This window comes from Pelosinus fermentans DSM 17108 (assembly GCF_000271485.2).
Taxonomy (GTDB): domain Bacteria; phylum Bacillota; class Negativicutes; order DSM-13327; family DSM-13327; genus Pelosinus; species Pelosinus fermentans.
Window position 1 is genome coordinate 2,488,187 of record NZ_AKVN02000001.1, and the last position, 57,671, is coordinate 2,545,857.

A 57,671-nucleotide genomic window follows, 5' to 3' on the forward strand; every position below is an offset into this window, starting at 1 on the left:
TATACAACTTAATTATCTGAAACCAACTAAAATTATGAATAAAGATGGTTATCGAGAATATGAGATAGAACTATCGCTAATTGGTGGCTTTATAGAATCTATGCAATTTATAAAAAAAATTGAAAATAAATCTCGTTTTACGAATGTGATTACGATTGTCATGTTACCTAATAAAAATAGCTTAGAAACTAAATTATCAGTTAAAATTTATAGTTTTGGCACACCTTTTTTAACTAACAAAAATAGTGAAATTAACTGATAAATAAAAAAATTACAATTAACTTTAGATATTTACAATTATATAGTAAAATATTATATAATAAGCCTTGAAAAGTAGTACATGCGGTGCTGTTATTAATAGCGAAAAGGAAAGAAGCGCAACATTAATAACTGTACTGCATGTTTATTTTTTAGTATTTTAATGAGGTGAGTTCAGATGGCTGACGTGATTCCCATAGTTAAAACTTTTAAACGTAATTTCACTGATTTACACGCTACAGTAGATGCATATTGTCAAAGAGCTTCTCGGTAATAACCATGAAAAATATTGTATTGATAGGTTTTATGGGAACTGGAAAAACAACCGTTGGCAGATTGCTGGCTAACCGATTGGGGCGACCATTTTTTGATAGTGATAAAAAAATTGAATATGAAAATAATCTCAGTATTCGTGAAATCTTTGAAGTATATGGCGAACTCTATTTCCGACAACAAGAAAAAATGATTATTGCTAAATTGTCTCGTTATAATAACGCTGTAATTGCAACAGGCGGTGGTGTAGTATTATCCTTTGAAAATATGAACAATTTAAAAAGGAATGGTGTTATCATTACTCTTACTGCTTCTGTTGAGACCATCTTAGAGCGAACAAGTCGACGCAATACGCGTCCGTTGTTAGATGATTTTGATCAACGTGAGAAAATTGTAAATAAATTACTTAAGGAAAGAGCCGAACTATACTATAATGCAGACTATAGTATCAATACCAGTAGTAAGTCACTGCAACAGGTTATTAACGAAATTATGTTTTTTTTACGACAAGGAGGTTATTTGCGTGGTAAACGTTAAAGTTAATTTAGAGAAACGAAGTTACAATATACATATCGGTGTCTCTGCTAGTAATTTAATTGGCAGCTTTATGCGAAATTTGAAGGTAAGTAAAAAGCTATTAGTAATCTCTGATACTATCGTTGGGGATTTATATGGCATTCAAATGGTAGAATCACTAGTGAAAGATGGATTTGCTGCGGAATTATATTGTGTGTCATGTGGAGAACATTCAAAAAACTTAGATATGGCAATGGAATTATATACAAAAGCAATTACCTTAGAACTTGACCGTAATTGTGCCATTATTGCATTAGGCGGTGGCGTAATTGGTGATCTTTCGGGTTTTGTAGCAGCTACCTATCTTAGGGGGGTACCTTTTATACAAATACCAACTTCATTATTAGCTCAAGTAGATTCCAGCGTGGGCGGGAAGGTTGCTGTTAATCATCCTATGGGAAAAAATTTAATTGGTGCTTTTTATCAGCCACGCATGGTACTGATTGACATTGATTTTTTAAGTACATTGCCAAACCGTGAGCTATATACTGGTTTAGCAGAGGTTATAAAATACGGTATGATTGCTGATAAAAAGTTCTTTACCTATCTTTCTGATCATTCTCAGCAGATTTTAGATAAAAGACCTGATGCCTTAACCGAAATTGTGCGTAGATCATGTGAGATTAAGGCGTGGGTGGTAGAGCAAGATGAATGTGAGAGCTCGATACGGGCGATTTTAAATTTTGGACATACTATTGGTCATGCAATTGAGGCTGATACTAATTTTAGTATATATAATCATGGTGAAGCAGTTGCTATTGGTATGTATGGAGCAGCAATGATTAGTCATCATCTTAATATGTGCAGTAAAGCAACGGTTGATATTCTAAAACATATTCTGCTGCAATTCAATTTACCAGTATCTGCACCCGAATGTGGGATTGACGACTTATTTAAATTGTTATATAGAGATAAAAAGGTACTAGATAATAAAATTACGTGGGTTTTACTCAATGATATTGGGGAGGTAAATTTATGTAATCAAGTGCCAGAGAATATTGTAAAACTAGCATTAGCAGAAATCACTCAGTCAAATATTCTATCTTAAATATAAATATATTCTTACAAATCGAATAAAGCATAGGAATGTGCAAATTTCATGGAGGTTTAGAGTAGTGAATGCAAGTAAGAAAAAAAATATTATTATGATAGGTTTCGTTGTACTCGCGCTATTCGGTGTGATTTCCTACCGTATTTATGACAATATTTCAGCCAATAATGAGCGTGCTGCAAAAGTATCTCAAGGACGTGGTATAGCAGTAGAGATTGATGTGACTAGCAGGCGCGATATTGTTCCTATGCTAACTTTTTCTGCTAATCTCGAACCATTGTGGAATGCAGATATTTCTCCCAAAGTCGATGGTAGAATTGATAAATTATACGTTGATGAAGGTGATGTTGTAACTGCCGGTATGGTTATTGGCACGTTAGATACCAATGAATTATCGGCCCAAGTCATGCAAGCCGAGGGTAATTTATTGTCTAGTCAAGCAAGTTTAGAGCAAGCCGAGCTAGATTTATCCCGCGCTCAGGAGCTTGCTAAGCAGGGGGCAGTGGCAGCGCAAGCATTAGATAGTGCTCGGACAAAAAGAGATTTAACGTTGGGACAAGTTCGCTCTGCCCAAGGAAATTTAGTATTGCTTCAAGCTAGATTGGACAATGCAAATATTATTGCACCACGCAGCGGTATTATTATAAAAAGATACTTACAGGCTGGCTCATATGTGAAAGCTGGCTCTCAAGTCATAAACATAGCTGATGTTTCATCCTTACTAGGAAAAGCCACAATTGGTGAATCACAACTTAATGAAATTACCGTAGGTTTACCAGTAATCATCAAAGTCAACGCTTTACAAGATCAAGAATTTTCGGGTGTCATTACGCGGATTTCTCCTGCCGCCACATTACCTGCACGAACATTTACTGCCGAAATTACTATTCCAAATAACGGGGTATTAAAATCAGGCATGTTTAGTAAAATCATAATTCCAGGATTGATACATAAAAATGCCTTGGCCGTGCCTGAGCGTGCATTAGTTATGCGTGAAGACCAAAAAACAATTTATGTTGTTACTGCAGAGAACAAAGTACAGCAGCGTATGTTGAAATTAGGATATGTTGGTGAAGGTTGGGCTGAGGTTTTGGAAGGTTTAGCTGATGGTGAACGCATCGTCATTGATGGGCAAAATAAATTGAAAGATGGCTCTACGGTGAATGCTTCTAGTGGTCAAAAGGGTGAGCAATAAATGATTGGCACATTTATTAAAAGACCTGTATTTACCACTATGATCGTTATGCTGCTTGTAGTATTTGGATTAGGTGCTTATCCATCTTTAGGTATTGATTTAAATCCTGATGTTGAATATCCTATTGTCAATGTTACCATTACCTATACAGGCGCGTCACCAGAGGAAATAGAAAGTTTAATAACTAAACCTATTGAAGATGCTGTTAGTTCTGTTTCTGGAATAAAATCTTTATCTTCGGTTTCCCGGGAAGGGGCTTCTCAAGTTACATTAGAATTTGAATTTGGTACAAATCCAAAATTAGCTGCTAATGAAGTCAGAGAAAAAGTAGCAGGGGTAAGGAAGAGACTTCCTGATCAAATTGATGAGCCCGTAGTACAACGTTTTGATATTACGGCACAATCAATTGTATATTTTAGTTTAGCTTCTGATACACGCAGCCGTGGAGAAATTCGAAAACTTGCCATTGATGTAGTTAAAGATGAATTACAACGAATGGATGGAGTTGCTCAAGTTGATGTTTTTGGCGCAACAGATCGTGAAATTCAAATTTATATTGATCCTAAAAAAATAGAATCCTATGATATATCATTTCAGCAAATACACGATGCGATTAATGATCAAAATCTAAATACACCTGGTGGTAAGGTAAATGAAAAAGGTACTGAGCTAACAGTACGTACCATGGGAAAATATAAAAGTATTGATGATATCAAAAATACCATTGTAGCAAATCAGCAGGGACGCCTGATTCCCTTAAAAGATGTTGTTACGATTGAAGATGGCTGGGCAGAAGAACGTGTATACGCACGTACAAACGGCACGCCAAGTGTAATTATTGCTGTACAGAAACAATCAGGTACGAATACTGTAGATGTCGCAGAGCGAGTAATAAAAAGTATGGAGCATATAAAGACTAATTTACTGCCGCCCGACATAAAAGTTTCGATCGTTCGTGATAGCTCAAAGTATATTCGAAGTAGTGTCGAAGATGTTATGGTCTCCTTAATTTTTGGCGGATTTTTAGCAGTTGTAATCACATTTTTGTTTTTACAAAATACTCGTGCGACATTAATAGGTGCCATTGCAATCCCTACATCAATTATTGCTACTTTTTTTGCATTGAAAGTGATGGGGTTTACCCTAAATAATATGTCTCTCATGGGACTTAGCCTAGCAGTGGGGATTTTAATTGATGATGCCATTGTAGTTATTGAAAATATTTTTCGACATATGGAAGAAGGCTTGTCTCCTATGGATGCGGCTAAGCTTGGTACCAATGAGATTTCTTTGGCAGTCGTAGCCACGACATTATCTATTTTAGCCGTATTTGTACCTGTGGGTAATATGGGCGAAATTATTGGTCAATTTTTTAAGCAATTTGGTATTACTGTCGCGTTTGCCGTAGCTTTTTCATTATTTGTGGCCTTTACCTTAACCCCCACATTAGCAGCTTATTGGCTGAAAAATGATCATGGAGAGCACCAAAAGCTACGAGGTAATTGGACTTGGCTACAAAAGATTCTTGATAAATGGGAAGAGGGATTCTTGGCTTTGCGAGATAATTATAGATTCATTCTCCAATGGTCATTAAAACGTCCTAAAAAATTGGTTGCATTTGCGATATTATCCTTATTTCTGAATGCTCTTTTACTACCTTTTATTGGTGTCGAATTTCAGCCTACCTATGATTCAGGTGAGTTTAATGTAATACTTACCGCTACTTCTGGTACATCAATGGATAAGATGAAAGAGTTAGTAGAACCGATAGAAAAGCAAGTATTAGCCATTCCTGAGCTTGAATCTGCCTTTGTTTTAATTGGTGCTAATCGACAAGTCAACAAAGTGAGTATTGGTGTGCGGTTAGTTGATAGTGATAAGCGCTCGCGGTCTATGTCTCAAATTATGGATCAACTCAGAGTTGTTTTTCGCAATGTGAAAAACCTGAAAGTTGCAGTACAATCTAATCAAGGTCTAGGTAGAGGTGATTCCCGGCCTGTGCAGATTGGTCTGAGAGGACCAGAGTTGGAAGTGCTAAATCGTAGTGCTTATGATCTAGCAGAAGCGATTAAGGAAATTCCGGGTACAACGGATGTAGATATTTCCAGTGATCAATCAGAACCAGAGGTTCAAATTAAATTAGATGCTGTAAAGGCTGCTGAGACTGGAATTGACAGTACCATTGCAGGGGATGTAATTCAAATCGCATTTTTAGGAAAAACGACTAAAAATCAATATAACGTTGCGGATAGCGATTATGATATTCGTGTGCAATTACAGCCTGCTAGTCGTTTAAGTATACAAGATGTTTCTAATTTAAGGATATCATCCAAAACAGGTACTTTTGTGCGGCTTGGCGATATTGCTGATGTAAAATTCTCTTCAGGTCCTACGCAAATTGACCGTGAATCTCGTCAGCGTCAGGTTATTGTTTATGCCAATACAGTAGGTGCATCAACAGGTGAAGTACTTAATAAAGTTAAAGAACTAATTCCTGATTTAAACTTGCCATTGGGTTATACTTATAAATTTGTTGGTCAAGCTCAAATGATGCAGGATTCTTTTAAAGAGATTGGCAAAGCATTATTATTAGCTGTCATTCTAATTTATATGGTATTAGCAGCAGAATTTGAGAGTTTTGTCCATCCCTTAACCATTATGCTTTCATTACCTTTTTCATTAGTTGGGGCGATCTTAGGTCTTTTAGTTTCAGGAAAAACGATTAATATGATGTCTCTAATTGGTGTTATCATGTTAATGGGTCTTGTTACAAAAAATGCTATTTTATTAATTGATAACACTATACACCTACAAAAAAATGGTATGTCAATTATGGATGCTTTAGTTGAGGCTGGGGTTTTAAGATTAAGACCTATTCTTATGACCACCATGGCTATGATTTTTGGCATGATGCCTGTTGCATTAGGTCTAGGAGCAGGAGCAGAATTACGTTCATCAATGGGGGTTGTCTTAATTGGTGGATTAATTACATCCACATTTTTAACTCTTATTATTGTACCATTAGTATATTTTTTAATTGATGAAATACAGCAATCGTCCAAAAGACGTAAGTTAGGTAAAGTATTAAATTCCTAAAAGCTATCATTAACAAATTAAGGAACGTAAATTAAAGGGCACTTTATGCGCATCATAAAGTGCCTTTTAATTTTCTGTTGTTCGTTTTCACACTTAAAAGCCCTCCTATCAATATAAAACAAATCATATTGATGGAGGGCTTTGCTTCGTTTACAGCTTGAAATCACAAGAAGTGCTAATTCAAGTTGATGTGCTTTAGTTATAATCTATAATGACTTTTACATTTAAATTAGATAGCACGTTGAACTTTTCCAGAACGTAAGCAACGAGTACAAGTGTTAACTCTTTTAGTTTCACCATTCACAACCGCTTTAACTCGTTGAATGTTAGGTTTCCAAGTGCGTTTCGTTTTTAAATGAGAGTGGCTGACATTAGAGCCAGTAGTTTGACTTTTACTGCAGATTTCACAAAGATTTGCCATGTATTCCACCTCCTTTGATGAGGGACAAGATATCCTCATTACCATAACATCAATATTTTAGCATAACCTACTCACTAAATGCAAGGCATAAGTAGAATTCTTTATCTTAAAAATACTATTGCAGGAATTTTTATTATAAATATTGAAGTAAAAACGAATAATAAAAAAATGGTAGAGATAGGAGGCGCACAGAATGATTACGAAGGAGACGTCAATAAATGAGTTGCTCCGATCTCATCCCTTGGTACGTGAAGTTTTTGCCAAACATGGTATGGGATGTATCGGATGCATGGGCGCAGCCACAGAAACAATTGAGAATGGCGCTAAAATGCACAATATTGATGTTGAGGCACTTTTGAAAGAATTAAATGAATTGTGCAATAGAAAATAGGCAAAGCAATTTTGCCTATTTTCTATTGCTCTGACTGCAGCTAATAATACTTAGTATTATGTATGAAGGTGATAAGTTTGGAAAATTTTAAAAAAGATAATATACAATACATTAAAGGCGTGGGCCCTAAAAAAGCAAATTTATTGACGAAATTAGGGATTTTCACAATTGGAGATTTGTTAGAACATTATCCTCGACGTTATGAAGACCGTAGTCAGCTTAAGATGATAAATAACTTAACCGATGGACAAGTAGAGAACTTTAAAGCTAGAATGATGAATTGTGCAGAGAGTAAACCTCGCCGAGGTCTTCAGATAACTAAAATTACAGTAGGCGATTCTACAGGAACCGTTCAATTGGTGTGGTTTAATCAACCTCACCGAAAAAAGATATACGGACTTGGAGCAGAGGTTCTTGTTACAGGTAAGGTGAAAAAAATATATCAAGTGGAAATCCAAAATCCAGAGATTGAGATGATCACAGATATGGATACGCTGGAAGCTGGTTATATTACACCAATATATGCTGCTAATGAAAGTATTACTCAAAGATTTTTGCGAAACCTAATACGTCAGATTTTAACAGAATATAATGCGACAGCTGAAATACTGCCTCCTATCATAATAAAGCAATTTTCATTATTAGATCGTAAAACTGCTTTTGAAAACATCCATTTTCCTCTGAATATGGATGTGCTAAAACAGGCGAGAAGAAGATTAGTATTTGAGGAGTTATATTTATTGCAATGTGGGTTGTTATATATCAAAAAACAAAACAGAAGTAATACGATTGGTATAAAACATGGACCAGACGGATGCCTCGTTAAAAAAGTCAGTGAACAGTTACCATTTAGCCTTACAGAGGATCAGCAAAAAGTATTATTAGAGATTGCTCTGGATATGGAAGATACAAAACCTATGCAACGGTTACTTCAAGGAGATGTGGGATCAGGTAAGACTGTGATTGCGGCATTGGCCTTAGCGAAAACAGTCGAAAATGGGTATCAAGGAGCTATGATGGTTCCTACGGAAATATTGGCTGAACAGCATTACTCTACGCTATCCAATTTGTTTTTGCCATTAGGTATTCGAGTAAAAATACTAACTGGCAAGCTGCCAAAACGCACTCATGAACAGGTTGTTGCAGACATTAAGTCTGGTTTAGTGGATGTAGTGATAGGTACTCATGCATTAATTCAAGAATCTGTTGAATTTCAATATTTAGGTTTAGTAATTACAGATGAACAACATCGCTTTGGAGTTCGACAACGAGCAAAATTACAGGAAAAAGGCAATATGCCTGATGTCTTGGTTATGACAGCTACACCGATACCACGTACAATGGCTCTAACAGTGTATGGTGATCTTGATGTGTCTACTATAAAACAATTACCTCCTGGACGTAAAATAATAAAAACGTATGTTCGAGGATCCGATAGGCGCCAATTGGTATATGATTTTATTGAAAAGGAAGTCAATAGTGGACGTCAAGCGTATGTGGTTTGTCCTTTAGTAGAAGAATCGGAGAAAGTAAATGCTCTATCTGCTGTAGAGTTATATGATGAATTGCTGAAGACGGAGCTAGTGAATATTTCCTGTGGCTTAGTCCATGGAAGAATGAAGTCTGTGGAGAAGGACTTAGTAATGGATCGATTTTATCGTGGTGAGATAAAAGTTTTAGTAGCTACGACGGTAATTGAAGTTGGAGTAAATGTGCCCAATGCTACTGTTATGATCATTGAGAATGCTGAACGTTTTGGTTTAGCCCAATTACATCAATTACGGGGACGAATTGGAAGAGGTGATCATCAGTCCTATTGTATTTTACTTTCTGATAATAAAAAACCAGAAACCCAGGAACGACTTTCAATTATGGCAAAGACGAACGATGGCTTTGCGTTAGCAGAAGAAGATTTGAAAATTCGTGGTCCAGGACAATTTTTTGGTATACGGCAGCATGGTCTACCGGATTTGAAAATTGCAGATATTATAAATGATATAGATGTTTTTTTAGAGGCGCGTCAGGCAGCGGAAAAAACAGTGGCTAGACCTGAATCGTTTGATATGTTGCGTCCTGCTTTACAAGTACGATTCGGTAAGGAATTTAGTATGATATTTTCTAGTTAAATGAAAAAAAAGACGGCCATATGGCCGCCAATTATGGGAGAGGAGAAAATTTACATTATCATTGTGCCACGCATAGATTCGTTTTATGCATAAAAGCTGTAAAAAATTTATAAAGTATTTTCTTGCATTTTGAGTACACACTATTATTAAAGATTAATAATAGAGGTGGTAATATGAAATCTACCTGTAGTGAACAGCAATTAAGGGAAATTGCCTGTGAATGTTTAGAATTTGAACATATTATTAATGCTATGGGATACGGATATTCATTACTAAATGTATCACCCAATGATTTTGTCAGGCGCTGTAATGATTGTGTGAACTGGTTTGGTGGTGAATGTGTTATTTATCAGCATGAAAGTAAGAAAACTAACATTTTATTAGAAAGTTAGTTTCGTTTGAATTCTAATTATATTTACTTCAGAACGTAGCCGTTCTAAAACTCCCGTTTGGGCGAGGGAGTCTTAGGGCGGTTTGGTCATTAGTTTAACATTTACTGACCTTTCAGGTTGCCTTTTTATAGGATTTTTAGTATAGTACAGTATTGGAGAGGTTACTGTTCTGTAGTATGGAGGGGTATGATGATCAGGTTTTTTGGATGGTTGTTCATTATTGTTTTATTTGGAGCGATTTATCTATGGCAACCGGAATTTTTTCAGCATTCATACAGTATACTTAAACATGGAGATATTATTGCTTTGGCAGAATATCTGCGAAGCTTTGGTCCCTGGTCGGTACTCATAACGATACTTTTATTTATTATTATGACATTTACCATTGTCTTTCCTTTTATGATTTTGTCAGGAGCATCTGGTATTATGTATGGCTTGTTTTGGGGAACTGTCATTTCATGGGGCGGAGAAGTTATTGGTGCGGTATGTATGTTTATTTTTGCCCGCTATTTCTTTCGTCAGTTAGTAGCAGGATGGATAGCAAATAGTAGATATTTACAGCAAGTGGATGATTATAGTGCCATCAACGGCTTTAAAGCTTTGTTAATAGCGCGGCTATTGCCGTTGGCACCTTCAGGTATTATTACTGCTGTAGCAGCTATTAGTAGAATGAGTTTTAAGGACTTTTTTTTAGCAACGATTATTGGTAAACTGCCACCTGTTATTATTAAAGTCCTCATTGGTCATGACATAGTTTTTGCTGGAGAAAATCTGGCACGCTTACTTTTGGTAGTTTTACTTGTTATTGTTGTATATATAGGATTATGGTGGCATAAACGGAACAAAGGATAAAATGAGCTGAGAATTCATTTTAAGTAAATGAATTGGCAGGGATATTGTTATATATGGCGAATGAAATATACATAATAATTAAGGGGATGATTTTATGCCAATTGTACAGATTGATCTGATTGAAGGACGAACTACAGAGCAAAAGCGTGAAATGGTGAAGAGGGTTACGGAGGCAATAACGCAAACCGCTAATTGTCCTGCTGAAGCAGTAACCATTGTTATTAGAGAAGCTGCTAAACAGCATATCGCTAAAGCTGGGACATTAATGCTCGATAAATAAAGAACAAGTTCTATAAATTCTAAAGATCTTCATTAATGATGTAATGAAGATCTTTTTTTATATATTTTATGAATCTTTGCTATAAAAGGCAATAATACTACATAAAGTATAAGATTTCCATAAGTTATTACACAATTACATAAAAAAGAGTGGATTAGGTAACTTTAAGTATGTTATTATAGTTGAAATAACTTGTTCTATTTATATGAAAGGAGAAATTTATGTTTGAAAATAAGTTTATGCAAGAAGGTTTAACTTTTGATGATGTTTTGTTAGTACCTGCAAAATCAGATGTTTTACCTAAAGATGTTGATGTTAGTACCTATTTAACTAAAAATATTAAGCTGAATCTTCCTATCATCAGTGCTGGGATGGATACTGTAACAGAAGCGCGCATGGCGATTGCTATCGCTCGTGAAGGTGGAATTGGTGTTATTCATAAGAATATGTCTATTGAGCAACAAGCAGGTGAGATTGATAAAGTAAAACGTTCTGAACATGGAATCATTGTAGATCCTATTTTTTTATCACCTGATAATACATTACAAGATGCTCAAAATTTGATGGAAAAATATCATATATCAGGTGTTCCTGTCACTGAAAATAATAAGCTAGTTGGTATTTTAACCAATAGAGATTTACGTTTTGAAACCGATCTGACAAGAAAATTGCATGACTGTATGACTACGGAACATCTTATTACAGCCTCAGTGGGAACCTCGTTAGAAGGTGCAAAAGCGTTATTACATAAACATAGGATTGAAAAATTGCCATTAGTAGATGCAGATGGTAATTTGAAAGGTCTGATTACCATTAAGGATATTGAAAAAGCTCAAAAATATCCTAATTCTGCGAAAGATAAAAGAGGCAGGCTATTAGTAGGTGCTGCCATCGGTGTAGGGGCAGATATGCTGCAACGTGTTGAAGCCATTGTTGCAGCAAAAGTGGATGTGATCGTAGTAGATACTGCCCATGGACATTCTCAAGGTGTAATTGAAGCTGTTAAAAAGATCAAACAGATGTATCCTGAAGTCGATTTGATTGCAGGTAATGTGGCTACTGCAGAAGCTACTCGAGATCTAATTGAAGCTGGTGTTGATGCTGTAAAAGTGGGGATTGGTCCTGGATCTATTTGTACTACTCGTGTTGTTGCTGGTATTGGTGTGCCGCAAATTACAGCTGTATATAATTGTGCCAAGGTCGCTCGAGAGCATAATATTCCGATTATTGCCGATGGTGGTGTTAAATATTCTGGGGATATTGTTAAGGCGATTGCTGCTGGTGCCAGTGTTGTTATGCTAGGTAATCTGTTTGCTGGTACAGAAGAAAGCCCTGGTGAAACAGTTATTTATCAAGGGCGTAGCTATAAGGTATACCGTGGGATGGGGTCATTGGATGCTATGGCTCAAGGCAGTAAAGATCGCTATTTTCAAGAAAATATGGACAAATTAGTACCAGAAGGAATTGTAGGGCGTGTACCGTATAAAGGTACATTGGCTGACACTGCATTTCAATTACTAGGTGGATTAAGAGCCGGTATGGGATATTGTGGAGTTCACAATATTGAGGAATTAATTAATAACACGCGTTTTATTCGTATTACTGCGGCTGGATTGAAAGAAAGCCATCCTCATGATATCAGTATTACTAAAGAATCACCTAATTATAGTTTATAAATAGACAAACAAAAACAACACCGTTGTGCTTACCAAGCAGGCGGTGTTGCTGTATTAATAACACGAAATTCGAAACCGTGTTCTTTATAAAATTTAATAATTGAAGGCAAGGCTTTTACTGTTTCGCTATGTCCTCTACCATCATGCATTAGAAGGATGGCGTGGCTCCATAGAAAAGTATTTTTATTTGTTTGGCTTATGATGTTTTCGAGGATTGCATCGGCTTTAGCGTTCGAAGCGTCGCCAGAGCTAATATTCCATCCTACTTCAATATAGCCTTCGGCCTTTAACCTCTTCCAATATTCTGTGGTAAAGTGTCCAGCTGCTCCACCAGGAGCGCGAGAAATTCGAGGACGTACAGTAAGAATATTTTTGATTAATTCATCATTATGTTGTAGCTGTTCTACATAAGTAGAAGGCGACTGATATAGTTCACGATAAATATGATTATAAGTATGATTGCCTATAGCGTGTCCTGTTGAATAGATTTGTTTTACAAGTTCAGGATGCTTGCTTACCTCAGTTCCAACTAAAAAAAACGTAGCTTTAATGTTATTTTTTTCTAGAATTGCAAGAATTAAAGGCGTATTTTCTGAGTCAGGACCATCGTCAAAAGTTAAATAGATTGTCTTATTTCCGTAATAAGGTTCAATACTAGTTAAATCCGTTGCTAATTGACGTTCTTTTCGTTCCTGAACGGTAAATATGTCATATTCCGGTTTATCATTGGTCGGAATAACGTCGTTCATTTCAGTGAAGTAGTATACGTCGGGTTCCTTTTCCGAAGGCTTTGTTGTAGCGGGGATTGATGGTGTTTCTTCGATATTTGGCACTGCAAAGGAAAGAGGAGAAGAGGTAAGAAAAATAAGAGCAATTAGAAAAATGATACCAATGATGCTTAATAAACCATATTTCTTTAACATAGTTGTCTCCTGAGATGTTATTTTACAAAATATTTATGTGAATTTTTTACTATTACCTGCATATTCGACATTAAAGTATATATTCCTGCGGGTAAAGTTTAATATGCTTTGGAATACTAAACTAATAAGGAGCGTGATAGAATGCGGCAATTATGTATTATTAGTATCATTGTTATCATCATTGTAAGTTTGTTTGTTAATAGTAGTTATGCTTTTTTTATGCCGCAAGTTGATAACTTGGATAACTTGCAATTAGTTGCAGCAACACAAGTATTTGATATGAACGGACAACTTATTTCTAAATTATTTGAAGAAAATCGGGTTGTAGTATCTATCAATAATATATCACCTTATATACAACAAGCTATCATTGCAAATGAAGATAGTCGATTTTACAATCATTTTGGTATAGACCCTATCGGTATCATTCGTGCTATGTGGGTTAATCTGCGTTCAGGTAGTTTAGTAGAGGGGGGAGTACCTTAACACAGCAGTTGGCCAAGAATATGTTTTTGACCCAGGAACGTACCTTTACCCGAAAAGCAAAAGAATTTTTCTGGGCGATTATTATTGAACGTAAATTTTCAAAGCAAGAAATCTTACAAGCGTATTTAAATCAAGTATACTTTGGTGAAGGTGCATATGGAGTAGAAGCTTCTTCACAGGTGTATTTTGGTAAACATGCTAGTGAACTAACTTTAGCAGAAAGTGCATTATTGGCAGGATTGCCTCGTGGTCCCAATCTTTACTCGCCATATGTTGATATGAATGCCGCTATGGAACGTAGAACTACGGTGTTGGCAGGTATGATGAAAGAAGGCTATATTACGCAAAAACAATTTGAATTAGCACAAAAAGAACCTATAATATTAGCTGGAAAAAAGAAACGTGTAATACAAGCATCCTATTTTATTGATTATATAGCGAATGAATTAGTAGGGCGTTATGGTGCGAATCGAGTATATAAAGGCGGCTTAAAAGTCTATACAACGATGGATAGTAAAGTTCAGCAAGGTGCTGAAGCAGTATTAGGTCAGTATCAAGGTGCTGTACTCGCTCTTGATCCACGGACAGGCTATATTAAAGCTATGGTAGGCGGACGTAATTATGAAGAAAGTCAATTAAATAGAACAGTGGTTGAAGTGCGGCAACCGGGTTCTGCATTTAAACCTTTTGTATATGCTACTGCTCTTGGTCAGGGATTAACAGCTAATTCTATTATTCTTGATCAGCCGATTAATATTGCTGGATATGCACCACAAAATTATGATAAAAAGTTCCGTGGACCAGTCACCTTAAAAAAAGCGATTCGTCTGTCAGTCAATGTAGCTGCAGTAAAACTTGGTCAGCAAGTTGGTATCGATAACGTTCTTAGTTTGGCAAAAAATATGGGTATTACGACATTGGTTCCCCAAGACGATAATTTAGCTACTGCTCTGGGGGGTTAACACAAGGCGTAAATTTATTTGATATGGCTACGGCTTATACTGCCTTTGCCAATGGGGGAATTGTATCTCAACCTATTGCTATTTTAAAAGTGGTGGATGAAAATAATCAAGTATTAGAAGAAGCACACTTAAAGCAGCAATCTGTATTGAGTCGCGAAGTTGCATACATTATAACAAATATGATGCAGGGAGTAATCGAAAGTGGTACAGGAACGCCTGCTAATATTGGACGGATGGCAGCTGGAAAAACCGGAACAACAGACGGATATGAAACAGCTTGGTTTATGGGCTATACACCGGAGTTATTAGTTGGCATTTATGTAGGAAATGATAACCGAACACCTGTAGGAATCTCAGGTGCCGAAGTAGCAGGCTTATGGGGGAAAATGATGACAAACGTGCTAGCTGGCATTAGTCCCAGTGACTTTCCTATTCCTCCCAATATAATAACGAATGTACCTGTTTGTGCTGATTCTGGCAAACTAGCTACTCAAGGATGTCCAGAGATCGAATATAGCGCTTTTATTAAAGGTACGGAACCGACTGCTGTCGACAATCGAATGCGTTCCAAAGAGCAAGCAAATGAAAAAACAGATCAGACTGGTAGAAAAGAGGAAAAGTCACCATGGTGGAAACTTCCATTACCACGATTGCCCAGGTTCTAATAGTGTGATACAATATATTAGATAATTTAAAAGATTAGATTTCTAAATAGTAAGGAGACTCTATGTATAGTGCGCAATAGAATAACTGTTTTAAATGTGATGATTGATGTTGTGACTATGAAAGAAGCGGTTGAGGCTGTAAAACAATTTATTCTACAGAAGAAATCTCGTTTAGTAGTTACCCCGAATCCGGAAATAATAATGATGGCTAATAAGGATGAACAATTGGCACGCATTATTAATAATGCAGATTTAGTTGTACCTGATGGTGCAGGAGTTGTATGGGCTGCACGTTATCAAGGTGATGTCATGCCTGAGCGTGTAGCAGGATATGATTTAGTACAAAATTTGTTAATAGAAGCGATGAGCGAAAAATATAAAATTTATTTGTTTGGCGGAGCACCAGGTATTGCAGAGAAGGCTAAAAAAATGGCTGAAGAGCGTTATCCTGGTGTACAAATTGTCGGTACACGCAATGGCTTCTTTACAAAACAAGATGAATCTGAAATTGTAAATGACATAAAAGCTTGCCAGCCAGATATTTTATTAGTAGCCTTGGGGGTACCAAGACAAGAAAAATGGCTGGAAGAATATAAAGAAGAATTAAAAGTTCCCGTATCCATCGGCGTAGGTGGAACATTTGATGTAATGGCCGGAGTTGTAAAGCGAGCACCATTATGGATGCAACGTAGTAATTTAGAGTGGTTATTTCGCTTGTTGTCAGAGCCGAAACGTGCCATTCGTATGCTAGCTTTGCCACATTTTGTGATAAAAATAATGACTACAAAAAAATAGAAGGAAACAATTTATAATTTAGATAATTGTTTGTAGATGAGGTGGATAAATGGTTAAAGCGCCGATAGTAAAAGAAGGTTACATATTTATCGTTATTCTTGCTATTATTACAATTCTTGTTTATGTGACTGTTAATCCATATTGGAGTATTATTCCAGTTGTTTTAATGGGATTTATTACTTTCTTTTTTCGCAATCCTAAAAGGAGTATTCCCAATGATGATAGATTAATTTTGTCGCCTGCTGATGGAAAAGTTATGAGCGTTTGCGAAGTGTATGATGATCAGTTTCTCAATCAAGTCGGTCTTAAAGTGACAATATTTTTATCGGTTTTCGATGTACATCTTAACCGTAGTCCTATTGCTGGTGAGATAAAATTTCAACAATATACTTGTGGTCGTTTTCGACCTGCATATAAGAAGACTGTAGGCTGTGAAAATGAACGTCATTCTATCGGTATAGAAAATGATGAAATGAAAGTATTGGTAACACAAATAGCTGGTATTTTAGCGCGACGTATCGTTTCATGGGTAACTCTTGGAAGTATCCTGCAAAAAGGTGAGAGATATGGTATGATTAAATTTGCATCCTGTACTGAAATTATTGTACCTAAAACAGTGGAAATAGTAGTTAAAAAAGGGGACAAAGTTAAGGGTGGCGAGACCGTTATAGGGAGGTTGTTGCAATGAGAAGTGTTATTCCCAATGCGTTAACAGCATTGAATTTAGTATTAGGCATGTGTGCAATTATTTCTACCTTCCATAATGAATTCTATCAAGCAGCGCTATTTATAGTCGCAGCGATGATTAGTGATGGGTTAGATGGTAGAGTTGCTAGATATTTAAATGTAAGTAGTGAATTTGGTAAGGAATTGGATTCATTGTGTGATTTAGCATCATTTGGTGTAGCACCTGCGATTTTAGCTTACGCATTTTTATTAAAAGATTTTGGCATTATAGGATCTCTTATAGCTGCATTTTTCGCAACCTGTGGGGCATTGCGCTTAGCTCGTTTCAATGTTAATACCACTACAGTAAAAGGCTATTTTATGGGATTGCCCATTCCTGCTGCTGGCTGTGTTGTTGCTACTTTTGTTATGCTTGGAATTAAACCAGTTGGTTGGATATTTCCAATTTTGGTTATCGTTTTTGGATATTTGATGGTTAGTACCATTAAATATCCTGATTTTAAGGGAAAAGGTGAAAAAATTAGGATTATTCCTGTAATTGTAACAATACTAGTTGCTGGCTATATACTATTCATGACCAAAGATGCTGTCCTATTTACGCCATTCTTCGCATATGCTTTATTTGGGATACTAAATACTGTTTTTGGATTATTTGATTATAAAACCACTACGTAGTATGTAGTGGTAAGAAAAAATAATTGTATCCTGATCATTGGATGCTTATTTTTTTGTAATTTTAAAAAGAACATCATGTGTTAATGAATGTGTTTAAATAACGAATATCTTGACAATTTAGTGAAGTTAGAATTAGAATGTTATGTGTGTTTTAAGTTGAAGTATATTTAGTTGAAGTATATTTAAATATACTTTAAAAAAACAGGCTTTTAAAGGAGAAAAATCCATGAATTATATTTTTGACTATATTATGATTCCATTACAGCTTATTATTGTATTCTTTACTTTATATTATTTTATTATTGCTTTTTTTGGTATTTGGCGCAGAAAAGAAAAGAAAATTATGACACCTCAAAATAGCTTTGCTGTTATTGTGGCGGCGCATAATGAGGAACAAGTAATAGGTCAATTGGTAGAAAATCTTCACGTTTTGAAGTATCCTCGCGAGTTATATGATATTTTTGTAGTGGCAGATAATTGTAAGGATAATACGGCGGAAATTGCTCGCGGAGCGGGTGCTATTGTTTATGAACGCTTTTGCTTAGAACAGCGTGGTAAAGGTTATGCAATGGAATGGATGTTTGCAAAACTATTTAAACTAGAGCGTAATTATGATAGTGTAGTAATATTTGATGCAGATAATTTGGTGGATCAAAATTTTCTTTTAGAAATGAATAGTCGATTATGTAAAGGTGAGAAAGTAATTCAGGGATATTTGGATTCTAAAAACCCTCATGATACATGGATTGCCGGTACGTTTGCTATTTCTTTCTGGGTTGTAAATCATATTTGGCATCTCGCTAAATACAATATAGGATTGTCAAGTGTCCTTGGTGGCACTGGTATGTGTATATCTACAGATGTGCTGCGAAAGTTTGGATGGGGAGCAACTTGTCTTACTGAAGATATGGAATTTACGATGAAGGTATTATTAAAAGGTATCCCCACCACTTGGGCTCATGATGCTATTGTATACGATGAAAAGCCCTTAACCTTTGAACAGTCATGGCGTCAGCGTAAACGGTGGGCACAGGGACATTTTGATATAGCAGGCCGATATATTCCCAGCATGTTGTATGAGGGGATTAAGCAACGTGATATTAGAATTTTAGATGGTGTATTGCATCTGTTTCAACCATATTTTTTAATCTTATCAACAAGTTTTGTGTTAATGAGTTATATCTATACCATTGTCCCTTTTTATACTAATATTATAAATAAAATATTACCCGTTGAGGTTATGACAGCGATAGGTGTTGGACAATATCTATTTCCGGTGATGATTTTAGGGATGATTGGTGCCAAAGGGAAATCATGGTGGTACTTAATATTCTATCCATTGTTTGTTTATAGCTGGATACCGATTACTATTTTAGGCTTCTTCCATCGTAATGACCGAGAGTGGAGCCATACACAGCATACTCGTAGTATTAGTTATAAAGATGTATTGTTGACGCAAAAAAATGAATTTACCAAGGAAGATTTTTTAAGTAAGCAAGCTGTTAAATAAAAGATGAGTATTATACTCATCTTTTTTCACAAAATAATGGGATGATAAGAGTTATTATTATAAGGAAGCGTAGGAGGTTAGATATGTTTGAGTTGACAATTGCGGTGAATTTTGAAGCTGCTCATTGTATTCGAAATTACCCAGGAAAGTGTAATCGATTGCATGGACATAATTGGAAAGTAGAAGTAAATATATATGGTTCGCAATTAAACGAGTTAGGAATGTTAGTTGATTTTGTTGATTTAAAAGCGGCGATAAATGGTATTATGGTGAATTTAGATCATTATTATCTCAATGAAATTGAACCTTTTTGCAGAATAAATCCTACGGCAGAAAACCTTGCCAAATATATATATGAAGAATTAGCTAAAACACCGATCTTTAATGAGAATGTTAAATTGCGCTCTATCAGAATATGGGAATCGTCTAATTCTGCAGCCGCATATAGCCAGGAGGCATAATGGTGTCTCATAAGCTCAATATTGTTGAAGTTTTTTCTTCTATTCAAGGTGAGGGAGAATTTGTTGGCTATCGGCAAGTTTTTGTACGTTTGGCTGGCTGTAATTTAGAGTGTGACTTTTGTGATACTCCTTCATCAAGAACAAATGTAATAGAAGGTCAAATTGAAATGACTGCTGGAAAGCGAGATTTTATGACGGTAAAAAATCCAATCTCAATTATGGATCTGTCTAATTATATTAATAAATTATTAATAGTACCCCATCATTCAGTTAGTTTTACAGGCGGAGAACCTTTATGTCAAGCTGAAGGGATAGCTCAACTTCTACCGCACATCAAAGGGCGTATCTATTTAGAGACGAACGGTACATTGCCAGAAAAATTAAAATTGGTATTACCTCATATTCACATCGTTAGTATGGATATTAAGTTGCCTAGCATTATTCATCAAGATGTGTGGCAACAACATAGGCAATTTCTTTCTATAGCTAATGCGTGCAGTACTTTTGTAAAGATAGTAGTTACAGGTAAAACGAATAAAATGGAATTTCAAAAAGCGGTAGAGTTAATTGCTGCAATTGATCAAAAGATTCCCTTAATCATACAGCCCGTGACTCCCATTCATGATTGTGAGGGCGTTACTCCGGATATGATGTTGTTATGGCAAGAGCAGGCCCTTATTTTCCTTACAGATGTACGGGTCATTCCGCAAACTCATAAATTTATGGGACAATTATAAGGGAGGAATCAGTTTGCGTATTTTATTAACTAATGATGATGGAATTGATGCGACTGGTATTCAGGTTCTTTGGCAAGAACTTTTGAAAATAGGGGAAGTAGTGGTGGTTGCACCTGATGTCGAGCGAAGTGCGGCTAGTCAGGCTATTACGGTACATAGCCCTATACGAGTAGATAAATATTGTGCTAGTGATTCTCGGCTTTGTGGTTGGCGTATTGGAGGCACCCCTGCTGATTGTGTGAAAATTGCTTTAGAAACTTTAGTCAGTACAACACCTGATTTTGTGGTGTCTGGAATTAATCATGGACCTAATCTGGGCACTGATGTATTGTATTCAGGAACAGTAAGCGCTGCAATTGAAGGATCTTTACATGGGATACCATCAGTGGCTGTTTCACTGGACTCTTGGAAATCTTCCGATTTTAAGCCTGCAGCTGAATTTACAGCAAAGTTACTGCAAGATATCTTTCAACGCTCATTACCTTCTAATACCTTATTAAATGTAAATGTACCTGCCCTTTCGGCAGAGCAGATTGCTGGGGTAGCGATTACCAAGCTGGGAGTAAGGCAGTATGCAAATGTTTTTGAGCCTCGCCTTGATCCTAGAGGACGAACCTATTATTGGATGGGGGGAGAAGTTGTAGAGAATGTAAATGATGCGGATAGCGATATTGTTGCGATCAATAAGTCCAAAATCTCAGTTACTCCCATTCATTTTGATCTGACTAATTATGGGATTATGGAAACACTAAAAAGTTGGAAGTTATAATAGATAGGATATGGTGATTAGCTTAGCAGCAAAATCGAAATATTATAAATAAATATATAAAATATTGGTATTATTTACTTTTATACTGCATATTTTACAATAGCAATCCTAGTAATACCTACTTGAGGGAGGGGAATTCTGTGTCTAAACGTATCGGTAAGACACGTTTTAATACCACGCCCAAGGGACCGGGAACAGCTATGTTGATAGGAAAAGGCTTTTTTGTCAGTATAATCGTTTCATTGGTTTGCACCTTCTTTTTATCCATTATTAGCTTAGTGACCGAAAATACATACATTGATTATTACATGCAATACGTTATGGTTGGGGTAACTATGGTTAGTATTTTTATTGGTAGTGTATATGCTACCCAGCAGGCCGAGTCTAGAGGATTAATCATAGGTGTTGTGATTGGGATCATCTATGTTTTACTTTCTGTGGGTATTGGTATGGAAATTAGCCAAGAGTCCATTTCGCTATTTGTATTAGCTAACAAATTTATGGCTGGAATTGCGGTAGGAATACTAGGTGGTTTAGTTGGCGTAAATTTGTAATCAGTTGTAAAATCTAGGATGTATTTTCGTGAGGCTTTGAGCCTCTTCTTCTTTTCGTGTATACGAATATAAATGTGCTTGGGGACTACTGAATTTGAGATATAAAGCGGTTTTATTTGATCTAGATGGTACAATTCTTGATGTTCGTTGGACTCGCGTATCATGGGAGACGATTTTACATGAGACGCCAGACTTTACTTTCGAGAATATGGATAAGTTATTAATGATTTGTGGCGTTTAATAAATTTAGTAGTTTATTGTGAAGCCTACTATATAGTACAATAGAAGAAATAGTAGCAAGCTATATTGAAATGGTTGGTGAGATTATGATACATATAGGAATTATTGGTGGTACTGGAGTATATGATCCTAATATCTTAGAAAATGTACGGCAAGATGAAGTCCTAACGCCTTATGGCTCAGTGTCTTATAAAGTTGGTGATTTTGCAGGAAAGAGTATCGCTTTTATTCCCCGACATGGCAGCAAGCATTCGATTGCGCCACATTTAATCAATTATCAAGCCAATATTTGGGCTATGAAAAAAATTGGTGTTAAAATGATTTTAGCAACGGCTGCGGTAGGCTCTTTGAATTTAGATATGAAGTTAGGGGATTTTGTTTTAATCGACCAATTTATTGACTTTACTAAAAATAGGAAAAGTACATTTTATGAAGGTGGAAAAAGCAAAGTAGTTCACGTGGATTTAACAACACCTTATTGCTCCGTTTTAAGAAAAAAATTATTCGTAGCTGCTCAAGAGAATGGCATTGTGGTTCATAATTATGGAACGTATGTTTGTACCGAAGGGCCACGGTTTGAAACACCAGCTGAAATTTGTATGTTCGCTAAGTTTGGTGGGCATTTGGTGGGGATGACTAATGTGCCGGAAGTGGTATTGGCTCGTGAAGCTGAGATGTGCTATGCGACTATTGCTATGGTAACGAACTATGCAGCAGGTATTTCATCCCAGCCTTTAACCTATGGTGAAGTGATTCACGTTATGAATGCGAATACAGAAAAGCTAAAAAAAGTGCTTATGAGTACTATTAAATGTATTGATTTTGAAGCTGACTGTAGCTGCCAACAAGCTTTAAAAGAATATGGTGGTTTTAAATTATAAAGAGTGGTGATAAATTTGTTGCAGACAATAGAGTGGAAAAATAGTACGCTATGGTTATTAGATCAAACCCTGTTGCCTAATCGTATTGAATTTATTGAATGTCATAGCTTTCAAAGAGTAGCGCAAGCAATAAAAAGGTTGGAAGTCCGCGGAGCTCCTGCTATTGGTGCTGCGGCTGCATTTGGCTTGGTTCTTGGAGCGAAGGAGCTTTGTAATGATTCTGACTTTGGGACCAATATCGAAAGGGTAGCCGAGGAATTACGACAAACCAGACCTACTGCTGTAAACCTGTTCTGGGCAATTGAGAGAATGATGTCTATTATTCATAAGGCGAATTGTGACAAAGATATTATTGATTTGGTAAAGGATTTAGAAAAAGAGGCTATTTCCATTGCCAGTGAAGATTGTGCTATAAATCATAAGATTTCTCAATATGGTGCTCAGTTATTTAATGAGCCCGTATCGGTTCTGACCCATTGCAATGCAGGAGCCTTGGCAACTGCTGGTTTTGGGACTGCTTTAGGAGTAATTCGCCAAGCCTTCTCTGAAGGGAAGATTACCCGGGTATTTGCTGATGAAACTAGGCCATTGCTTCAGGGCGCTCGTTTGACAGCATGGGAATTGATGCAGGAAAATATTCCAGTTACTCTAATTACAGATAATATGGCAGGCTGGGTTATGAAAAAAAATATGGTACAGGCTGTTATCGTTGGAGCCGATAGAATTACTTTAAATGGTGATGTGGCGAATAAAATTGGCACTTATAGTGTGGCAGTATTAGCCAAAGAACATAAGATACCTTTTTATGTGGCTGCCCCTGTTTCTACTTTTGATTTTACTATGGAAAGTGGCCTGAATATTCCGATTGAAGAAAGACATGCCGATGAGGTAGCCCAGTTCGCTGGAGTTCTGACAGCGCCAAAAGGCGTAGAAGTTTTTAATCCTGCATTTGATGTCACACCTAATTCTTTGATTTCAGCAATTATAACGGAATATGGTGTACTGGAACAACCCTATCATGAAGCAATTATTGCATTACAACAAAAAAAGATTAAAGGAGTGCTGTAAAATGGAATCAATTATTCGCGATATAAAATTGGCGCCACAAGGACATGATAAAATTAATTGGGTTAAAGAATTTATGCCTGTGTTGAATGTATTAAATGAGGATCTGTCAAAAAATAAGCCTTTAAGTGGTAAAAATGTAGTTATAACTATGCATTTAGAAGCTAAGACGGCTTATTTAGCCTTAGTTCTAAGAAATGCAGGAGCAAATGTTGCTGTAACTGGAAGTAATCCGTTATCGACTCAAGATGATGTAGCGGCCGCTTTAGTGGAAGAAGGCGTTAAGGTTTTTGCCTGGTATAATACCACAACTGAAGAGTATGAGAAGTTTTTACATAAAGCTTTAGATACTAAGCCGGATATCATTGTTGATGATGGGGGCGATTTAGTATCGTTGCTTCATGGTGAGCGAAGTGAGTTACTACCTAATATCTTGGGAGGATCTGAAGAGACTACAACTGGTGTTATACGCTTAAAATCCTTAGCAGCTGAAGGACGTTTGAAATTCCCTATGGTAGCCGTAAATGATGCATATTGTAAGTATTTATTTGATAATCGATATGGTACAGGTCAATCAACCTGGGATGGTATTATGCGCACGACTAACCTTACTGTCACAGGTAAAACCGTTGTAGTTGCTGGATATGGCTGGTGCGGCAAAGGTGTAGCAATGCGTGCTAAAGGATTGGGCGCAAATGTAATCGTTACAGAAATTGATCCTATAAAAGCCATAGAAGCCGTATATGATGGATTTAGGGTGATGACTATGGCAGAAGCTGCAAAGTATGGTGATATTTTTGTGACTTTAACAGGTTGCAAACATGTTATTCGTGGTGAACATATTATTGCTATGAAGTCTGGAGCCGTTTTGGCTAATGCAGGCCATTTTGATCTTGAAATTAATAAAGATGAACTTGCAGAATTAGCAGTTTCTCGACGGACAGTGCGTAAAAATATTGAAGTATTTGTTATGAATGATGATCGCAAGATCTATTTATTAGCTGAAGGACGTTTGGTTAATCTTGCCGCTGGCGATGGACATCCTACTGAAATTATGGATTTATCCTTTGCTATGCAGGCGCTGGCAGTATTGCATATTTTAGAAAATCACAAGGAAATGAAAAATGAAGTATATAATTTACCTGATGAAGTTAATTCTGAAGTTGCTAGACTTAAATTACATGCTTTGGGTATTTCAATCGATGCCTTATCAAATGAACAGAAAGCTTATTTAGGACAAGCTTAAATCTAAGAGTATTTTCTAGTTAGTTCATATTGCTAAATAAAACGGAAGTCTTACAAGTGGAGTATGCTTGTGCTATACATAAAAGTATAGCACCGTTTTTTATGAAGAGTATTTTTGGCAGCGTTAAAAAGGGAGGAAGATAAAATGGCAAAAATTTTATTGAAAAATGCTGAAGTATTAGGAGCTGATGGTATTGTTAAGTCAGCTGATATTGCGGTAGAAGATACTTTAATTCATCAGGTTGGTGATATAGCAGCTGAGTGGCATGCTGATAAGGTGATCGATTGCACAAATAAATTGGCAATCCCTGGTTTAGTTAATACACATACACATGCAGCTATGACGCTTTTTCGTAGCTATGCTGATGATATGGTATTAATGGATTGGCTGCAGAATAAGATTTGGCCAGCTGAGGGAAATTTAGTTGCTGAAGATGTGTATTGGGGGACAGCATTAGCAATTGCAGAAATGATAAAATCAGGTACTACTACTTTTTCCGATATGTATTTTCACATGCCTCAGGTAGCTGAGGCTGTAGCTGAAAGTGGTATAAGAGCTGTGTTGGCTAGAGGTATGGCAGGAGTTGCACCAAATGGTGAACAAGCATTGATAGAAAGCGAAGATTTTTTCCGACAATATCATAATGCTGGCGATGGTCGTATTTCTGTAATGCTTGGACCTCATGCGCCTTATACTTGTCCGCCGGAATATTTGAAGCGAGTGGCGAATCTGGCACAACGTTTAGGAGCAGAAATTCATATCCACTTATCTGAAACAATCGGAGAAGTAGTTGAATGTAAAAAAAAGCATGGAAAATCGCCAATTGAATTAATGAAAGATCTGGGCGTTCTTGAATGTGGCGTATTAGCTGCTCATTGTGTGCATGTATCGGATGCAGATATACTCCTTATGAAAGAGGCAAATGTTAGAGTTGCTCATAATCCTGGAAGTAATATGAAATTAGCAAGTGGCGTTGCTCCTGTACCTGCTATGTTAAAAGCGGGTTTATGCGTAGGGTTAGGTACCGACGGTGCTGCTAGCAATAATAATTTAGATATGCTGGAGGAACTAAGATTAGCAGCTATGTTACATAAGGTTCATGCTTTGGATCCATTATTGATACCTGCTAATACCGCAGTTGAGATGGCTACAGTTAATGGTGCTCAGGCTTTGGGTCTTGGCGATGTTGTGGGCAGGATTGTTCCTGGGTTTAAAGCCGACATTACATTATTTAATATGCATTCTCCTCACTGGTATCCACGTCATGATAGGGTATCACTATTAGCATATTCTGCTGGAGCTGGGGATGTTCATACAGTAATGGTGGATGGTAAAATTCTATTAGATAACAAATGTTTAACGACCATTGATGAAGAGCGGCTCATGTATGAGGCTGATAGACGTGGCAGGCGCCTAGTACAGCATCATCAATCTTAATCCTATATATTCTGGCTGTGTAGGGGTGTTTTTCGTAAACCTGTACTGGCGTCAATCGGCATACCTGTGGTATGCTTCATTCCTTCGCCTTGCTTTATGAAAGATCCCTTCACTGCTATAATCTTAAAGTTAATGCGTACTAGTCAAATTAAAGTTTTAAAATATAGTTTTCTTTCATAAGTTAAATCAATTCTAAAGGATTTAAAGCCAAATATCACGAATACATAATACTAGCAGGAATGAGGAATGGATTAGTTATTTTAAGGAGGTATGAATGATGCGTGCTTTAAATTTTTATTCATCCAATTATCATAGCCAATTAATCTGTAGGCGTAAGACTTGCACCATTCGCCGCGGAGATAAAACTCATAAATATAATGAAGGTGATATTATATGGGTAACAGTTGGAAAACGTTTTGCTCAAAAAAAGAAAATATATACCGCTGTTATTGATCGAGTTTTAGTTAAACCCATATCTCAATTAACAAAAGAAGATTTGCAAGGGGAGAACCCTGAAATTACGAATGTTGATGATTTGATGATCTTCTTACAAAGTATCTATGATAAAACATTTACATTAAGTGATACTGTGACCGTAGTGTATTTTTCAGAAATTATTGAATAAGTATTCTACCGAAATTTTTTATGCGTATAATATAAACTATATTATAAATATATTTATTTTTGAGGAGTGTTTATAGCATGTTAGAAACAAAAGTTCCAGTAGGTATTTCAGCAAGACATATTCATGTATCCCAAGCAGATTTAGATACTTTATATGGAGAAGGGTATCAGCTCACTGTTAAGAAAGACTTATTACAGGTAGGGCAGTTTGCTGCTAATGAAACAGTGGATTTGGTTACAGAGAAGTCTTCTTTTAAAAATGTTCGAATTTTAGGACCTGTGCGTAAGCAAACTCAGGTGGAAATAGCTCTTACAGATGCTTTAAAGCTTAAAATAGGCATTCCAGTTCGTGAGTCAGGAGATACAAAAGGATCTGCCGGCATTACTGTTGTTGGACCTAAAGGTACAGTAACTCTTGAAGAGGGGGTTATTGCTGCAGGGCGCCATATCCATATGAGCATTGATGATGCTCAAAAATTTGGTGTACAGGATAATGAAATTGTCAAGGTGCGTTGTGACGGCGAAAGAGGTTTGACTTTTGATAATGTATTAATAAGAGTTCATGAAAACTTCCGCTTGGAAATGCATATTGATACTGATGAAGCAAATGCAGCAATGTGCAAAAATGGCTGTACAGTTGAAATAATTAAGTAGTAAAGAAAAGACTTGATCAACTTTCTAGAAAATGTTGATCAAGTCTTTTTACAGTTATAAACCAATCAAACAGTGCAGCAGATTAACAAAACGTATCAAAATTCAGCTTTCTTTCAGAATGAGGTTTTATAATTGTTTTAATTTTAAATTTTATTCAATAATAATACTTCCTGTCTAAGATTATTAGTGACATGTTAACTTTAGCACGAAGCGCCATACTGAGTATTCGCCAACTGCTTTTAATTCTGTTAGATAATGCAATAAAGTATACAACACCTCGGGGAAAGGTATCTGTTGGATTGTATTAGCTCGCGGAGGAAGTGTGAAAATAGAGAGTCAGGTGAGCAAAGGGTCAACATTCATAATTATCTTACCACAGTAAAACCCGCAGGTTTATTACTGTGGATTTTTTTGTGAATATTTTACTGTTTTAAATTGATATAAAAAAATATACCATAGGGTTAGTTTTTTACATATTATGTGACACCGTATTGCATCTGCTATTCATAGAATATAGTAAGTGTGTATATGAGGTGATGTTATGGCTGGCAAGAGTAATGAATACAAGTTAAATAATAGAAAACAAAAGGTAGGAGTAGCCTTGAGTGGTGGTGGCATTCGAGGTATGGCACACATAGGAGTACTAAAAGTACTAGTTGAACATAACATTCCAATTGATATGATTAGCGGAACCAGTGCAGGTGCAATCATTGCTAGTATGTATGCTTGTGGCTATACTCCACAACAAATGCAAAATATGATACAAAATATTAAAATGGATGAACTAATTGATTTAAATGTTACTGTAGGTGATCTCTTCAAACACGGTATGAAATGGTTGTTTAATGGTGCGTTTCGTTTTTGGTCTGTATTACCTACTGGTTTTATAAAAGGGGATAAGGTAGAGCAATATTTTTATCATTTATGGCAGAATAAGACTGTAAGAGATACCCAGATTCCAATTGCCATTACGGCTGTTGATTTACATTCTGCAGATACTATATTCTTTACTACTCCAGTCTTTGATCGCCGTGGTATCTTAAATGCAAGATATTATCATAATACCTCATTAACAGAAGCTGTTCGTGCAAGTATTTCAATACCAGGAATATTCTTTCCAAAGAAATATCGGAGTATGACATTAGTAGATGGAGCAGTTAAAAATAATTTGCCAACTGATATTTTGCGTCATATGGGAGCTGATATAGTAATTGGAGTGGATTTAGGCTATGATGGTCAGTTTAACTATGATATTAAGACTGTAGGAGAAATATTAATACAATGTATTGAAATAATGGGGCGGGAAGTAACCTTGCTTAAAGCAGAACAATATGCTGATATTATTATTCGTCCTAATACTTTTCAAACAAAATTTAAAGATACTAAACAAGCTTTGCTATGTATAGGTCAAGGAGAACAAGCGGCAAAAGATAAATTATCATTGATAAAAGCCTTACTGAATAATTAATCATAGATCTATAGTAATTATTAATTACCGCTTTTTTAGGCGGTCTTTTTATGATTTTCATTAGTGTACTTAAGTGAAAATAGCTGCTCTTGATAGAGCAGCCAATACAAGTAATACATTTCTTTAAATCTACTACATATTGCAAATGAATATAAAGATGAATGTTGATTATTAATGAGATTTTTTTTCTTCTTTGGAATCTTTGGATGATATAGTAGTGGTTTTCATATTTTTCAATGCTTGTTGTTGTTTACTCCACTCATTCGTACGATCAGGATGCTTTTCACCCATAATTATCACCTCCTGATTTAGTTTTCCCAAGGTTTTTTATTAAATTCAAAGTAATATATATTATTCTAAAGAACATGGAGAAATTAGTTAATTATAGTTAAAAGGGGCTGTCGCGCTAAGACAGCCCTAAAAACAAAAGACGGCAGTCAGCAGTAGCTGAAAGCCGTCTTTTGTTGTAAAATCAAGATTGTGAAAAACAAGAAATTACCTTTAAATTATACAGCAGACGGAAATGTATATCAACTGGTATTCCCGATGGACATTGGAGAGATGATCCCGGTAGATGATTCGGTACGGCTACTCAGCGTGGTGTTAGAAAGGATGGATTATAGCAAACTGTACGCCGCGTACTCTCGGATGGGGAGAATCGAGATTTCACCGAGACGTCTATTTAAAATCGTCGTATATGGATATATGAACGGTATCTATTCGAGCCGCAAGCTCGAACAGGCTTGCCGGCGAGACGTCAACTTCATGTATCTCTTAGGTCGGGAGAAAGCACCCAATCACGCCACCATCGCACGCTTTCGCAGCGAGCGACTGCCAGCGGTTATAGACGATCTGTTCTCCCAGCTTGTACGGCTGTTGGAAGAAGCGGGCGAACTGTCGCTCTCAAGTGTATTCATCGACGGAACCAAGCTGGAGGCCAATGCTAACCGCTACAGCTTTGTCTGGAAGAAATCCACGCAAATGAACGAACAGAAGCTACAGGCAAGGATGAAATCAGATCTGCCGACGCTAGCAGCAGAGTTCGGTCTGCGTTTTCATGTTGGTCAGAAAATTAAGGCCAAGGACCTAAAGAAACTGCGCAAACGGCTAAAAGCCCTGCAAGCCGAACGCGGCATTGTCTTTGTTCACGGCAAAGGGCAACGCAAAAGTCCGCTGCAGCGGGCTCTGGAGAAGGTAGAGGACTGCCTTACCCGGCAGAAGCAGTACGACGACTACAATCACAGCTTTGGGGAACGCAACAGCTTTTCCAAGACGGATAGAGATGCGACGTTCATGCGGATGAAAGAGGATCATATGAAAAATGGTCAGCTTAAACCAGGCTACAACGCTACCCTGGCAGTGGACGCCGAATATATTGTAGCCGCCATGATCAGTCAGGAGCGCAGCGACAGCCAAACATTGATCCCGATGCTGGAGACGCTCAAGGGACTGGGGTATACAAAGCCGGTAGCGGACGCGGGTTACGAGAGTGAGGAGAACTACACTTGGTGCGAGAAAAACGGACAATTCGCGTTTATTAAGCCGCGCAACCATGATACAGCCAAGACGAAGAAATACAGGACGAACATCGGCAAACGGGAAAACATGCGCTACGACGCAAACACCGATAGCTATCTATGCCACATGGGTCGGCCCATCCGGGCAGCATATGAGAAAAAGACCAAGTCTAAAGCCGGTTATCCGATTGTAACAACGGTGTACACCTGCTCGGAATGTACTGACTGTCCGCATAAAGCCCAATGCATCAAAGGAGCAAGCAAGACGCCGCTTGAGCAGCGGAGCAAAAACCTGTATATCTCCAAAACCTTTTTGCGCCAGCGCGAACAAATGCAGGAGCGGATCCAAAGCGAAGAAGGGATCTTGTTGCGCATCAACCGTTCCATTCAGGTAGAGGGGGCTTTTGGGGTGCTCAAACAGGACATGGGCTTCCGGCGGTTTCTGATGAGGGGCAGCGTCAAGGTGAAGATCGAGTTCTTGTTGTTGTGTATGGGGTATAATCTAAACAAACTCCACAACAAAACCCAAAGCAGCCGCTGTGGAAAGTATCTACATATTCCCAAAACGGCCTGACAACCACATACAGACTTTTTCTTAGGGGAAGAGACTTCCTCTATTTCATTATGTCCAAAAATCGCCTGACGGTTTATTTTTCTGTGTTCATCCGCCTGTTTTCTATCTGCTTGCACAAAAAAAGGGGCGCCGCATTACATTTTTTCAAAAAACGTTTTGCGACAGCCCCTTTTAACTATAATTAAGATTTAATTGCTAGAAGTAATGGTGGTCGCATCTGTATCGCAGATACCGCCGGGAGCAATAAATAAAATTTGTTCTACATTAACAGCGATAATTGTACCTATGGGGAATTCCGGTCCATTTATTACATCAACTGGACATGTTAATTGTAATAGAATAAATTCGGAATCTTCCTGTACAATATAAGTTGGTTCCTTACAATGGCGGTTTTCTATTTCGCCTAGAAATGTTCCCGTTAAAGAGTACTCTTCGAGTACTACCGTTATAATTAAGCCACCAGTAAGATCAAAACCCTTTCCTTTCGGATATTTCATTTTCTCTGCTCCTTCATTCATTTTTTAATCATATATATTAAATCACCTGCTGTATACTATTCGTGGATTATAGTAAATGTGACATAGTAAGTTATTATTCATTATTGCTTATTGAAATCACAAAAAATTTAACAAATGGAGAGTGCTGAAATGTAACAATATATTAAAATGAAACCCTGTCAGGAAAAAGAGTGACCCTATGATATGGTTCAATATATTTAGGAGAAAAAACTAGCCATTCATAATTGAGCTGGTTTTTTTATTAAAAGCTGATCGTATCATCTAAGCTTGTTTGATAAACTGAATCATTTAAGCTATAATATTGAAGAATAATGTAGAATTTATGGGAGTTGATATATATGTCAAAACCAGATCAATATAATGTAGAAATACCATCAAATGAAGTGAAGGATTCCAATATAAAATATTTTACTACGTATACTTATGGTTGCCAGATGAACCAACATGACTCTGAGCGATTAGCTGGTCAACTTAAAAGTATTGGCTATGAATATACTGAGAGTCTGGAGGATGCCAGTTTTATTTTAATTAATACTTGCTGCGTACGAGAAAGCGCTGAGAAAAAGATCTATGGTAAAATCGGAGAACTAAAAAATTTAAAGGTAAGCAATCCGAATCTCATTATTGCCATTGCGGGTTGCATGGCTCAAAAGGATAAAGAAAAATTATTTAAAAAAGCGCCACATATCGATTTAATTATTGGTACTCACAACGTGCATCAGTTAGTTGAGATTGTTAAAGAGTTTGAAGAATCAAAAGATCGTGTTTTAGCCGTTTGGGATCAAGCCGAACGTTTAGCACCTGACGTACCTACGATACGTCGCGGAAAGATTTCAGCGTGGGTACCTATTATGTATGGTTGCAATAATTTTTGTACATATTGTATTGTACCTTATGTGAGGGGACGTGAACGGAGCCGCCCTTTACATGATATTATAGAGGAAATTCATCAATTAGGACTAGATGGATTTAAAGAGATTACATTATTAGGGCAAAATGTTAATTCCTATGGCAATGATACAAAAGAATATGGTGATTTTGCTGATTTACTTAAGGCCGTTGATCAAGTGGAAACCATTGAACGTGTTCGCTATATGACATCGCATCCACGTGATATAAACGATAAGGTAATTAATACGATTTTAAATAGTAAAAAGATCTGTGATCATTTTCATTTACCTGTTCAGTCAGGCAGTGATGCCATTTTAAAAATGATGAATAGGGGCTATACAACTGACTATTATCGTGAATTAGTTAGAAAAATTCGCAAAGCTATTCCTCATGCGAGTCTTACTACTGATATTATTGTAGGTTTTCCTGGTGAAAGTGATGAATTATTTCAAGAAACTCTTGAATTTCTTAAAGAAATTCGCTTTGATGCTTCTTATACATTTTTGTATTCTAAACGTTCTGGTACACCAGCAGCTACGATGACTGATCAAATACCTTTGGTAGTCAAAAAAGAAAGACTGCAAAAATTAATGGATGTACAGAATGATATAAGCTTGGAAATTAATCAACAATTCACAGATACTGTAGTGACTGTTATAGTGGAGGGGCCTAGTCAAAGAGATGAGAACAGGCTTATGGGGCGTACCACTACTAATAAGATAGTTCTATGGGACAAGCAAGGAACAGAGGAAGTTGGTCAGCTTGCAAATATTAAAATTACAACTGCACAAACCTGGATATTAAAGGGAAAATTAATCGATTAATCTGACTTACATAGCAATATCCCTTTTTATATAATTTCGACTACACTAAGAAAGAGAGGCGAACACCTATGACGATAAAGTATACCCCTATGATGGAACAATATTTAGAGATTAAAAGTCAGCATGAAAATGAAATCTTATTTTTTCGTATGGGAGATTTTTACGAGATGTTTTTTACGGATGCAGAGTTAGCATCACGTGAATTAGAAATTACACTTACAGCAAGAGATGGCGGACAACGTGTTCCGATGTGTGGTATACCTTATCATGCAGCAGATACTTATATTGCGAAGTTGATTAGCAAAGGCTATAAAGTAGCCATTTGTGAACAAGTCGAAGATCCAAAGCAAGCCAAAGGGATCGTTAAGCGTGAGGTTATCAAAATTATTACTCCGGGTACCATAATTGCCGAAAATCTTTTACCAGATAACAATAATAACTATTTGGCAGTCTTATATGAAGAAGAGGAAGAGCTAATTCTTGCTGCAGCTGATATTTCTACAGGTGAATGTCTCTGGGCAACCTTTTTAGGCTCTCAGCGATTAACAGCATTATACGATCAATTATTTCGCTTAATGCCTACGGAGTTAGTGCTAGCAAGCAAAATTGAAAACATCGAAAAGTTAAATACTTTTATTAGTAATCGCATACCTCATTGTACTCATACAACGTTAACAATTGATAATCTGATGCTAGTTAGCGATTTGCCAAAGCAGCATTTTATGACGGATGATTTGCCTCAACAAGACGTGGCTCTTGCTGCCATTGGTTGTTTATTATATTATTTACACCAGACTGTAAAAACAGATTTGTCACATATCAATCGACTTATAAATTATAATGCATTTGAATATTTGACAATTGATTCCACCAGTATGCGTAATTTGGAGGTGACACGCAACGTAAGAGATGGGGGTAAAAAAGATACCCTGCTTTATGTGTTAGATTATACAAAAACGGCAATGGGTGGTCGTTTGCTCAAAAAGTGGTTGGAATACCCATTAATGAATACAACTCATATTATACAGCGGCAAGATTCTATTGCAGAACTTTTAGAAAAACCCACATTGCGTCAAACCATTCATGAAACATTAGCTAATATTTATGATCTTGAACGAATTTTAACTCGTATTGAAGTAGGTACTGCAAGTGCTCGTGATTTAATTGCATTAAAATCCTCATTAATGGTATTACCTACGATCAAAGAGCAGCTACAAAAAACAAATACGGTCTTTTTAAGTAATTTACACTTTTATCTGCATACTCATGTCGATCTTGTTACCTTAGTCGATACTGCTATTGTAGATAATCCCCCATTCTCTGTGCGTGAGGGTGGATTAATTAAACGAGGCTATGATCTAGAATTAGATGAATTACATACGATAGCGCGGGACAGTAAACAATTTGTGCAGGATATTGAAACGAGAGAAAGAGAAAACACCGGCATTAAGTCTCTCAAAGTCGGCTATAATAAAGTTTTTGGCTATTATATTGAGGTTACTCATTCTCATACAGCTTCTGTTCCGCTTAGTTATGTTCGGAAACAAACCCTAGCAAATGCGGAACGCTACATTACACCTGAGTTAAAAGAATTTGAGTCTAAGATCCTCGGTGCTCAAGAAAAAATTGTTACGATTGAATATCATCTGTTTTCTAAAATACGGGATCATATTAAAGTATATATTAAAGAAATTCAAGAAACAGCCAGACAATTAGCGCAGCTGGATGCTATTATTAGTTTAAGTGAAGTTGCCTTTCGTCATAATTATATTAGACCTACAATAACCCAAACAAGAGAAATTACTATTAAAGATGGTCGCCACCCGATTGTAGAGCGACTATTAAAACGGGAGTTATTTGTTCCTAATGATAGTGAATTGAACCACCATAGTAATGAAATCATGATTATTACTGGTCCTAATATGGCAGGTAAATCCACTTATATGCGCCAAGTCGCACTACTTGTACTTATGGCACAAATCGGCAGCTTTATTCCCGCCCGAGAAGCGATCATTAGCCCTGTTGACCGAATTTTTACCAGGGTAGGAGCCAGTGATGATTTATCAACTGGGCAAAGTACATTTATGGTAGAAATGAATGAAGTTGCACAAATACTAAAGCATGCTACATCGCAAAGCTTAATTATTTTAGATGAAATTGGACGAGGAACGAGTACCTTTGATGGGATGAGTATTGCTCGCGCTGTAATTGAATACATCAAAGAACGTGTTAAAGCTAAAACACTATTTGCGACTCATTATCATGAGCTTACAGAACTAGCTGATTATCATAAAACCGTTAAAAATTATTCCGTGGCAGTAAAAGAGAGAGGGAGCGATGTAGTTTTTTTACGCCGCATAATCCCTGGTGGCGCAGATAAAAGCTATGGTATACATGTAGCCCAGTTAGCAGGCTTACCACAAAAGGTAATTAAACGAGCGCAAGAACTGTTAGTAGAATTGGAACAAAATCATGTACAATCACAAAATCTTTCTCTTTCTGTAGCGGAATCTGCTGCTGCCACCACTCCCATATCCCTATTCACGTCATCGACGGTAGATGAATTATTAGCAATAGACATTACAACAATTACTCCTATTGAAGCGATCAATATTCTCTATCAATTACAAAATCAGGCAAAACAGGAGTCTGGTAAATTATGAGCTTTATTCATGTCTTAGATGAAAATACAGCGAATAAAATTGCTGCAGGAGAAGTGGTTGAACGCCCATCTTCTATTGTAAAAGAACTTGTTGAAAATTCTATTGATGCACAAAGTAAAAATATCGAAATTGAAATTGCTGAAGGCGGTATTGGCTTTATTCGAATAACAGATGATGGTATCGGTATGAGTTCTGAGGATGCACAACTTGCTATTTTACGTCATGCTACGAGTAAAATTAGTGCAGCAGAAGATTTAGCAACAATTACGTCCTTGGGCTTTCGTGGGGAGGCTCTTCCTAGTATTGCAGCAGTGTCTAAGTTCTCCTTAACCACCCGTCTTCATGATAATCAATCATTAGCAACGTATGTAGAAGTGGTAGGAGGAATTACCACTGACATCCGAGAAGCAGGTGGAAGTGTAGGTACAAGTATTGTCGTTAAAGACTTATTCTTTAATACTCCTGCTCGCAAGAAGTTCTTAAAAACGCCCTCTACTGAAAGCTCTCATATTCATGATATTTTAACGAAAATTGCGTTAGCCAATCCTAACATTGCCTTTAAGTTGATTAATAATAATCGATTGGTTCTTTCTACTCCTGGTAATAATCAGTTACAGGACACATTAACTAATATATATGGACAAAAAATTGCTCCTGATTTGCTGCCGGTTCATTATGAAAATACAATTGATAACATAAAAATATCTGGTTATTTATCCAAACCTACCTTGCTAAAAAGTAGTCGTCAGTGGCAAACTGTTATTGTTAATGCAAGAGTGATCAATAGTCGTTCAATAGCGAAAGCTCTGGATAATGCGTATCATTCTTTATTACCTAAGAGCGGATATCCTTTGGCTGTTTTAAATCTTAGCGTTCCCACAGATACGATTGATGTCAATGTTCATCCGCAGAAAAGTGAAGTTAAATTCAGTGATGAACAAAAAATTTTTAGAGCTGTATATAAGGCTGTCATAGAGGTTTTGTCGGCACCGCATGCTCCTGATCAACTGGCAGCTACGGTTGAGTTTAAACCTAACCCCAGCTCTTATTCTCATTCTGCGTCGAATCCATATACGAATAATGACTATAAAAAACCTTCTTATAATGCTGCTTCTGTTCCTATAGTAAGTTCTTGGCAAGAAACTCCACTTCCCTTAAATGTAGTGCGAGATACATTAGAGAAGGAAGAAATGATGTCCTTCGATACACCTGCTCCTAATGTGATATCAACAATTACAGAGGATTCTCAGTTTACGTTATATCCACTAGGACAAGTCGATGACTGTTTTATTATCAGTAAAGGTCCTGATGGTTTGTACATTATTGATCAACATGCAGCCCATGAACGTATCCTTTATGATAAAATGAGTCAACACACAGAGCGTATTCCTTCGCAACAATTACTAGTACCTTTATTTTTGGATTTTGATACTACTGAAATCAATATTATTTCAGAATATCATGATACTTTCTATAAATTAGGGTTCACGCTAGAATTAGCAGGACCGAATACCATGCGCTTATCTGAATTACCTAGTGATATTCCGTTGTCAGAAACCGAAGCGGCGATTAGGCAGATTTTAGAATATATTCAAAACATGCATGATCCTAACCCGCAGGAATTACGCCATCACTGCCTGCAAATAGCATCCTGCCGTGCTGCGATTAAGGCTGGAGAAACACTGAATATGCGGCAAATGCAGGCCTTAATTGGAGAATTATGTAATACCCATTTACCCTATACTTGTCCTCATGGGCGGCCTGCAATGATACGTTTTACTCCTAAAGACTTATATAAAATGTTTAAACGTACATAAATTCTAAACAATTTGACTATACATTAAAGATACTTTGTTATAAATTAAGATCAAAATATTGTATTAGATAATAGGTGATGGAATGGAATTACTAGTAACAACAATACAATCTCCTCCCTGCGAAATAGAAGAATTAGCACAAGAAATAGCGAAAAAATTACAAGTTCCTTTAATCCCTCGGGATCGTTATTCAATTACCGCACTAAAAAACAACTATCAAGTTGAAAATATAATTGTCATTACGAAAAATGGCCCGATTGTCCATACAATAGGCGGTGAGTATTTTTTTCATTTAAATATGGCTGAATTGCGAATAGAAAATCTAAAAAATGGTAAAAATGACCATATGATAGCTGCTATGTCATTATCTGCAGGTATGTCAGTGTTAGATTGTACATTAGGATTAGCTACGGATGCAGTTGTTGCCAGTTTTACAGTTGGTCAGACAGGGAAGGTCATTGGTATTGAAGCTTCACCTATTCTTGCCTTTGTTGCAAGTTACGGTTTACAACATTTTACCCATGAGAAAGAAGATGTTAATCAGGCATTACGTCGTATTCAAGTGAAAAGTAAACATTGTCATGACGTTCTTATTAATTTACCTGATAATAGCTTTGATGTTGTATTCTTTGATCCTATGTTTCGTCAGCCGATTTATAGTAGTTCAAACTTAAAACCTTTGCGTTATTTGGCTGATAATAGTCCCATAGCAGAAAGTACTTTTGCAGAGGCCTGCCGAGTAGCAAGAAAAAGGGTAGTTATTAAAGAAGCATTGCACAATAATGAGTTTGATCGTTTAGGCATTACTGCTATTTACGGTGGAAAATATAGTAGTATTCAATATGGTGTTATTAAGGTGGAGAACTAAATTATGGAAAAGCTGATTGCTGTCATAGGACCAACTGCTGTAGGTAAAACGAAAGTGAGCATTGAGCTTGCAAAAATCTTGAATACTGAGATTATCTCTGGTGATTCGATGTTGGTTTATAAAGACATGAATATTGGAACTGCTAAGCCTTCTAGTGACGAACGATCTAATATAACTCATCATCTAATTGACATTTTGGAACCCCAGGCAGATTTTAGTGTAGTTGATTTCACAGTGCTTGCCAGCCAACACATTACGAATATAAATCAAAAAGGAGTAATACCTATTTTAGCAGGTGGTACAGGATTGTATGTAAAGGCCTTATTGGAAGGCTATCAATTTAATCCTACGCCTAGTGATGAAAAATTGCGTATACAATTAGATGATTTAGCAAAAAAAAATGGTAATCAATATCTTCATGATCGATTAGCAGCAGTATCCCCAGATACAGCTGCACGTTTGCATCCTAATGATTTACGTCGTATCATTCGTGCTTTAGAGATCTATTATCTTAGTGGTGAAACCGTATCCCAAAATAAGCTGATGGAGCAGCATATACTTTTATATGATACTGTTGTTATTGGGCTTACGATGGAGCGAAAATTATTATATGAAAGGATTAATCAACGAGTTGATTTAATGATGTCTCAGGGATTGGTAAATGAAGTTGAAAAATTGTTGAACCGTGGTATATCAGCTAACTGCCAGGCGATGCAAGGTATTGGCTATAAAGAAATTGTTAAATACTTGCAAAAAGAAATCGATTTAGCTACCGCGATTGGCAGCATTAAACAAGCTACAAGAAATTTTGCCAAACGTCAATTAACTTGGTATCGGAAGATGCCATATATTATCTGGTTTGATGTGAAAAATTTCGATACAACAAATGAGATGATGGAAACTATTTACAAAGAAATTGCAGGAAAACGTATCCTTAGAATCGAATCATAAAAATAAAAATAAAAATCGGAGGGGTTTAACTATGCTAAATAAAGCTATTAACTTACAAGATAGTTTTCTAAACCAAATCCGCAAAGAAAACAATCTGCCTGTAATTATTTATCTTATTAACGGTTTCCAATTGAGAGGTGTCGTTAAAGGGTTTGATAACTTTACTGTAATTATAGAAAATGATGGTAAACAGCAATTGGTATACAAACATGCCATATCGACGATTACGCCTCTGAGATCATTATCATCAACTTCTCATGAAAAAAAAGAAGATAATAAATCAGATAAATTACTATAAAATAAAAAAATTCTAGGCAAATGCCTAGAATTTTTTTATCACCGTTTAATTGCATTTTGAGTATAATGTATATCATCTATAACCATAGGGTGGGGTGTGATTTAAATGACCTATGTTTATCCACAAGATGTTTTTACAGCTGTTGGAAATGGCGAAATTTCACCGACTCAGGCATTTAAGTCTTTGCGAGAGTTAGATAATATAACTGCTCATCATACTAAGGTCGATAATCGGCAAAAGCGAATAGAAGAAATCTTATATGAATTAGACCATTTAATAGGATTGTCAGAAGTGAAAAAATTAGTTAGAGAGATTTACGCATTTATTGAAATTCAGCGTCGCCGCGTGCAGGAAAAATTAAATACGGAGCCATTAGTACTACATATGATCTTTAAGGGAAATCCAGGTACAGGGAAAACCACTGTTGCTAGGCTTCTTGGGCAAATATTTCGTGAGATTGGAGTATTACAACGTGGTCATCTGATTGAGGTTGAGAGAGCTGATTTGGTTGGAGAATACATTGGGCATACAGCCCAAAAAACTCGAGAACAATTAAAAAAAGCATATGGCGGCATCTTATTTATTGATGAAGCATATTCCTTAGCCCGAGGCGGTGAAAAAGATTTCGGTAAAGAATCTATTGATGTATTGGTAGAAACTAGTATGCAATAACCTAAAGAGAAAATGCATATACAATATGGTACAATGGATTTTATAAAAACTTCAAATCAATCGTAAATTCAGGCTTACTATTCTTGGCGTAGGTAATGTCAATTCGTTCAACATCTACTTTATCGAGTACAGCACGCATAGCAATCTTTCGCTCTTCCTCAGAGTAATACTGAGTATCTTTAAAGTATTTTTTTAGATTCATTGCAATGTCTGTGGGGCTAGTTTGAGGTGTAAGAAGATTCAATTCATCATTCAAGCATTTTTTTGTAATTTCAATGTCAATAAGTTGCCTGTTGATCTCATCTAACTGTTTTTCGGCATCACTGCTATTAATAATTTCATGACGAAACCATCGCATAATGGTTTCCTTTTGGATGCTTATTTTTTTTTCATTCTCCTTTAATCTTACTAAATTATTTTTAATCTTTACTGTTGCAATAGGATTTCCAATATTTTGTGCATATTGATCGATTAATTCGGGGTTTTTCGCCAACTCATGTAACTTATCCCATACCAATTCATCTAGTATAACCGCAGGGATACGTCTAGCTGTACATTTATCATTTTCTAAGTACAAATAGGATGTGCTAACTTGTGTTAAACAAGCATAATAGCTGACTGGATTATTGCTATTCCCCGAATGTTTGATAGTCATTTTTCTGCCGCAGCGTGCACAGCAGACTAGACCATTTAAAAGATAATCATTTTTTAAATTCCTTTTTGCTAAATCCTTATTCAATTGTAACTGTTTTTGTGCAGAGTGCCAGGTGAGTTCATCGACAATAGGAGGTACTTGAATAGGGATCCATTCAGATTCCGGTCGAATTTCAATTGTACGAGTGTTAAAACCTGTCTTGGTAGATTTGTGCTTCATACTATAAATAACGCCTCTATAGGCTGTATTCGTAAGTATGCGGTGTATGCTGGAGACAATCCAACGATTACCACGGGGAGCGGGGATACCTTCATTGTTCAACTCTTTGCTGATCAAGGCGGTACCCATTTTACTGTTGATACACAAATCAAATATTTGGCGTATAATAGCAGCTTGATCCTCATTTATAATATACATACTGTTAGCTTTATCATAGTCATATCCAAAACAGCGCCCATTGTTTACAAGCTTACCTTGACGAGCCTTTCCCTTTTTACCGCGGGTTGTACGTTCTTTGATTTTCTCTTTTTCATAAGCGGATATGGCGCCTCGCATGGAGTAAAATAATTTTCCTTCAGGGGATGCTTCGAAGGTAACGGAGACAAACAGCAGCTTTGCTCCGGATTTTTCTATTTCATCCGTAATAATAAGTTGGTGAGCTAGGTTTCTGGCCAAACGATCAGGATCGTATATAACAACTATATCAAATTCTCTTCTTTCTAATCCATCACGTAGTTGGGTGAGGGCAGGGCGATCAATATATTCCCCGCTATAACCATCGTCAATAAACTCTACGAAAGTTGTTGCCCCCAATTCACTTGCTTTCTGACGGTTTTCCGACAACTGAGTCTCAAGAGAGTATCCCTTTTCTGCTTGATCGGCTGTAGACACACGAATATAAAGTGCTGCAATCATATATATGGGCCTCCTATCCGTAACAAGGTTGATATCATATTAACCTCTAATTATTTAAAACAATTAGAACAGCGTGAGTTAAGTTTATTCACTAATGCCATTACTTGAAAAAAGAGATATGCTTTTTATTTTGGTAACCATCACTTTTAATTAAGAATAGAGAACAATACGTATTTTACCATGATATTACAATATTGGAATTTATATTATAGAATTAAAGAAGATGTGATGAATTATTTGTTAGCATAAAAGAACCAGTATGATCCACTCTACAGCCAATACTGATCTTACATACTTATAAGCCGAATTTCATCTACCTGTAAGAATTGCCCAACTTGTACTGGTCTTTGCTCGATTGCTAAAGATCTCTCGCAATCTCTTTACAACGAACTTCCTATACTGGAACAGCCTTAAACTTGCATAGATTCCTTTTCTTAAGAACTAATACAATAATGTCAATTTTTAGCAGGAATTAGCAAATTAAAAAGAGAAAGTAGCCATAATTCACTTTAAAGTAGTTATGGCTTTATCATTTTTAGTGAAGATGGAGTAGAGCGCAAGGCTATCGACATATAATTGAACGTTAGAAGATAATGATGAAATTACGTTTCTTGATTTAGTACATTGCGCACTAACTACGGAGGTTACAGATAATGTTTCGAATTAATACATTAAAGAAGAAGCTTGTTATTGGAGTATTCATCGCTTTTATTTGTCCTTATATGATCAGTAGTGTAAGCATTGTTGAATTTATTAAAGATGATGTAAAAAATAATTTTATTAAATTGTCTGATCAACAGATTGATAATGTTGATTCAACAATTTCTAACGACATAATCAATCCCGCTTACTATGCAATCGATGTTTTATGCCGTGAAGATAGCACGAAACGATTGATGGAAACAATTGATAATCATGTGATTGTATCGCCAACGGAACTTGATATAAGCCACTATCAATCTCTCGTATCTTACTATAAAACCCAACAATATATGGATGCTATTGGTATTGCCAGTGAAAATGGAGGATATTTTATTTATCCTGGTGCGAGTGATGATTTTTCACAATATGATCCGCGAAGAAGGGAGTGGTATCAAGCAGCAATTAATAAACATAGGCAACCAAATCTCAATGGGCCTTATCATCGCCTATCAGGGCTTTTGATATTATCTGTATCGCAAGCGGTGCTTGATCATGAAGGCAACATCATTGGTGTTATGTTTTTGGGGTGGGATTTACAGAATTTTCAACATCAAATTGAGCAATATAAATTGGGCAAAACAGGCTTCATGATGGTGCTAGACCAAAATAATAAATTTATCGTTAGTCCTAAAAATCACAGTTGGTTGTCGAAACAACCAATTGATTTAGGGTTATTTGATTTAGAGCAACTAGAAAGTAAAACCGATGGAATGCATGAGGTTATGCTAAATGGTACAAAGAAATATATTCGTATAAAAATTACCGATACTGGCTGGAAAATTATATCGGTGATTGATGCTGACGAATTGTCAGAGCAAATCTTTAATGTTATCAAAAAAATTATTGGTATTTTTGTCATCACCTTACTTATTGTTGTACTGGCCATCGGCATGTTGGCAAAATCATTTACTACTTCTATTGAATCACTTTCTGAAGTTGCGACATCAATTACGCAAGGAAACCGGATAGTGCATTTTAATATTAAACGAAATGATGAAATTGGAACACTTGCCAATAGTATCAAGCAGATGGTAAAAGAGTTGTTTAAACAGGAGAGAGAATTTAAAACTTTAATTGAAAATACACAAGATGGTATTAGCCGTATTGATAAAAATTTACGATATGTTTATGTAAATCCTGCCATGCAGAATTTATTTGGTGTGCCTGTCAAATCTTTTATGGGGAAAACGATGAATGATATATTGCCCGACCAAAATTGGATACAGGCAATAACGGTAAGTGAACAGCAGGTTTTTAATACAGGGTTAGAGGTAATCGTTCTTCAAGAGTATCGCCGATTCAATGGAGACACTAGTTACATCCATGTTCATGTCATTCCAGAGTTTGATCAAAGTAATCAAGTTGAAACTATTTTATGCGTGTTTCGTGATGTTACCCAGCTAAAAGACATGGAAAAAGCAGTTGCCCGAGCTAATAGCTTAAACCTGGTAGGAGAGATGGCAGCTGGAATTGCCCATGAAGTGCGTAATCCAATGGCTGCCGTTCGTGGATATCTCCAATTTCTTTCATTAAAAGATGTTGGAGTGAAATATAGTGAACAATTTAAGACGATGATAGAAGAGATTGATAATGCGAATGCAATTATTAAAGAATTTTTGGCACTTGCAAAAGACTGTACAATCGATTTAAATAGAATTGATCTCAATTCCATTATCGAAGCGGTTTTCCCTCTATTGTTAGCAGATGCTAGGATGATAGATAAAGACATTGTTACCAATCTACAGCCTTTACCAATGTTATTATTAGATGAAAAACAGATTCGTCAGCTTCTGTTTAATTTAGTCCGTAATGGGCAAGACGCGATGATGATGAAATCCCACGGCGTCGTAACTATTAGCACCTCGGTACGTAATCAGGAAGTAGTTTTAGCCATCAAAGATGAAGGAGCCGGCATTAGTCAACATGTTATCGATAAGATTGGAATTCCTTTTATCACCACAAAAGATACTGGGACAGGACTTGGTCTTGCAATATGCTATAGTATTGCCCAACGTCATAATGCACGCATCGAGTTTGTCACTAGCACGCATGGAACGATTTTTTATGTTTCATTTACAATTGTGTAAGTTCTATTATTAGTTAATTTCTCCCTTTTTTTATATACTCTAATTAGATTATATAAAAAGAGGTGTAAGCTAATGAACTACCATATTTGTTCTTTGAACCAAACTCATTTCACGCAGATTATGGATTTACAAAAAATTGTTGCCGAGCATTTAACTAGACCTGACTTACTTAATCTTAAGAATGATGAATTGATTTACGCAAGGCTAAAAATCCCAAACAGCGTCATAGGGGCATACGATGGAGGAAATTTAATTGGCTATCACGTTATGAACATGGTTGATTTAACAAAAGAATTGATCAATATTGATGTAAGCTGGCTACCTGGCACAGTTACGAGAATCACTAAATTAGGACCGACTGCAGTACATCCAGCGCATCGCGGCAAGCAATTAATTGCCGCGATGGGATTGGTTCAGTTTGATATTATTCGGCAAAGTGATTATTATCATGCAATTGCCACTGTTTCACCCTATAACTACCCTAGTCTTAAGTTCTTGTTTTCCCAAGGGTATCAATTGATTCATATTATCGTAGCCTATGCTGGAATGCTTCGCTTCGTCCTTTTTCGTAACTTTCGGGAAGATATACAAGAAGAGCAATATACATTGAGAGTATCACATGAGAATATTGATACGCAGCAATTGCTCCTTGCAAAGCACTTTCATGGATACGGAATTTGCAAGACTGACAAGGGACATGATATTATCTATGGTTACACAGAGTAACGGATCGTGATGTAGGTTCCTCCGAAATTGGGTGGAGAAGTGAATTGAAGCTAATAACTATAGATTCCGATACGGACGTGATTCCCATGATGCCATACAAGCCATCTTTATTGGTATAGTATATAAGCCTAAATCATCTTAAATGCAGAGATTGCCAAAAATCTTTTGACAATCCGTAAGCGTCAAACAACCAAGTGGATAGTTTTCAAGCTAACTCCATGAGATAATATTTCCAAATTAGAGTTTTTCAAGTTTTTAGAGTTGCTTGAAAAACTCCAAGGAGGAGTTATCTTGGATACTCAAAAAATCAAGCAGACTTACCGATTAAATCAATGGACTGACATTGTCCGGCAATGCCGTAGTAGTGGGCAAACTGTTGCTGCTTTTTGTAAAGAACAGAATTTGAAGCCCCAAAGTTATTACTATTGGTTAAAACTTGTTCGTGAAGCTGCCTGCAAAGCACTTCCTGTCATTAGCAACGATACAAACATGATTGTTCCTCTTACGTTTAGAGAACCACCGACTTGCTCAAGTAAGTCGGTGGTAACTTCAAAAATCACACTGCATTATGGAGATTTCTCCTTAGATTTGGAGGAAAATACTTCACCTCTTTTTATTGAAAATACAATTCGCACTTTGATGAGCCTTCAAGAAAAACAATCATGCTAGGAGATATCTCAAAAGCTGAACAGATCTATATTGCCACTGGCTATACGGACATGCGCAAATCGATTGATGGTCTCTGCGCTATTGTGCAACAAAATTTTCAAATGAATCCATTTCAGAAAAACCTTTTTCTTTTCAGCGGCAGAAAACATGATCGTTTAAAAATTCTATACTGGGAAGGCGATGGATTTTTACTTTTATATAAAAGGCTAGAAGGCGGAAAATTTCAATGGCCCAAAGATGCGCAAGCAGCTCGCTCAATCTCAATACAAGAATTCCGCTGGCTCTTAGAAGGCCTCTCTATTGATCAACCCAAAGCTGTAAAGAAAGTAACCATAGCTAAAGTTATATAAAATAAAACGTCGATAAACCCTTGATTTTACTGGGATTATCGACGTTTTCATGGTATAATAAGGATATAAGAAACGTGAAGGAATTATCATTATTATGAGCATAACGATACCAGAATCACCATTAGAAAATCGCATAGCTCAATTAGAATTAGAGAACAAACGTCTGCATGATACGGTTGCCTATTTGACACGCCAACTCTTCGGCAGAAGCTCTGAAAAAACAACGGCTTTATTTGATGGACAACTCTCTCTTTTTGATGAAGCAGAAATAGAGGCTAAGAAAAAAGCTCCTGAACCTGATCTAAAGGATGTCGAGAGTTACCGTCGTAAAACATTCAAAGGTCAGCGTGAAAAACTATTAGAAAATCTTCCCCATACCAAACGCCTTTGTACACTAGTAGCCGAAGACCGTTTCTGCGAAATATGTGAGACACCATTGGTATCTGTTGGTGAAGAATTTGTACGTACTGAAATTGAATTCATTCCAGCAAAAGTTATTGTCATCGATTATTACCGTGAAACCTTTGAATGTAGAAAATGTCGTAAAGATGGCCGCGAATACATGGAAAAATCCCCGATGCCATCTCCTGTATTACAGCATTCCATGGCATCACCATCCACAATTGCTTGGGTTATGCATCAAAAGTTCGTCAATGCACTCCCACTTTATCGACAGGAAAAAGAATGGCTCTCGATGGGGGTCGCGCTCAGTCGTGCAACAATGGCAAACTGGATCATGGTTGCCTCGAGGGATTGGCTAATGCCAATCCTGAATCGGATGCATCAAGAAATGATTCAACAAACTCATTTGCATGCAGATGAAACTACCGTTCAAGTCATGAACGAAAAAGACCGGAAGAATACCACAGTTTCCTACATGTGGGTATATTCTACCGGCCAATATTGCAAGACGCCAATACGGATATTCGACTATCAACCAGGAAGACATGGGAAATATCCACAGAAATTCCTGACAGGATTCAAAGGGTATCTCCATACGGATGCTTATTCTGGTTACAATAAAGTACCAGGTATTACACGATGTTTTTGCTGGACGCACCTACGTAGGAATTTTGTAGATGCTCTTCCTAGTGATATCCAAAGTCCGGAATCAACGATTCCACAGCAAGGCATTTTATATATCAATAAACTTTTTGAATTGGAAAAGGGACTTGAATCCTTTAACTCCGAAGAACGAAAAGCACAGCGTCTGAAGCAGGAAATACCTGTTTTAGACGCCTTTTGGTTATGGATTGATTCTATCAAAGGTCAGATTCTGCCTAAATCAAAGTTAGGATCTGCAGTGAATTATGCCTTAAACCAAAAGGATGGGTTGATGAATTACCTTAAAGATGGTAACTGCTCTATTTCTAACAATTTGGCTGAAAACAGTATTCGTCCCTTTACCATAGGACGCAAAAATTGGCTATTCAGTGGCAGCCCCAAAGGCGCAGCCGCTAGTGCTGCTGTTTACAGCATCATTGAAACTGCAAAAGCCAATGGATTAGATCCTTATAAATATTTGCACTTCATTTTAAATAATCTTCCTGGAGCACAGTTCCATCGGTATCCTGAACTTCTAGAAGATTATTTACCGTGGAATCCAGAAGTTCAACAAATTTGTAAATAATGAAGCAACCACTAGAGTATATCTCAGTGGTTGCTATTTTTCTACCCACCTAGTTGTTTTACGCTTACGACAATCCACACATAAATGCACAGCCTGCCCATTTAAATAATGGAGTAAGGCTGTGCTTATTTCTTTTTCAGACTAGATCATAATGTCATTGTAATCAAGCATTATTATCTAAACTAAGTTCTAAGTTGTTAAAATTGTAAAGCGGACAATCATATCCAGCATAAACTGTATCGGGCAACGATTTGAATAGGAGGCGAAGATTTTGGAAAGTACACAAAAGGTCAATCGATCTAAAATATCGCCAGAAAAACTAAAAGAAATAAAAGTGCATTGGAGGATGTTAAATCAACCAACTCAAGAAGCGCTGGAGAATTACAATCGGATTTTAGCAAAGGCTCAACTTAGAGTTTATCATCAAGTATTTGGAAGCAAATAGCCGGTACTCCGGCTGTAAACAAAGTGGACAGGCAGTGATATAAGGTGGACTGACTTACGTTGATGCCTGGTTTTGGGAGTCCAAGCCGATGCGTTTTTATCGATGATTATTGATGCGGTGAAGCTGGTTGTTAGTCGATTTGGTGTAGTGCTTGTCATTAGTCACGTTATGGCTGCTCTGGAATCCTTTGAGTAAAAGATATTCTTTAAGCCTTAGGATGAGTCCTTGGAAGTATTGGTGGTATAGCTCAGAGACTCTTTCATTTACTGCTAAAACGAAGACCATTCCACCATAAAGCAAAAACGGGGTAATAAAAGATAAGGTGCCCAGCACCTTATCTAAAGTGACAATATCTATCAATTATTTACCTCCTGTAAAAGTCAAGATAGAACAGTATATGCGGAAGGTAATAAAATGATTCCTATTAAGATCCTGTTCTCGTCAGATTGCTCAAAATGCCGTAGGAGTGAATTTGTAACAGTCGATAAGCCAAAGCCAGCTCGTGTGCTAGCTGAATGTAGCTGTAAGCAGAGGGAGGCTTGATATAGCCTAAATAAGATCATCATTATATTTTATTCCTGGGAAATATTAGGATATGTGTATATAATAATAACTTCACTTTCACACTAAAGGGATGATTGTGGGACCATGTATATATGGTGGTTGGTTAATGGATGATGTGGAGAATACTGCTCTTATTGCCAGCAGCGATAAGACACTGTTAACAATGGTGCTTGGTCTAAGATGTCGACCGTGATTACAAAGATTCATGTCAATTGGTTAGATAAAAAAAGAACAAGACCAGCTCCGTTGATGGTCTTGTTCAGGAGAATATGTACAGGCTCCATTGTTATGGTCACCTGTTGGAAGAGGAAAATGTGCACAGTCATATTATTGCCAATTAAGGCATAGGATATACGCGGAAGGAGTAAGCACTGTCATGAATGCTGCTAAGCATACCTAGGAATGCTTAGATAATAGTAGAATTATGACTAGTCAATTCATGAAGTAACTGATTCCGAACAGAAGCTAAGAGGAGATGGCGTTGAGAATGAAGCAGCTTATTCTAATGTTGGCTATAGTGGCAATGCAATATACAGTGAACTCTGGTGACACACTTCAGTCTATGCTGAACAATATTGCCAGGGGGATGACCCACGTCAAGTTGCGGAGTTTCGCGAAGGAATCAGGGAACTGAATTATGGCGTGATTGGTGAGAGTGATGTGTGGGAGGGGCTAGTTTTAGAAATAAATCGATGGATGTGAATGAAGTTTTATAGTAAGATAGTTCATCTTGACAGCTTTTCGAAATGAAAGATCTTATGATACATATAAAATAGTAAAAATAATATCCAGTCAGCTACATAAGAGTACCAAAAAGTCCATCCATGGTGATGAGCCATGTGTCCTGTATTGATATGAATGTATTCAATAAGCACTGCGAATAACGTCCATGGGAAAATGTAAGTAAATAGATCTAAAAGTCGCTGCCTTTTTGGAAGCCATTGGATATAGAGATAAGTAACAACAGCGTATATTTCAAAATCGTCTAAGAGTACCATAATAATCTTAGGGTGATTTCCGTAATACTCCCAATATGTTATATGAAAATTTGTAAAGTGATCACTTATTACCCCTAATAATGAAGCAAAAATACTTACGGGCGCTATTTCTCTCCAACGTGCTTTATCAGCAAAGATTAGCCAACAAGTCCAAGAGACAAGAAAACGCATATAAAAGAAATCCAAATTAAAGGCTCCCTATAAAAACGATTATGGTAATTACTCTTATTATTTGGATAATTATTGAAAAATATCCAATAAAGTAACAGAAAACTGAAAAGGAGATAATAGATTATTAACTAAGTTCGCAGCTGAAGAGCCGTAAGTGCGGCTATGAATTAGCTTGCACAACAGAGTTTAAAAGAAAAGGATAGATATAAACTAAGCTAACGACATTGGAATAAAAAGGAGCCCCAGGGCTGTTTTAACATAAAACAAGTCATATAATTATTACTCGCTCATAAAATTTATTAAAGTATTATGTGTGGAGGGATAATATGGAATTTATTGTTAGTACTTTATTAGCAGTATTTGCTTACTTGGATGGTTTGAGAACAAAAAAACAATTACTAGCAGCAATTAATTCAAACTATGTAAATCGTCTAGAAGAAGCAATTAATGATTTACAAACACAAGATCAACAATTATTAAAAGATATTCAGCAAGAATTAATTCAAAAAGGACAACTTGATTTAGCTGAAAAAATAAATACGATTCTAAGTAGTAATTTTAAAGTATCTCCTGAATCATTCATCATCCTTAAATCATATTCAAATAGTGAGCAGTTATATAAATTAACTATGAGTAGTGGCTTGCTATCGCTCAAATAGACAGCTTTATAATCATAAGCAATTAAATGGATCAGTCATTAATACGGCTAAAAAAGGTGTCTATAACCCAACTTATAAAAATGAAAAGACAGAAGGTATACGCTACCATTGAAATTTAATTTTAAGACATAGAAGGATATAGTAAATTCAGGCACTGGCGGTATAACGGGACAAACTTGTCCGGACGATGGTGATTATCTAGACATTTTTGATGTAAACTTAAATGGCCTTTTAGGGCGGTTTTCTTAGGCAAAAAAATAAACCACGTCTTGGTGGAACGTGGTTGCAAGAGGTAATGCTTTGGTGGATTTGTTTAGAAAAATTAACAACTAGAAGAAAAATCGTTATCGCAACAGAAAAATAATAAAATAATAATTATAATAATTATACAGCCGGAACCGCCGAAGCCATTGCGACCGCCTCCAAAACCTAGACCCATAAGTACTCCTCCTTTATCGTCGATTAATATATTGTATGATAGCTAAACAAAAGAGGTGAGTATCATGTGAAGATAAAATGCTCGTCGAATAAAATATAGATCGGTGCTGTTGCTAATTTATAATTAGAAATTACCTTTGGTATACCTTTAGAATACCTTTAGTAAATATAAAATATGAATTCAAGGAACCTGTACATTCTTGTTTATACAAGTGATAATTAAGTTAATTTAGTCTGAAATGAGCATCTCTGATGGGGTGCTATTTTCTTTGAAAACTTACCAATTGCTACAGGACCAAAAAAGTAAAATGAAGATGATAATTATAAAAATAAACCAAATACCCCAACCATTATAGAAATTCATAAATATTCCTCCAATCTTTAATTGATTTTCTCTGATTAATCTATTTTATTCAAAAAAAACATAAGAGGTGCATTATTGTAAAGATAGATCTATGAAAGGATTTGTAGTTTATTTCAAGAATTATGTTTCTTGAGAAGACAATATAAATGGAGGAATAAATATGAAACCAAAGTGGCTTAATTGGGCTAAGCAATTGCAATCACTTGCACAAGCAGGATTGACATATTCAAAGGATAAGTATGATATCGAAAGATTTCAACAGATTAGAAATTTATCAGTAGAGATATTGAGTGAATATACTGGGATCAGCAATGAAAAAATAGAGGACTTATTCTGCAATGAAATAGGATATCAAACACCTAAAATCGACATAAGAGGGGCTATTTTTAAAGAAAATAAGATATTGTTAGTTAAAGAAAGTGTTGATGGCTGTTGGTCGATGCCTGGTGGTTGGGCAGAATTTAATTTATCAATTAAAGAAAATATAATAAAGGAAGCAAGAGAAGAAGCAGGATTAAATGTGGTTCCCAAGAGATTAATAGCGGTATTAGACAGAAATAAACATAATGAACCTGTATCTGCTTATGGAATATATAAGATATTCGTACTTTGTGAGTTGATAGATGGTGCTTTTGAAAAAAATATAGAAACTGAAGAAAGTGGTTTCTTTTCTTTAGCAGACTTACCTCCATTATCTGTAGAGAGAAACACAAAAAAACAAATCGAGATGTGCTTTAACTCTAAATCAAATGATAAATTTTTTACAATATTTGATTAGACAAATTTAATAATAACAACGCCATGTAGCTGGCAATATCTAAAAGCAAAAAAGAGCTGAGTAACATCAGCTCTTTTTATTACTAACTTGGCATTTGGGATGAAGTCATCATTTTTATTTTTAGCTTGTGTATCATCATGGGCAGGCAAGTTCATTTATTTGATGATATGACAAATGGTTCATAGAACGAAAATGAGAACAACTCCCTAGACTATGTGCTTAGGGAGTTATTTGCTTATACATATATTTACGTATTAATGCAAGTAATTATTTTACAGGTCTTTATATAGATGTCTTTGTAAAATCAATGGAAGATCATAAAGAGGAACTAATCTTAATTTTAGCTGGTTATCAAAAAGAAATGGAATTTTTCTTACAGACCAATCCTGGTTTACGGTCTCGATTTCCAATACATATCGATTTTCCAGACTATAACCAACAAGAGCTTTTACATATAGCAGAGCAACTATGTGCTAAGCGGCAGTATACCTTACCGGCAGATACTAAAACATTATTATTAAAATTATTACTACAACACAGTAGTAATAACGACAATTTTGGTAATGCTCGGACTGTTCGTAATATGATTGAAAGAGCAATTCGTCATCAAGCTGTTAGATTAATGTCAAAAACGAGTATTACCAGGCAAGAACTAATACTAATTGAACCTGTTGATTTAAAGGAGGTAAAGGAGTGAGGGAGCTTACTGTAGTTGGCAGGCCAAATTCGGGTAAAACGATGTTTACTCTTAATTTTGCCTCTTATATTGGAATAAAAACAGTAGATGTGACCTTCCGTACATACGATGATTTAATCACATGCCGACATTTTTCTATTGAAGATGCGAAGAAAGAGCTTTGTAGTAGTACAATGCATAAGACAAAATCCTTACAATCATTAATTCTTAAAATTACTCTTGGAAAAACAACAGTAAATTTCAAACTTACAGATACTTGTGGGATTGGAGAAAAAATACATCAAGAAGAAAAAATTCGTCGTGGCATGGCCCAGACAATTGGTTTAATGCGCTGTGCAGATTTTATTTTTCATGTTATTGATTTATCCTATATTACTAAAGAATATATAAATAATCCTAGCACTATCGATCGCGAGATATATAACTATGGTTTATTTCGCAATTCATATGCAATCTTGGCAAACAAGGTAGATATACCTTTTGCTAAAGAGAACCTTACTCAACTATCTTCGATATTTCCAAAAGCTACGATTATTCCGATATCCGCATTGTTGAGCGAAGGTTTAAAAGAGGTGAAGACCTGTGTTGCACGCAATGTGTGAATTTATCAGTATAATGTTTTCTGTGATACTTTCTGCCATTGCAATTAAATTAGCTGATGATTATTTAGATCAAGATATGGATAAATCTGAAAAGAATTTCGCAACCGCGCTAGGAAAAGGCGGTATGCTATATGGCATGCTATCAATGGCTTTGGCAGCAAGTCTAAATACTTCGATAAGCATGTCCTTATTTCTTGCTAGTTACATAATTGGTATGTTTCATGATCTGAAAAATCATTTTCCAAGCCGGCTCAATGGATTTCAAGAGTCAGTTTTAATATTTATAGTGGGTATTTTCCTGTTAGGATGGAAGATGATATTCTTCTCAATTTTTTTTGTTATATCCATACAATTAATAGACGATTATATAGATGATTTTAGAGATGAGTTAATCGGGCACCGTAATTGGGCTCACCACCTTGGTAGAGTGGAGTGTTTTTTATTATTTCTATTAACTTTATTAATTTCTTGGCTAATTAACGAGGAAATATTTCCTGCGGTGTTCTTGGGCGCCGTAGTATCCTATAGTATAATATTGTATTATCAGAAAGGGAGATTATAATGCTATGGACAGGAATAATTATGGTAATTGCGCTATTAAGTGGATACATATGGGGTAAACGCGATGGAATGATATCTGTCAATCACCAAAGTTTAGTAAACGTTCCTTTATTATTAAGACAACAATCATTAGAAAAAGGCTATTGTATCTTATGTCATGAACCTAAAAAGAAACGTATTATTCACAAAATAAATGGACAAAAAGGTCGACGTATTTGAATTTCTTAGTAATTATTGATAGTAAAAAGAGGAATTTATTAGGTGAGTATATAATATAAGGACATATCACATTATTCTACAAAATATTCACAATTAGAATGTTTAATATTTAAATAATTTATTATGGTGGGGTTTGATGCAATATATCATAATTACGTCATTATCCATAGTCATTTCGGCATATCTTATATACGTGTTAACGAATAAGCTATTAAATATTCGACTAAATGTAAAACCTCTTATTTTATGTGTGTGTTGTGCGCTTTTAGTCAATATTATTCTGCCACGTATTATTATTGGATTTGTTGGTGTAGTAGGAACTGTGGGCATATTAACGATCACTACAATTGTCTTTGCAGTTAGCATTGCACAGTATAATGAAAAAATTAAATTGTATTCTGAAGAAAATAAAGGAGAGTCTGAAACAAAAGATATAACAAAGGATACTGAACCTTCAGAATATGGATTGTTATGGAAAAAGCCAGAAATCATAATAGCTGCAGCTGTACCAATACCTATTATAGCTAGCTCTTCGGTAAGAAGTGTGACAAATAAGACTGATATTGAATCTGAGTCAAAAGAAAAGTCTGTGATGCTAAAGGAAGATGATGCTAATAATGTAATGGCATTGGAAACTGAAGTGTTATCTGTTGATCTAGCAGTTACAGTAGATCAGCTAGATCCTATTTCCACAGAGAAACAAATTGACAAGAGTGAAGAAGAGGTCTATGAGCTGAAAGATGAAAATCGGAATGAGGAGAATAGTGAGATGGTACAAGTTGAAGATGAATTACAGGTACCCATTAATGTGTTTGACTCTTCTTCAAAGGATTTAGATGGTTTAATTGATTCTGCGTTTATATATAAAGAACAGCGCAATTTTATCCAAGCCCTTAAGGTTTTTCGCCAAGCTTTGATGTTATATCCTGATAGTGAAGCAGCACCATTTTTAGTAATGGAAATTGGCACTATATTAAAAAATAGTGGTCAATATAATGAAGCAATTCACGTTTTTTGTGAGGGCAGAAAGCTTCCAGGAGTACAAAAAAATACTATGTTTGATTTGGAATTCATTAAAACAATTGCCTATTTACGTATAATAAAGAATATTTTAATCCAGAATCGCTTAGGGGATATCTCTTTTAAAAATATTCCGGGGACTGTATTAAAAGAAATTGATTCTGAATTTCGCGAGTGGCGAAATTCTACGTGAAATTTCTAAATAGCACAATTAGGATGGATAAAAATAAATGATGAATTTCCGTTAATGTTATATTTCATACTTACATAGAATTAAACAAATAAATATTTAGCAAACTCATCCAAAGGTGGGGACGCAAAGCTATGGGTCTAAGGGACTTTATATCCTATGATTGCCAAGTTGCCGATTCAATGAAGAATTGTAATTAGCACAGTGCATTATAGGTAGGTGCTATTTTTTATATAGTTTTCTAAATTAATGACTAGATTAGTAACTTATAGTTAATAAAGCAGGAATTTTAGATTAATTACTAATGCAGAGGTAAAATGCTCTTGGCGAAGTGGGAAAAGTGCTATAAATAAGGTTAAGAATTTGACTAACTGCTTCGATGAATGATAAGAGGATATTAAATGATAAATAAGGAGCGCTATTCATGAAAAAAAGTGTTGAAATTATTGGATTGCCAGTTATTAGCATCGTTGAAGGTACAGAGCTTGGAACAGTTAAAAGTCTTCTTATTAATCCGGTAGATGGATCTGTAACGATACTAATTGATGATTCCAAATGGTATTGGGGAGCCAAATTTTTGCCTTTGGCAGCTGCTACTGGATTAGGAGAATATGCAATAACAATAGAGAATAGTGATGCAATATTAACGTTAACAGATGCACCGGAAGTTGAGAAGTTAATTGTGGCTGATCTAAAAATTATTGGTACTAAAGTGCTGACTAAAAATGGTCGAATCCAAGGTAAAGTTACGGAGTTTTTTGTTGATAATTCAGGAAAAATTGTATCTTGTGAAATAGAAGATCTTAATGGTGGAATTACGAGCATTGAGGCAAAGCAAATTTTAACTTTTGGTAAAGATGTACTTTTTGTTTCAGATGATCATGAAACGGTAGCAGAAAGTTCAGCAGCTACTAATATTGCAATATCCACAGTAAGCACTTCTGCAGTTTCTGAAGTAAAACCACCTGTTATTCAAGTTAAAGAACCAGATGATGCAAAGGTAGCTGCTAGTGATGATTCTGCTAGAAAGTTTGACGAAAAAAATCGTAAATACTTACTTGGTAAAAAAGCTAGTCGCCGTATTGAAACTGATAATGGCTTGTTAATTATAGAAGAAGGTGGTGAAATTACTGAGGAAGTTTTGCAAAAAGCAAAATTAACAGGTAGTTTTGTAGAATTAACAATGAATATCCAATAAAATAAAAATCAATA

General features: G+C 36.1%; 56 protein-coding genes, 1 pseudogene and 1 riboswitch (1 of these 58 cut by a window edge). Of the genes and pseudogenes, 52 read left to right on the forward strand and 5 right to left on the reverse strand.

What is annotated here, in order from left to right; genetic code table 11:
* The 5 genes from FR7_RS11450 to FR7_RS11470 all read left to right on the forward strand — a co-directional run.
* Nucleotides 1-259, forward strand: the end of a protein-coding gene (locus tag FR7_RS11450) for a type IV pilus inner membrane component PilO (protein WP_007934410.1). The gene continues 320 nt to the left of window position 1, outside the view; 259 of the gene's 579 nt are visible here — the last part of the coding sequence; its start codon lies beyond the left edge, outside the window; the stop codon is at nucleotides 257-259.
* Between the two features lie 278 nt (nucleotides 260-537).
* On the forward strand, nucleotides 538-1,068 hold the full coding sequence (locus FR7_RS11455) for a shikimate kinase (RefSeq protein ID WP_007934408.1): 531 nt from the start codon (nucleotides 538-540) through the stop codon (nucleotides 1,066-1,068).
* Entirely contained in the window at nucleotides 1,055-2,155 is a 1,101-nt protein-coding gene (gene aroB / locus FR7_RS11460; RefSeq protein WP_007934407.1) for a 3-dehydroquinate synthase, read from the forward strand. The genes FR7_RS11455 and aroB overlap by 14 nt, the downstream gene beginning before the upstream one ends.
* Before the next feature lie 67 nt (nucleotides 2,156-2,222).
* Nucleotides 2,223-3,353: an efflux RND transporter periplasmic adaptor subunit gene (locus FR7_RS11465; protein WP_007934406.1), complete on the forward strand. Its 1,131-nt coding sequence runs from the start codon at nucleotides 2,223-2,225 to the stop codon at nucleotides 3,351-3,353.
* On the forward strand, nucleotides 3,354-6,449 hold the full coding sequence (locus tag FR7_RS11470; protein WP_007950945.1) for an efflux RND transporter permease subunit: 3,096 nt from the start codon (nucleotides 3,354-3,356) through the stop codon (nucleotides 6,447-6,449). It begins immediately after the preceding gene.
* Between the two features lie 229 nt (nucleotides 6,450-6,678).
* Here FR7_RS11470 and rpmB read toward each other — a convergent pair whose 3' ends face one another.
* The gene (gene rpmB / locus FR7_RS11475) at nucleotides 6,679-6,870 is read right to left on the reverse strand and encodes a 50S ribosomal protein L28 (RefSeq protein ID WP_007934404.1); all 192 of its coding nucleotides are present in this window, start codon (nucleotides 6,868-6,870) and stop codon (nucleotides 6,679-6,681) included.
* Nucleotides 6,871-7,063: 193 nt separating this feature from the next.
* On the opposite strand from rpmB, the gene FR7_RS11480 reads away from it, so the two are divergent.
* The 6 genes from FR7_RS11480 (at nucleotide 7,064) to guaB (ending at nucleotide 12,587) form a co-directional block, all read left to right on the forward strand.
* The gene (locus tag FR7_RS11480) at nucleotides 7,064-7,261 is read left to right on the forward strand and encodes a DUF1858 domain-containing protein (RefSeq protein ID WP_007934402.1); all 198 of its coding nucleotides are present in this window, start codon (nucleotides 7,064-7,066) and stop codon (nucleotides 7,259-7,261) included.
* A 77-nt stretch (nucleotides 7,262-7,338) separates the two neighbouring features.
* A complete protein-coding gene (recG, locus tag FR7_RS11485) occupies nucleotides 7,339-9,387 on the forward strand; it encodes an ATP-dependent DNA helicase RecG (protein ID WP_007934400.1) in 2,049 nt (682 codons plus the stop codon).
* Nucleotides 9,388-9,560: 173 nt separating this feature from the next.
* Entirely contained in the window at nucleotides 9,561-9,779 is a 219-nt protein-coding gene (locus FR7_RS11490; RefSeq protein ID WP_007934398.1) for a hypothetical protein, read from the forward strand.
* A 189-nt stretch (nucleotides 9,780-9,968) separates the two neighbouring features.
* Nucleotides 9,969-10,631 carry a TVP38/TMEM64 family protein gene (locus FR7_RS11495; RefSeq protein WP_007934391.1) on the forward strand — a complete coding sequence of 221 codons (663 nt, stop codon included), beginning with the start codon at nucleotides 9,969-9,971 and terminating at the stop codon, nucleotides 10,629-10,631.
* Between the two features lie 94 nt (nucleotides 10,632-10,725).
* Complete coding sequence (locus FR7_RS11500) at nucleotides 10,726-10,911, forward strand: 2-hydroxymuconate tautomerase (RefSeq protein WP_007934389.1); 186 nt, start codon at nucleotides 10,726-10,728, stop codon at nucleotides 10,909-10,911.
* Between the two features lie 221 nt (nucleotides 10,912-11,132).
* A complete protein-coding gene (gene guaB / locus FR7_RS11505; RefSeq protein ID WP_007934387.1) occupies nucleotides 11,133-12,587 on the forward strand; it encodes an IMP dehydrogenase in 1,455 nt (484 codons plus the stop codon).
* 29 nt (nucleotides 12,588-12,616) lie between these two features.
* Here the strand turns inward: guaB and FR7_RS11510 are convergent, their stop codons facing one another.
* On the reverse strand, nucleotides 12,617-13,510 hold the full coding sequence (locus FR7_RS11510) for a polysaccharide deacetylase family protein (protein WP_007934385.1): 894 nt from the start codon (nucleotides 13,508-13,510) through the stop codon (nucleotides 12,617-12,619).
* Nucleotides 13,511-13,789: 279 nt separating this feature from the next.
* Between FR7_RS11510 and FR7_RS24460 the strand changes: the two are divergent.
* The 20 genes and pseudogenes from FR7_RS24460 to FR7_RS11595 all read left to right on the forward strand — a co-directional run.
* Nucleotides 13,790-14,259, forward strand: a pseudogene (locus tag FR7_RS24460) (transglycosylase domain-containing protein); the annotation flags it as partial.
* 339 nt (nucleotides 14,260-14,598) lie between these two features.
* Nucleotides 14,599-14,958 carry a penicillin-binding transpeptidase domain-containing protein gene (locus FR7_RS24465; RefSeq protein WP_269085751.1) on the forward strand — a complete coding sequence of 120 codons (360 nt, stop codon included), beginning with the start codon at nucleotides 14,599-14,601 and terminating at the stop codon, nucleotides 14,956-14,958.
* Nucleotides 14,959-14,981: 23 nt separating this feature from the next.
* Entirely contained in the window at nucleotides 14,982-15,623 is a 642-nt protein-coding gene (locus FR7_RS24470) for a penicillin-binding transpeptidase domain-containing protein (RefSeq protein WP_269085743.1), read from the forward strand.
* 69 nt (nucleotides 15,624-15,692) lie between these two features.
* Nucleotides 15,693-16,418, forward strand: a complete 726-nt coding sequence (locus FR7_RS11520) for a WecB/TagA/CpsF family glycosyltransferase (RefSeq protein WP_007934382.1) — start codon at nucleotides 15,693-15,695, stop codon at nucleotides 16,416-16,418.
* 49 nt (nucleotides 16,419-16,467) lie between these two features.
* Nucleotides 16,468-17,106 carry a phosphatidylserine decarboxylase family protein gene (locus tag FR7_RS11525; protein WP_007934380.1) on the forward strand — a complete coding sequence of 213 codons (639 nt, stop codon included), beginning with the start codon at nucleotides 16,468-16,470 and terminating at the stop codon, nucleotides 17,104-17,106.
* Entirely contained in the window at nucleotides 17,103-17,780 is a 678-nt protein-coding gene (pssA, locus tag FR7_RS11530) for a CDP-diacylglycerol--serine O-phosphatidyltransferase (protein ID WP_007934379.1), read from the forward strand. The genes FR7_RS11525 and pssA overlap by 4 nt, the downstream gene beginning before the upstream one ends.
* A gap of 226 nt (nucleotides 17,781-18,006) precedes the next feature.
* Nucleotides 18,007-19,290 (forward strand): glycosyltransferase family 2 protein, encoded by a 1,284-nt coding sequence (locus FR7_RS11535; protein WP_007934377.1) that lies wholly within the window; start codon nucleotides 18,007-18,009, stop codon nucleotides 19,288-19,290.
* 83 nt (nucleotides 19,291-19,373) lie between these two features.
* Entirely contained in the window at nucleotides 19,374-19,751 is a 378-nt protein-coding gene (gene queD, locus FR7_RS11540) for a 6-carboxytetrahydropterin synthase QueD (protein ID WP_007934375.1), read from the forward strand.
* Complete coding sequence (locus tag FR7_RS11545) at nucleotides 19,751-20,488, forward strand: 7-carboxy-7-deazaguanine synthase QueE (protein WP_007934372.1); 738 nt, start codon at nucleotides 19,751-19,753, stop codon at nucleotides 20,486-20,488. The genes queD and FR7_RS11545 overlap by 1 nt, the downstream gene beginning before the upstream one ends.
* Nucleotides 20,489-20,501: 13 nt before the next feature.
* Complete coding sequence (gene surE / locus FR7_RS11550) at nucleotides 20,502-21,257, forward strand: 5'/3'-nucleotidase SurE (RefSeq protein WP_007934370.1); 756 nt, start codon at nucleotides 20,502-20,504, stop codon at nucleotides 21,255-21,257.
* Nucleotides 21,258-21,397: 140 nt separating this feature from the next.
* A complete protein-coding gene (locus FR7_RS11555) occupies nucleotides 21,398-21,811 on the forward strand; it encodes a TIGR04086 family membrane protein (protein WP_007934368.1) in 414 nt (137 codons plus the stop codon).
* 94 nt (nucleotides 21,812-21,905) lie between these two features.
* Entirely contained in the window at nucleotides 21,906-22,052 is a 147-nt protein-coding gene (locus FR7_RS23490; RefSeq protein ID WP_156523275.1) for a hypothetical protein, read from the forward strand.
* Nucleotides 22,053-22,122: 70 nt separating this feature from the next.
* Nucleotides 22,123-22,932, forward strand: a complete 810-nt coding sequence (mtnP, locus tag FR7_RS11560; protein ID WP_007934365.1) for an S-methyl-5'-thioadenosine phosphorylase — start codon at nucleotides 22,123-22,125, stop codon at nucleotides 22,930-22,932.
* 15 nt (nucleotides 22,933-22,947) lie between these two features.
* Nucleotides 22,948-24,000 (forward strand): S-methyl-5-thioribose-1-phosphate isomerase, encoded by a 1,053-nt coding sequence (gene mtnA / locus FR7_RS11565; RefSeq protein ID WP_007934358.1) that lies wholly within the window; start codon nucleotides 22,948-22,950, stop codon nucleotides 23,998-24,000.
* 1 nt (nucleotide 24,001) lies between these two features.
* On the forward strand, nucleotides 24,002-25,243 hold the full coding sequence (locus FR7_RS11570; protein ID WP_007934356.1) for an adenosylhomocysteinase: 1,242 nt from the start codon (nucleotides 24,002-24,004) through the stop codon (nucleotides 25,241-25,243).
* Between the two features lie 144 nt (nucleotides 25,244-25,387).
* Nucleotides 25,388-26,680 (forward strand): amidohydrolase, encoded by a 1,293-nt coding sequence (locus tag FR7_RS11575; RefSeq protein WP_007934354.1) that lies wholly within the window; start codon nucleotides 25,388-25,390, stop codon nucleotides 26,678-26,680.
* Between the two features lie 277 nt (nucleotides 26,681-26,957).
* On the forward strand, nucleotides 26,958-27,305 hold the full coding sequence (locus FR7_RS11580) for an ASCH domain-containing protein (protein WP_007934353.1): 348 nt from the start codon (nucleotides 26,958-26,960) through the stop codon (nucleotides 27,303-27,305).
* A 77-nt stretch (nucleotides 27,306-27,382) separates the two neighbouring features.
* Nucleotides 27,383-27,958, forward strand: coding sequence for a phosphate propanoyltransferase (pduL, locus tag FR7_RS11585; protein WP_007934352.1), 576 nt, complete (start codon nucleotides 27,383-27,385; stop codon nucleotides 27,956-27,958).
* Nucleotides 27,959-28,499: 541 nt separating this feature from the next.
* Nucleotides 28,500-29,426, forward strand: a complete 927-nt coding sequence (locus tag FR7_RS11590) for a patatin-like phospholipase family protein (RefSeq protein WP_007934351.1) — start codon at nucleotides 28,500-28,502, stop codon at nucleotides 29,424-29,426.
* A 546-nt stretch (nucleotides 29,427-29,972) separates the two neighbouring features.
* Nucleotides 29,973-31,517, forward strand: a complete 1,545-nt coding sequence (locus FR7_RS11595; protein ID WP_139181575.1) for an IS1182 family transposase — start codon at nucleotides 29,973-29,975, stop codon at nucleotides 31,515-31,517.
* 188 nt (nucleotides 31,518-31,705) lie between these two features.
* Here FR7_RS11595 and FR7_RS11600 read toward each other — a convergent pair whose 3' ends face one another.
* Nucleotides 31,706-32,014 (reverse strand): hypothetical protein, encoded by a 309-nt coding sequence (locus FR7_RS11600; RefSeq protein ID WP_007934347.1) that lies wholly within the window; start codon nucleotides 32,012-32,014, stop codon nucleotides 31,706-31,708.
* A 359-nt stretch (nucleotides 32,015-32,373) separates the two neighbouring features.
* Here FR7_RS11600 and miaB point away from each other — a divergent pair, with 359 nt between their 5' ends.
* The 7 genes from miaB (at nucleotide 32,374) to FR7_RS11635 (ending at nucleotide 41,019) form a co-directional block, all read left to right on the forward strand.
* Nucleotides 32,374-33,750: a tRNA (N6-isopentenyl adenosine(37)-C2)-methylthiotransferase MiaB gene (gene miaB / locus FR7_RS11605; protein WP_007934345.1), complete on the forward strand. Its 1,377-nt coding sequence runs from the start codon at nucleotides 32,374-32,376 to the stop codon at nucleotides 33,748-33,750.
* 68 nt (nucleotides 33,751-33,818) lie between these two features.
* Nucleotides 33,819-36,413, forward strand: coding sequence for a DNA mismatch repair protein MutS (mutS, locus tag FR7_RS11610; RefSeq protein WP_007934343.1), 2,595 nt, complete (start codon nucleotides 33,819-33,821; stop codon nucleotides 36,411-36,413).
* Nucleotides 36,410-38,230, forward strand: coding sequence for a DNA mismatch repair endonuclease MutL (mutL, locus tag FR7_RS11615; protein ID WP_007934340.1), 1,821 nt, complete (start codon nucleotides 36,410-36,412; stop codon nucleotides 38,228-38,230). Before mutS ends, mutL begins: the two co-directional genes overlap by 4 nt.
* An 82-nt stretch (nucleotides 38,231-38,312) precedes the next feature.
* Entirely contained in the window at nucleotides 38,313-39,098 is a 786-nt protein-coding gene (locus FR7_RS11620; RefSeq protein ID WP_007934338.1) for a class I SAM-dependent methyltransferase, read from the forward strand.
* Between the two features lie 3 nt (nucleotides 39,099-39,101).
* The gene (gene miaA / locus FR7_RS11625; RefSeq protein WP_007934336.1) at nucleotides 39,102-40,049 is read left to right on the forward strand and encodes a tRNA (adenosine(37)-N6)-dimethylallyltransferase MiaA; all 948 of its coding nucleotides are present in this window, start codon (nucleotides 39,102-39,104) and stop codon (nucleotides 40,047-40,049) included.
* A gap of 31 nt (nucleotides 40,050-40,080) precedes the next feature.
* Complete coding sequence (hfq, locus tag FR7_RS11630; RefSeq protein WP_007934334.1) at nucleotides 40,081-40,347, forward strand: RNA chaperone Hfq; 267 nt, start codon at nucleotides 40,081-40,083, stop codon at nucleotides 40,345-40,347.
* A 105-nt stretch (nucleotides 40,348-40,452) separates the two neighbouring features.
* On the forward strand, nucleotides 40,453-41,019 hold the full coding sequence (locus FR7_RS11635) for an AAA family ATPase (protein ID WP_007934332.1): 567 nt from the start codon (nucleotides 40,453-40,455) through the stop codon (nucleotides 41,017-41,019).
* A gap of 40 nt (nucleotides 41,020-41,059) precedes the next feature.
* Here FR7_RS11635 and FR7_RS11640 read toward each other — a convergent pair whose 3' ends face one another.
* A complete protein-coding gene (locus tag FR7_RS11640; RefSeq protein ID WP_007934330.1) occupies nucleotides 41,060-42,589 on the reverse strand; it encodes a recombinase family protein in 1,530 nt (509 codons plus the stop codon).
* Nucleotides 42,590-43,242: 653 nt separating this feature from the next.
* Here FR7_RS11640 and FR7_RS11645 point away from each other — a divergent pair.
* From FR7_RS11645 to FR7_RS23850, 6 genes are all read left to right on the forward strand, one after another.
* Nucleotides 43,243-45,378, forward strand: coding sequence for a PAS domain-containing sensor histidine kinase (locus FR7_RS11645; RefSeq protein WP_007934328.1), 2,136 nt, complete (start codon nucleotides 43,243-43,245; stop codon nucleotides 45,376-45,378).
* Nucleotides 45,379-45,450: 72 nt separating this feature from the next.
* A complete protein-coding gene (locus FR7_RS11650) occupies nucleotides 45,451-46,104 on the forward strand; it encodes an N-acetyltransferase (protein ID WP_007934326.1) in 654 nt (217 codons plus the stop codon).
* Between the two features lie 291 nt (nucleotides 46,105-46,395).
* Complete coding sequence (gene tnpA, locus FR7_RS11655) at nucleotides 46,396-46,773, forward strand: IS66 family insertion sequence element accessory protein TnpA (RefSeq protein WP_007936746.1); 378 nt, start codon at nucleotides 46,396-46,398, stop codon at nucleotides 46,771-46,773.
* Complete coding sequence (gene tnpB, locus FR7_RS11660) at nucleotides 46,767-47,123, forward strand: IS66 family insertion sequence element accessory protein TnpB (RefSeq protein WP_007936745.1); 357 nt, start codon at nucleotides 46,767-46,769, stop codon at nucleotides 47,121-47,123. Before tnpA ends, tnpB begins: the two co-directional genes overlap by 7 nt.
* A 94-nt stretch (nucleotides 47,124-47,217) precedes the next feature.
* Nucleotides 47,218-48,753, forward strand: coding sequence for an IS66 family transposase (tnpC, locus tag FR7_RS11665; protein WP_064448912.1), 1,536 nt, complete (start codon nucleotides 47,218-47,220; stop codon nucleotides 48,751-48,753).
* Nucleotides 48,754-49,024: 271 nt separating this feature from the next.
* The gene (locus FR7_RS23850) at nucleotides 49,025-49,198 is read left to right on the forward strand and encodes a hypothetical protein (protein WP_007934317.1); all 174 of its coding nucleotides are present in this window, start codon (nucleotides 49,025-49,027) and stop codon (nucleotides 49,196-49,198) included.
* Between the two features lie 1,289 nt (nucleotides 49,199-50,487).
* Here the strand turns inward: FR7_RS23850 and FR7_RS24580 are convergent.
* Complete coding sequence (locus FR7_RS24580; RefSeq protein ID WP_007941512.1) at nucleotides 50,488-50,931, reverse strand: CBO0543 family protein; 444 nt, start codon at nucleotides 50,929-50,931, stop codon at nucleotides 50,488-50,490.
* 326 nt (nucleotides 50,932-51,257) lie between these two features.
* On the opposite strand from FR7_RS24580, the gene FR7_RS11680 reads away from it, so the two are divergent.
* The 8 genes from FR7_RS11680 to FR7_RS11715 all read left to right on the forward strand — a co-directional run bounded on the left by FR7_RS11680 (nucleotide 51,258) and on the right by FR7_RS11715 (nucleotide 57,657).
* Nucleotides 51,258-51,590 carry a hypothetical protein gene (locus tag FR7_RS11680; protein WP_007934307.1) on the forward strand — a complete coding sequence of 111 codons (333 nt, stop codon included), beginning with the start codon at nucleotides 51,258-51,260 and terminating at the stop codon, nucleotides 51,588-51,590.
* Nucleotides 51,591-52,552: 962 nt separating this feature from the next.
* Nucleotides 52,553-53,170 carry an NUDIX hydrolase N-terminal domain-containing protein gene (locus tag FR7_RS11685; protein ID WP_007934305.1) on the forward strand — a complete coding sequence of 206 codons (618 nt, stop codon included), beginning with the start codon at nucleotides 52,553-52,555 and terminating at the stop codon, nucleotides 53,168-53,170.
* Between the two features lie 307 nt (nucleotides 53,171-53,477).
* Nucleotides 53,478-53,867 carry an ATPase AAA gene (locus FR7_RS11690; RefSeq protein ID WP_007934304.1) on the forward strand — a complete coding sequence of 130 codons (390 nt, stop codon included), beginning with the start codon at nucleotides 53,478-53,480 and terminating at the stop codon, nucleotides 53,865-53,867.
* Nucleotides 53,864-54,469, forward strand: coding sequence for a GTPase domain-containing protein (locus FR7_RS11695; protein WP_007934303.1), 606 nt, complete (start codon nucleotides 53,864-53,866; stop codon nucleotides 54,467-54,469). The genes FR7_RS11690 and FR7_RS11695 overlap by 4 nt, the downstream gene beginning before the upstream one ends.
* Nucleotides 54,462-55,031 (forward strand): hypothetical protein, encoded by a 570-nt coding sequence (locus FR7_RS11700; RefSeq protein WP_237715565.1) that lies wholly within the window; start codon nucleotides 54,462-54,464, stop codon nucleotides 55,029-55,031. The genes FR7_RS11695 and FR7_RS11700 overlap by 8 nt, the downstream gene beginning before the upstream one ends.
* The gene (locus FR7_RS11705; protein WP_007934300.1) at nucleotides 55,031-55,249 is read left to right on the forward strand and encodes a hypothetical protein; all 219 of its coding nucleotides are present in this window, start codon (nucleotides 55,031-55,033) and stop codon (nucleotides 55,247-55,249) included. Before FR7_RS11700 ends, FR7_RS11705 begins: the two co-directional genes overlap by 1 nt.
* 193 nt (nucleotides 55,250-55,442) lie before the next feature.
* Entirely contained in the window at nucleotides 55,443-56,462 is a 1,020-nt protein-coding gene (locus tag FR7_RS11710) for a tetratricopeptide repeat protein (RefSeq protein ID WP_237715564.1), read from the forward strand.
* An 88-nt stretch (nucleotides 56,463-56,550) separates the two neighbouring features.
* Nucleotides 56,551-56,638: riboswitch (cyclic di-GMP riboswitch) on the forward strand.
* 245 nt (nucleotides 56,639-56,883) lie between these two features.
* A complete protein-coding gene (locus FR7_RS11715; RefSeq protein WP_007934296.1) occupies nucleotides 56,884-57,657 on the forward strand; it encodes a PRC-barrel domain-containing protein in 774 nt (257 codons plus the stop codon).
* Nucleotides 57,658-57,671: the final 14 nt, after the last annotated feature.

What these genes read in the sequence shown, in the direction of transcription:
- FR7_RS11455 (WP_007934408.1), top strand. Translation starts at nt 538, where the DNA reads ATGAAAAATATTGTATTGATAGGTTTTATGGGAACTGGAAAAACAACC.
- FR7_RS11470 (WP_007950945.1), top strand. Translation starts at nt 3,354, where the DNA reads ATGATTGGCACATTTATTAAAAGACCTGTATTTACCACTATGATCGTT.
- rpmB (WP_007934404.1), bottom strand. Translation starts at nt 6,870, where the DNA reads ATGGCAAATCTTTGTGAAATCTGCAGTAAAAGTCAAACTACTGGCTCT.
- FR7_RS11480 (WP_007934402.1), top strand. Translation starts at nt 7,064, where the DNA reads ATGATTACGAAGGAGACGTCAATAAATGAGTTGCTCCGATCTCATCCC.
- FR7_RS11490 (WP_007934398.1), top strand. Translation starts at nt 9,561, where the DNA reads ATGAAATCTACCTGTAGTGAACAGCAATTAAGGGAAATTGCCTGTGAA.
- FR7_RS11495 (WP_007934391.1), top strand. Translation starts at nt 9,969, where the DNA reads ATGATCAGGTTTTTTGGATGGTTGTTCATTATTGTTTTATTTGGAGCG.
- FR7_RS11500 (WP_007934389.1), top strand. Translation starts at nt 10,726, where the DNA reads ATGCCAATTGTACAGATTGATCTGATTGAAGGACGAACTACAGAGCAA.
- guaB (WP_007934387.1), top strand. Translation starts at nt 11,133, where the DNA reads ATGTTTGAAAATAAGTTTATGCAAGAAGGTTTAACTTTTGATGATGTT.
- FR7_RS11510 (WP_007934385.1), bottom strand. Translation starts at nt 13,510, where the DNA reads ATGTTAAAGAAATATGGTTTATTAAGCATCATTGGTATCATTTTTCTA.
- FR7_RS24465 (WP_269085751.1), top strand. Translation starts at nt 14,599, where the DNA reads ATGGTAGGCGGACGTAATTATGAAGAAAGTCAATTAAATAGAACAGTG.
- FR7_RS24470 (WP_269085743.1), top strand. Translation starts at nt 14,982, where the DNA reads ATGGCTACGGCTTATACTGCCTTTGCCAATGGGGGAATTGTATCTCAA.
- FR7_RS11525 (WP_007934380.1), top strand. Translation starts at nt 16,468, where the DNA reads ATGGTTAAAGCGCCGATAGTAAAAGAAGGTTACATATTTATCGTTATT.
- pssA (WP_007934379.1), top strand. Translation starts at nt 17,103, where the DNA reads ATGAGAAGTGTTATTCCCAATGCGTTAACAGCATTGAATTTAGTATTA.
- FR7_RS11535 (WP_007934377.1), top strand. Translation starts at nt 18,007, where the DNA reads ATGAATTATATTTTTGACTATATTATGATTCCATTACAGCTTATTATT.
- queD (WP_007934375.1), top strand. Translation starts at nt 19,374, where the DNA reads ATGTTTGAGTTGACAATTGCGGTGAATTTTGAAGCTGCTCATTGTATT.
- FR7_RS11545 (WP_007934372.1), top strand. Translation starts at nt 19,751, where the DNA reads ATGGTGTCTCATAAGCTCAATATTGTTGAAGTTTTTTCTTCTATTCAA.
- mtnP (WP_007934365.1), top strand. Translation starts at nt 22,123, where the DNA reads ATGGTTGGTGAGATTATGATACATATAGGAATTATTGGTGGTACTGGA.
- FR7_RS11570 (WP_007934356.1), top strand. Translation starts at nt 24,002, where the DNA reads ATGGAATCAATTATTCGCGATATAAAATTGGCGCCACAAGGACATGAT.
- FR7_RS11575 (WP_007934354.1), top strand. Translation starts at nt 25,388, where the DNA reads ATGGCAAAAATTTTATTGAAAAATGCTGAAGTATTAGGAGCTGATGGT.
- FR7_RS11580 (WP_007934353.1), top strand. Translation starts at nt 26,958, where the DNA reads ATGCGTGCTTTAAATTTTTATTCATCCAATTATCATAGCCAATTAATC.
- pduL (WP_007934352.1), top strand. Translation starts at nt 27,383, where the DNA reads ATGTTAGAAACAAAAGTTCCAGTAGGTATTTCAGCAAGACATATTCAT.
- FR7_RS11590 (WP_007934351.1), top strand. Translation starts at nt 28,500, where the DNA reads ATGGCTGGCAAGAGTAATGAATACAAGTTAAATAATAGAAAACAAAAG.
- FR7_RS11595 (WP_139181575.1), top strand. Translation starts at nt 29,973, where the DNA reads ATGGACATTGGAGAGATGATCCCGGTAGATGATTCGGTACGGCTACTC.
- FR7_RS11600 (WP_007934347.1), bottom strand. Translation starts at nt 32,014, where the DNA reads ATGAAATATCCGAAAGGAAAGGGTTTTGATCTTACTGGTGGCTTAATT.
- miaB (WP_007934345.1), top strand. Translation starts at nt 32,374, where the DNA reads ATGTCAAAACCAGATCAATATAATGTAGAAATACCATCAAATGAAGTG.
- mutS (WP_007934343.1), top strand. Translation starts at nt 33,819, where the DNA reads ATGACGATAAAGTATACCCCTATGATGGAACAATATTTAGAGATTAAA.
- mutL (WP_007934340.1), top strand. Translation starts at nt 36,410, where the DNA reads ATGAGCTTTATTCATGTCTTAGATGAAAATACAGCGAATAAAATTGCT.
- FR7_RS11620 (WP_007934338.1), top strand. Translation starts at nt 38,313, where the DNA reads ATGGAATTACTAGTAACAACAATACAATCTCCTCCCTGCGAAATAGAA.
- miaA (WP_007934336.1), top strand. Translation starts at nt 39,102, where the DNA reads ATGGAAAAGCTGATTGCTGTCATAGGACCAACTGCTGTAGGTAAAACG.
- hfq (WP_007934334.1), top strand. Translation starts at nt 40,081, where the DNA reads ATGCTAAATAAAGCTATTAACTTACAAGATAGTTTTCTAAACCAAATC.
- FR7_RS11635 (WP_007934332.1), top strand. Translation starts at nt 40,453, where the DNA reads ATGACCTATGTTTATCCACAAGATGTTTTTACAGCTGTTGGAAATGGC.
- FR7_RS11640 (WP_007934330.1), bottom strand. Translation starts at nt 42,589, where the DNA reads ATGATTGCAGCACTTTATATTCGTGTGTCTACAGCCGATCAAGCAGAA.
- FR7_RS11645 (WP_007934328.1), top strand. Translation starts at nt 43,243, where the DNA reads ATGTTTCGAATTAATACATTAAAGAAGAAGCTTGTTATTGGAGTATTC.
- FR7_RS11650 (WP_007934326.1), top strand. Translation starts at nt 45,451, where the DNA reads ATGAACTACCATATTTGTTCTTTGAACCAAACTCATTTCACGCAGATT.
- tnpB (WP_007936745.1), top strand. Translation starts at nt 46,767, where the DNA reads ATGCTAGGAGATATCTCAAAAGCTGAACAGATCTATATTGCCACTGGC.
- tnpC (WP_064448912.1), top strand. Translation starts at nt 47,218, where the DNA reads ATGAGCATAACGATACCAGAATCACCATTAGAAAATCGCATAGCTCAA.
- FR7_RS24580 (WP_007941512.1), bottom strand. Translation starts at nt 50,931, where the DNA reads ATGCGTTTTCTTGTCTCTTGGACTTGTTGGCTAATCTTTGCTGATAAA.
- FR7_RS11680 (WP_007934307.1), top strand. Translation starts at nt 51,258, where the DNA reads ATGGAATTTATTGTTAGTACTTTATTAGCAGTATTTGCTTACTTGGAT.
- FR7_RS11685 (WP_007934305.1), top strand. Translation starts at nt 52,553, where the DNA reads ATGAAACCAAAGTGGCTTAATTGGGCTAAGCAATTGCAATCACTTGCA.
- FR7_RS11690 (WP_007934304.1), top strand. Translation starts at nt 53,478, where the DNA reads ATGGAAGATCATAAAGAGGAACTAATCTTAATTTTAGCTGGTTATCAA.
- FR7_RS11700 (WP_237715565.1), top strand. Translation starts at nt 54,462, where the DNA reads ATGTGTGAATTTATCAGTATAATGTTTTCTGTGATACTTTCTGCCATT.
- FR7_RS11705 (WP_007934300.1), top strand. Translation starts at nt 55,031, where the DNA reads ATGCTATGGACAGGAATAATTATGGTAATTGCGCTATTAAGTGGATAC.
- FR7_RS11715 (WP_007934296.1), top strand. Translation starts at nt 56,884, where the DNA reads ATGAAAAAAAGTGTTGAAATTATTGGATTGCCAGTTATTAGCATCGTT.